Below are 57,671 nucleotides of genomic sequence, written 5' to 3'. Positions count from 1 at the left end.
TCCAGGTGGTCGGCATACTGGTTCAATAAATATCCGCCAACCGCACCTGCAACAACCCAAGCCAAAGGAACAAGTGGAATAAATTCCCCCCTCGGATCCACATACCGCCCCGGGTTCTGCCGCGCGTATCCGTAGACACTTGCCCCATCCACCAGCCCCAGCGGGTCGGCCTGCATGTAGCGCCCCGTCGTCGGATCGTAGTCCCGCATCCAGTTCTGGTGCAGCCCGGTCTCGGCCTGAAACCACTGACCCGGAAACCGCAGATCGATATTGGGTCCGGAACTCGCCACAACCTCGCCAAAGGGCCCGTAGCTCGCCGTCCAGACGACCGTCCCCGTATTGTCGGTGGCAAGCACCGGGCGGCCGATATGATCGGAGCGGACAAAGTAGAGTTGGTTGTTTTCCCATAGGGTGATCGAGAAGTCATGCAGTCCGGTTGGACTTCAACGTAGTGAGGCTACACCAAAGACTCGGGTCACTAGATACTGCGCTAGAAAGAATCCAAATGCACCTGGCAACCAAACTCCCGAAACTAGGTATAGCCCCTGCAATTCGCAATACCGCTCGAAAGCAGAGGAGACAATGTGAGACATTGAAGCACTCCAGTCGAAGAAGAGTGGATTAAAGAAAACCAAGATTCCGAACGCAACGTACTTTCGAGGCCTCATCATCGCTAGCAGAGTAGACTGCAGGACCATTGGAGTGAGTATTTCCGCGCCCGTTCTGCTGAAAGGTGCCATCCACGATGCTACGGCGATCCAACTAATTCCGAAAATAGCAGCCAACGAAGCCGCCAACAAAACCGTCGACATTCTCGATAGAATCTCTTGTCTGATTGCAGTCATCACTCACCCTCAATTCAGGATATTCTAGGGCCGAATGTACTCGTACCACCAATTTTTATTAGCCGATTGCGCAGCCTAGTAGGCCAAGATGTGGGCTGAAGATCTGCGAACGGTCCAACACCGGTGAGTATGAGCGATACTGCGCTTGCGCACCCCAACACACCACCGCCACCATATTGATCAATACGCTGGCGGATTATTTGCTCCTCTGCAAGTGTTGTAGGGAAAACGAATGCCTGAGTTTGAAAGTCACTTGGGTCGGAGGACTGAAGACTAAAATAGGCTCGGTCTGTTCGTGAATTTCTCAAGTAGGTGTCCCCTGATCCAGGCCAGTTCGGGCCGTAGCCGCCGGCATCGAATTGACAGCTACAATTGCCATTCGGATCATAGATCAAGTCTGGCAGTATGATGCTTGCGTGACCGAATCCCATCCCCTTTGGCGTTGAAACAAGAACGGTTGTTTCCTCCCCCTCGGATCAGTATACCGCCCCGGGTTCTGCAGCGCGTAGCCATAGAAGCTCGCTCCATCCACCAGCCCCAGTGGATCAGCCTGCATGTAGCGGCCAGTCGTCGGGTCGTAGTCCCGCATCCAGTTCTGGTGCAGGCACTACCAGAAGACCGGTCACATTTCAGATGGTTTGGTCAGATTCTGGCAACGCCAACCTCGATTCACCCCACCAGCCTCGCCAAAAAAATGGTGCAAGACGCCGGATCTCTGTACCTGCAACGTATGTATTGGGCAGGGCCAACGCAGCGGACTTGGCACAACAGACACCCTGATTGCTAGGCCTCACGAAGCAGCCCTATTTCGCTATTCTTGATAAACACAAGCCAATCCAAATCGTCATGCCAGCTCGAGACAACTACCTTTTGGTTGTTCCGCTCGAGCATCAAGACTGCCAACTCAAGATCTTGCGCGCCTAGGAAGTCGAATTCTTGTGCGCTTTCTCGAAAAGATTCATCATTTGGGAAAAACGCAGTCCATCCACCATAACTGCGCCGACTGGCCAGCTCTTCCCACATCCTGAAGGATGTCACTTCGATAGGCCCGCTGCATCCACTCAAATCGTCCTCCAAGTTGATGAGTTTCGCAGTGCCAAACCGACCAAGCATCCTCTCAATCGCAACGTTTCTCTCGGTTTCTGCGACCCCGGACCCAAAGAGCTTTGGGAGTCGTGACTCAAAAACACAATACTCAGCGCCAATATGGAGCAGAGACCATCTGTTTCGAGTTGCCTTCAGTTGCAACATGGATTTGGCTCATGACTTAGAAAAACAGTGCCAGAAACGATCGGCTCAACAAGTGGGAGATGCCATTTTCGAAATCTATCAATGTGCCAATGAGGGTAATACGCCCAATTTGGCCACCATTTTCTGATGGGGTGGCTCTCTATCCTGAACCCATATCGCTTCGTAAATCTACGATAGAGCGAATATGTGAAACGCGGCGCCACGCTATTTCCAGTGCTACCAAAGAACTTAAACGATTGCCCCACACCGCCACCCGTAATCGCACCAATACCCCCTGACAACCCAACCTGCCACCAGTTGATACAGGAAATCCTGAAGTCGTTTTCCCACATCTGTAAAAGGAAATCGACCCCCGCTCCAAAGGCGAAACCAAGTGCTGCAGCAACGCACCATGGGCATTGCCCGGTTGGATCCACATACCTCCCCGGGTTCTGCCGCGCGTAGCCATAGACGCTCGCCCCATCGACCAGCCCCAGTGGATCAGCCTGCATGTAGCGCCCTGTTGTCGGGTCGTAGTCCCGCATCCAGTTCTGGTGCAGCCCGGTCTCGGCCTGAAACCACTGCCCCGGAAAGCGCAGATCAATATTGGGTCCGGAACTCGCCACAACCTCGCCAAAGGGCCCGTAGCTCGCCGTCCAGACGACCGTCCCCGTGTTGTCGGTGGCAAGCACCGGGCGGCCGATATGATCGGAGCGGACAAAGTAGAGCTGGTTGTTTTCCCAAACGGCGACCAGCATGGACCCGGCCCAGATATACTCTCGGATCAAAGCGGATGTGCCGCTGGTGCTGTTAAAGAGGTATTCGGCGATCCGGTTGCCATTGTGATCGAAGACCGAATGAATCGTCTCGCCCGTTTGTGGGAAGTGGCGAACGGCCTGCTGGCCAAGGTGATTGTACTCATACTCGGCCTGCACAACGCCATCGATCGCGAACGACGACATCCGGTTCGCGGCGTCATAAGTGTAGCTGTAGATTTGACCGTTCAGGGTGTCCTGCACGACATTGCCCGCCGCATCGTAGACGAGCCCCCTGCTCCCGACCGGAAAGCTGATCGAACTCAGCCGGTTTGACTCGATGGGGTAGCTGAAGGTCTCGGTCGCAGTTATCCCACCAATGAGAGCGGTCAGGCTGGTCCGGTTGCCCACCCCGTCATAGTTGTAATCAAATTCTCCCCAAGGCCCATCGGCCGCGGCCAGAAACTCGCGATCCGTGTAGGCAAAGGTTTGGTCGTTGGCCGGGGAAAGCAGGTCCGTCACACCCGCAAGGTTGTCACGAATCGTCCAAGTATAGGCCATATTTCGGACGGTCGACCCGTTCACCTGATCGAGTTGACCGGTCAACCGATAGGAACTGTCATAGCTGGCCGAATAGCTGCCACCATCCCCTGTGGTAGCCGACGCCAGCGGGCCAAACGGCAGGTAGGTCATGTTGCTGATGGCGGTCTCACTCGGGAAATACCCCCCCGTGGTCGTATCGTATCCGCGCCAGATCAGCTTTTCGATGTTTCCGTTCTGATCGTAGGCGTAGATTAGGGCGGAGAGACTGGGATAGATGAGGCGATGGGGTTGCCCGGAGTCAATGTGGTCAAGATCGGCCCGATAGGTGACACCATCAATCGTGGCCCGATGACCGTTCGGATCGCCGGTCTGCACATCGTAGTAGTAGAAGTACCTCCCGGTCTTGTCGTCGACAAACCGTAGTTGGTGCTGACGGGCGTCGCCAGTTGCCCCAAAGTAGACAAAGTCGAGGTTTTGCGTTGCGTCGCCGACAAACTGTCTCGAGACAAGCCGCCCGGCGCTGTCGTAGCTGTAGGTCGAAACCTGCCCTCGCCCATCAGTGTATGACGTCACGAGTCCGCGACTGTCATAGCTGTAGCTGTGAGTCCCCCGATCGGCACTGACCTCGGTAATCACCTCACCAAACCCATTGTAGGTGAATAGCGTCTCGATCCCGCGGGGATCCGTGTAGCGGGTCAAGTCGCCGCTTGGATCATGGTCCATTGAGGTTGTGAAGTTTTCCCGATCGAGCTCGGCGGTCAGCCGTTTCAGCGCATCGTAGGTGAAACTGTCGGTCAGCCCGAGGCCATCCTCGACCTGTGCGACGTTGTCTTCAACATCGTGGGTGAAGCGCGTCACTTGCCCGTTCGAACCAAGGATTGCGAGCAAACGCCCAAGCTCGTCATATTGAGCCTCTTGCAGATAGGTGACGGTCGCGAGGGCGTTGCCATATTCGGTGCGTGTGACATTTCCCGCCACGTCGTACTCGAAATCCATGGTGTTCCCGGCCGGGTCGGTCAGGCTCGTGAGCCTCCGGGCGGAGTTGTAGACATAGGACCATTGCCGACCAAGGGGGTCCACAATCGAGATCAACTGGCCGACCTCATCATAGGTCATCGCCCAGGTATCGTTGCGGGCGCCAGGTTCAAAAACCGATTGGATAACGCGCCCGTCAATATCGTAGGTGAAGGTCCAGTCGAAGCCCCGCGCATCCGTCAAAGAGGCGGGCTGGCCACCGGACGAAAAACTCTGGATCTGGACAGTGCTTCCGTCCGGGTTTGTTATCCCAGTCATCCGCCCCTGCGCATCGTAGGTATATGAGGTCACGTCCTGAACCCCTTGGGATGCCAGACCCGGCCCGTCCATCGCTGCGAGAACCTTCAGGCCCGACGCAAGTGTCGTATAGGTAAAAGCCCATGTTCTCGATTGTCCGTTGGACGGGCTCGACACCAGAACATCAGTCTGGGTGTAGCTTGTCAGCATACCGTCGGGATCATAGACGAAGGTTTCCGCCAATTCGTCAGTTGTCCGGGTCAACGGCTTACGGAGATCCGCGTGCCAGGTGTATGTGGTGACGCGTGGCAAGAGGCCGTCCGCGTCCTCGGTCCGCGTAAGAATGCGACCTTCCGCATCCCGGGTGAACCTGGTCACTGACCCGTTTCGCTCGGTACGTTCGTAAAGAAACCCTTCGGGTTGTCCCGGCGGGGGCACATAGGAATAGAGCGCCGTCGTCGCCAAACAGTTGGGCGTCAGTACGCCGTCGACCCGTGTCGTGACCGAGCGCGCACCTACGCTGCTGAACTGATGATCCTCTTCGCGGCCAGATGGCCAGGTGAATCCGGTCGCGTCAACCGTGAAGGCGTCCGCGCCGTCCGCATGTTGGGTGGAGATTGCGGGCCTTGGGGTGTAGATTTCGTCGCGACGAAAGATCGGTAGATTTGAAGTCAACTCCCCAAGGTCATAACTGAATTCCGCAAAACCAGTCCCACCGCTCCGACCATCGGCAATCGAAGTCAAGAGAAGCGGGAACATGTAGTGCTCTTCAAATACACCAGTTAGGTCAGGTATTTCCTGATACCTATAAGACGCCCGCAGTTGGATGGTCTGTTGCGCCAGATCTTCCAGAGTGACTGTCGAAAGAGGAGGATAGTCGGGGTACTGGAGGTTTCTAAGATAGGTGTAATTGACCCTAAGTTCCGGATTGAAGTTGGAAGCGTAGTCGGTGTCGATCGCGATAGATGTCAGAAGCTCTCTCGACGTATTTGGCACTGCGGTCGATGACCAGGTGAACTCAGCTCGATTTCCACGATTGTCACTGACGACCGTAATTAGGCCGTTTGAACGCGAGACCGAAATCGTGTAGCCATCCGGCCAGATTATTTCGCTTAGCGGGCGATCGAAGACGTCCTGAGCATCATATTGCCTGACAACCCCCGAGCCATCCTCAACAATCAACCGCTTGTTGTAGTAGCCATTGTCGACATAGGTCACCGCGAGATTGTTGCCGACAGAGCGCGGCGTATAGCTTCCGTCATTCTCAAAATACAGCCTGGTTCCGTCGGACCTAAGAAGGATGTGGATGTTCAACAGATGATTGTAGCGGAAGATGTCGTTGAACTCGGATCGCCAGACGCCAGCAAAAGCTAGCCGGCTCAAATTGGGGTTGAAGTCGTGATAGAGATCAAAATTGGAGCGGTAGTCCCGAGAGATGTGGAATCGCGGCTCCATCGATGAACGCCAGTCAATTTCAGACTGTGTCTTGACCCGCGAGGCTAGTTCGATTGGGTTCCCCGCGCCTGGCCTTGACTGGCCGTACAACGGCGTTTCACCACCTTCGTCGACTTTACAGATAAGCTGTTCTCTCGGACAAGCGCCGACAACGCGGATAAAGGAATCATTGTCGGGATCCGCATCATTGTTTTCTGGCTTCTCATCATCTTGGTAAGCGCAGTAGAGCTGAACCCATGAAGTCTTTCCATATTTATCAACACACTGGCGCTGAAATACAGTCTGGCCTTCGTAATTCGCCTCGTAGAATTCGCCATCGTAATATAACCCGGGCACAACGGTCAGCCCAAGAAATTCACATGCATCGCCTGGCGCTTCGCTCCAACCTGGCACGGGCGCTGTCGGCTGGCCCCATTGCTCTCCTACCATTCTGATCTCGGCCACGGCCGATGCTGAAGCCGAAACCCACATGGCCGCAGCCAGCAAAAAAATACGTCCAATCATCAACGCCCCCACGCCACTCAACCGGAAATAACATCATCAATATCCCACCACCTTAAGGCGAGAAGGGCATGGCGCAAGTCCCCAATTGCGTGCCGATACGGATTTGGACGCTTATGTGGGCAGCCGCTTTGAATTTGAGCACGCAGGCTCTGGAGTGCTACCTAGCAACTCTCCCCACCTTGAACCCGACTTTCCTACGATTGGAGGTCGCGCTGAGCCGCCCTTCGAAGGCATCGTTTTCCCAAGGTGTCTGGACCAAAATCCCATCGACTGGCCGCCCTTCCTCTGTGGCAACCATGATGGCCTCACCCGCGAGGGGGAGGAGGAGAGCACGGGCGGTGTCTTCCTTGATCTGATCGAGATGCAAAGTCGCCAGTCGCGCGAGGGTGCGGGCTTGAGCGCCGGAACGGCTTTGTGCCAGGACGATGAGGGAAGAGAGCAGGACGAGGGCAAGGAGGGTTGAGACAAGGATGATCCCGGACTGGCCCTCCCGGATAGCCCTAATGGCGAACCGCTGCCTAGGTTCAGATCCCGCTGTCATTGTTCACCCCTCCTCTGGCACCCAGATCTCTGCCTTGAGAGTGCGGTGGTCCTCTCCCTCGCCGATGACGAGGGCCTGCTGCAGGACACCGATCAGGACCTCATCCACGAGATAGGCGGGCACGCCAAGGTTGATGAACCGCTCGCGGGCAACACGGGGGGCACTGGCGTGGACGGTCGCAAGGACCAGCCGCCCGACGAGGGCCGCCCGACAGGCCATCTCGGCGGTCTCGGCGTCCCGAACCTCGCCGATCATCAGGACATCCGGATCCTGCCGCAGCATGGTTCGAAGCACGGTTCCAAAATGCAGCCCGAGCGCGGGATTTACCTGTACCTGCTCGACCCCGGCGATCTGCTGTTCGACCGGATCTTCGACGGTGATGATCTTGCGGGCGCCGTCATTGAGATGGCTGAGGGCGGTATAGAGCGTTGTGGTCTTGCCGGATCCGGTGGGACCAGAAACCAGAAGCAGGCCTGCGGGGCGTTCGATCAGCGAGAGCACCTTTGCCTGGTCCTCCTCGGTGAACCCAAGTTCGGCCCAACCCTTACGATAGCTGTCGGGGTCGAGGAGACGGCAGACCATGCTTTCGCCATGGACTGTTGGCAGGGTGGAAAGACGCAACTCGATGTTACGGCCGCCAAGATACCGCCGACAGCTGCCATCCTGCGGAAGGCGACGCTCGGTGACGCTCATGCCGCCGAGGAGCTTTAGACGGGCGATGAGTTCCGCCGGACGCGGCACGGGCGCAGGATGGGCGCGCAGAACACCTTCGACGCGCAGCCGGACGCGCAGCCCCTCGCCCGCGGCCTCGAGATGAATGTCAGACGCCCCGCAGTCGGCAGCCTCCCGGATCAGCTGATCGAGCGCGCGGGCCGTCTCGCCGTCCTCGGGATCAAAGCGTGGCTTGGGCGTCGTCTCGCTCCCCGTCCCCTTGGCAGGGATGTCCTCTGCCAGGAGGCGCCTGATAACCGAGGGGGCGGCGACAATGATCTGGCCCTTCCTGCGCAGCCGAAACCCCACCTCTTCGAGGGTTGCGTCATCTGAGGGGTGCTGCGTTGCGATGGCGCCGGACGGATCCGCAAGGGGCACGACCCCATGTAAACGACAAAAGGCGCGTGAGAGCGCCTCAAGGGCCGGGAGGTCAGCCGTGGCCGGATCATCTCTCCCGAGAAACCTCAGGCCAAGGGTCCCTGCGAGCGCCTGCAGGATCGCCTCCGCCTGCGCCTCGGGAAGGTTGCCCGCGAGCTGGTCGAGGCTTGCGCCCGTCCCCGACACCTGACCCAGAAGATCTTCCGCGGCTGTCTTCGGCAGCTTTCCCGCGCTGACGAGACCTTCGAGCAAGTCCCGCACCTCTTTCAGTTGCACCTTCACGCCATACTTCCCGAATTGCGACAGCTTCCCTTATGTGGCATTCAGCCTTTGCGTGCAATTTGGATGATGTGTCGGGTGCGAATGAGTGGGACCACGAAGGCAGGAAGGCGTGGGCTTGGTGCAATGCTGCTTGCTTTGCTTGTCTTGCCCGGACTTCGCGCGGCCTCGGCCCGGGTCGTCGAGATCACCGAGATCGATCTGGAAGACCTGACAGGTCTGAGGCAGCGCCTGTCCGGGAGCCGGTCCGGGCCCGTGACTTTGCGTCTTGCAGGAGCCCTCGTGCTCTTCAAATCCCAGTCGATCCCGCGCAAGGCAGGTCGCAAGGCCCGCAAGGTGCTGGACCTACGCGCCTCAGCGATCGAAGAGGGTCTTGGTGAACCGATCGCGGTGGCCACACGTGCGATGAGGCGGACCGGGCAGGAACGGACCTATTCGCAAGCCATCCTGCGTCGCTCCGACCTTGATCAGATCCTTACGGCGGTCACTACATCGGGGGCGATGGTCCGGCAGGTCGTCGCTGTGGACCCGGAAGGGGCCGAGTTGGTCTTTGTCGACGGCCGGGCGCGGGCGGATCGCGGGGCCTGGCTCTGGTGGTCGCTCGGAGCACTGTGCCTGCTTGCCGTGCTTCTTTGGAAACTCTGGACCCTTGAGGCACGCGAAGGCTGGTACCTGGCCGCGCTGCAGGCGGCCGAACGCAATGCGACCTCCGCCCAGGCGGCTTTGGAAACGGCCATGGCGGCGAGCGAAACCACAGAGGAGGCCCAGGCCGAGGTTGATGCCCTGCTTGCCGCACTGGACGGGGATCGCGGTGCAGTGCGGACTCTGGCGCGGCTGACCGAGGCCCTTCCGCGGCAGGCCTGGCTTCAGAGCATCGATCTGCGGTCCAGCCAGTTGACCATCTCGGGAAGCACCTCCGGACCGGTCCAAGAGGTGATCGACGCGCTTGATAGGGTCGATTGGACTGCAAGCGTTGGTCTCGACCGACCCGTGGTTCTCGACCGGGTCCGCCAGCAGAGCAACTTTGACCTGACCCTTGACCTTGCGCGGAAAAGCCTTCCATGACCCAACCGCGCCCCTGGTCCCGCCTGATCCTTCCCGCCCTGTTGGGTGCCCTTCTGATGGGCTGTCTTCTCAGCCTTGCGGCCATCGCAAACAAATCCCGGACAATCGGGGGGTTCGAGGTCGCCCTGGCACAAAGCCAGGCCCTCACAGTAACCCTTACCGATCGTTTGCAGGACCTGAACCAGAAGGGCGCTGCACGGCTGGATCCAAGCCTCATCTGGCCCGGATCCGAGAGTGAGGTTCAGCGCGATCTCCAACGTCAGGTCCTGGAGGTCATCTCCGCGCGGGGTCTTGCCCTGTCACGTTATCAGGATGGGCGGGGCAAGCCGGGGCTGAGCCAACCCAGTGTGGGACTGCTTGTCGAAGTCGAAGGGGATCTGGCCGATCTTGTCGCCCTGCTTGCCGATCTCGAGGGCCTGCGGCCTGCCGTCGGCGTCTCAGCGCTGGAACTGCGCGTTCTCTCGGAATGGGAGCAACGGAACGGCGGGACCAGGGTGCGGGCCCGGCTCGATCTCTGGGGCCTGAGGGAGGCTGGCGATGATTAGAGCGTTTCCACGAGACAGTGAAACACTTGAGTGTTCAAAATCCCGTTCGAGCGCAGCGAGAGGCAGGGAATTTGAACTCAATCTAGCGTGGAAACGCTTTAGGACTTGGCGCGCCCTTATCCCACCCCCTGCCCTGATCGCCTTTGCGACCCTTGGCATTCTCCAGGGTCCGGACCTGCTTCAGTTCCCGGAGCCCATTGATGACCCGGTGGGGCTCAGTTCCGAGGTGAGGATTCCCAGCGCGGGATTGCCGCGAGATGAACTTCGGCGACTGGCGGACGTCACCCTGCCCGCCGAGGCCGTCGCGGGCATCGCTGCGAACAGCCTGTTTCTCGAAGACCGGCGCCCCTGGACCGCCGTTCCAGAACCCGAGCCCGAGATCGCCCCCGCCCCGCCGCCAACCCCGGTGGTACCAGAGGCAGAGCCAATTGTCCGACCGGACATTCAGGTCCTGGGGTTTGTCGGGGAAGGCCTCAACAACCGCGCATTGGTGTTTGATCCGACCACTGGGAAGGAACAATGGCTGCGGGTCGGCGACAGCCTTGGCGGTTGGACCGTTGTGGAAATACACGCCTCGGGCATTCTCCTGCGATCTGGAGAAGAAGAATATCTGGTCAGATTCAACTCAGACGGCTAATCTCCGCCCCAGAAGGTCAAAAGACCCGGATTTGAGGCGGTGAGTAATGATACGCAATTTTGTAAAGGCTATGGCCTGTATTGCCGTGTTGGTGTCCTGCACGGAGGGTGCGACGACGAGTTCGGGCAGATATCGTCCGGATGTGACCAGATCTGGAGAGCCCGGTACGGGCGGCGGACCTGGTGGTCAACGCTGGTGGGGGCAGGATCGCAGCCCGGTCTCGCGCGGCAATGACACCTTCATCAATGAAGATGCGTTGCGGGCGGATGCACCGGGACGGGCCGATATCCGTATCGTCGATGACAGCCTGGTGGAAATCACCCTGATCAACGCCTCGATCCAGGCCGCCGCCGAAGCCATCCTCTCGGAAACCCTCGGCCGGTCCTATGTGGTCGCCGAAGACGTCTCGGGGCGGGTGACGATCCAGTCCACGGGTCCCATTCCCAAATCCGCGCTCTTGCAACTCTTCGAGGCGAGCCTCGACGCGAACGGCGCCCGGATCGAAGTGGATGGCGATGTCCTTTCGATCCGCAGCGGATCGAGCGGCAATCGCACCTTCCGCACTGTGGGCCAGGCGGGCATCGACGGGTCGACCATCGTGGTGGCCCCGCTGCACTATATCTCGGCCAGCCAGATGGTGAACCTGCTCGGGCCATTGGTCGAAGAGGGGCTTCGGGTGGTGCCGGACCAGAACCGCAATCTCCTCCTGCTCTCGGGCGGCGCCGCGCAGTTGAATGCGGCAGTCGATGCCCTCAATCTCTTTGACGTGGACGTGATGCGTGGCAAGTCCATCGCCCTGGTCACGCTTGAGGCCGCAGACCCCGAAGATGTGGTTGAAGAACTCAAGGCGATCTTCGAAGCGCGGGAAGGCGGGCTTCTGGAGGGGGTAATCGAGTTCATTCCCAACAATCGGCTGAACTCCGTCCTGATCATCACCTCCCGCTCGGCCTATCTTGACGATGCGCAACGCTGGATCCGCGATCTTGACCGCTCCGCGGGTCGGTCGCAGCGCTATACCCGCATCTACCCCTTGCAGAACCGCCGTGCCGCGGAAATCGCCCCCATCCTAGATCAACTCATGGTCGATGTGCGGAACAGTGAAGGGGACGAGGGGGCTTCGTCCTCAGCCGGGTCGCGCATTGCGGCCGATCCGGAGCGCAACGCGCTCGTGGTCAGGGGGGTGATGAATGAGCATGCGGAGGTCGAGCGGCTCCTCGTCGATCTCGACAGCCGGGCCCAGCAGGTCGCGCTCGAGGCGACCATTGCCGAGGTCACCTTAAATGACGAGGTCAATCTCGGCGTCCGCTGGTTCTTTGAACAGAACGCCACCCAGACCAGTTTCTCCGACGCCAAGAATGGCGGCATCTCGCAGAACTTCCCCGGCTTCTCCTCGCTCTTCTCCTCGGGCGATACAACGGCGGTGCTGAACGCGCTGGCAGGTGTCACTGACGTGCGGGTCATCTCCTCGCCCACCCTCGTAGTACTCGACAACAAGGAAGCCGTGCTGCAGATCGGCGATCAGGTTCCGGTTGCCACTCAGACCTCGGTAGCCAGCGATGATGCCAATGCGCCTGTAGTGACCAGCATCGACTATCGCGATACCGGGGTGATCCTGAAAGTCAGCCCGCAGATCGGCGCAGGCGGCACCTTGACCCTCGATATCGAACAGGAAGTCAGTTCGGTTCAGACCACCAGCACCTCGGGTATCGACAGCCCCAGCTTCCGCCAACGACAGATCACCACCTCCGTCCTTCTGAGCGACGGGGCCACGCTGGTGCTGGGTGGTCTCGTGCAGGAAAGCGACAATCGCACCGAAACCCGCGTCCCCGGTCTTGGCGAGGTGCCGTTCCTGGGGGCCGCCTTCCGCAATCGTGGCAGCGAGCGCGACCGGACAGAGCTCCTGATACTGATCCGCCCCCGGATCATTCGCGATGCGCAGGACGCGGCGGAGTATACCGCTGAGTTGCGCGGCCAGATGGCCGGGGCCAACGGGGCGCTCTCGACAGGGCTTGGTGACCCCCGGCATACGCTCGATGACCTCTTCCGCTAGAGACCCGCGATGGGGGAGGTGACCGCCTATAGCTACAAGGCCGTCGATGGGCGCGGCGCGGAGGTCTCGGGCAGGCTGAGCGCCGCGAGCCGGGCAGCGGCGATGACGGAGCTGGAGCGCCGGGGGCTCGCGGTTTTTGAGCTCACGGAAGGGGCAAGTACGCCGCCGACACCCTGGTATCGACGGGATATCCTGGTGGGTGGGCCTCTGAAGGATCGGGACCTCGCAACCCTCTCGGAAACCCTTGCCCAACTCCTGGGGCGGGGTATCCGCCTTGACGAAGCTCTCGAGATCGCCGCACGCGGGCTTGGCGGGCGCGAAGCGCAAAAGCATCTCGCGGAGCTCTCCGCAGGGCTACGCCGGGGCAGTTCCCTTGGGCTGGCGATTGAGGAACGATCGGGTGCTTTCCCCCAGACCTTCCGCAGCATGATCGCGGCAGGAGACGCGGCCAACAGGCTGGTGGAGGCATTTGCGGCGGCCGCCCGTTTCTACGCGGGCCTTGCCAAAGCCCGGGCCGGGGTTGTGACGGCCCTCGCCTATCCGGCGTTCCTGCTCTTGGCGGGTCTTGGGGTTCTGACCCTGATCCTCGTCTATCTCACCCCTGCCCTCGCGGGCGTTTTGCCAGATGATCCGGAGAAGGGCACCACCATCCGGCGCCTTGACGCCCTGCGGCTCTGGCTTGCCGGACACTGGGGTATCCTCCTTCCGGCGGCCGCCGCGCTCGGGCTTGGACTGGCGCTGCTGCGCGGGACTATCCTGCGCGGGCTTTCCCGGCTGGTGCCGCCGCTGCGGGATCTGCGCGCGGCCAGCGAATGGGGACAGATCGCCCGGCTCTTGCAGGTGCTTCTGGTAAGTGGCGCAGGCCTCGATCAGGCCCTTGGATCCGTGGCCGGGCTGCGTTCGGACCAGGAGGCCGCAGGCGTCCTGTCGGAGGCGGCGTCGGCCCTGCGTCGGGGTGGACGGGCGGCCCCGGTCTTTGCCCAAGACGACAGCGTCCCTCATGTGTTCCAGCGGCTCTTCGCCCTCGGCGAGGAAGCGGACACCCTGCCCGACATGATGGACCTTGCCGCCACCCGGCTGGAGGCCACGCGGGACGCGACGTTGAAACGACTGGTCGGGTTGGTGACACCCCTTGCCACCCTCGTGATCGGCGGGTTGATTGCCGCGCTGGTCTGGGTGCTGATGGGCGCGGTTCTGGAGGTCAGCCAGATTGCCGTCTAGAGCCTCGCCACACCCCCGTGAAACACCCCGGCGTTCAAAACCCCGCTCAAACGCAGCGAGAGGCCGGGAATGTGACCTCGGTCGAGCGGGGAACCGCTATCGACGCTCCCCCCGAAGCGGCTTCTCGCTCCTTGAGGCCCTCCTTGCCGCCGCCGCCCTGTCCCTCGTGGTCGTGGCCCTGATGCCCGCCCTGATCGGGGCCGCGCGGGGACCACAGGAAAGGCTGCGGGCGCTGGAGCGGGCGGAGTTCGCCCGGTCCTTCTTTGACCAGGCCGAGGTGCTGGGCGCGTTTGCCGCCACCGAAGGGACCTATGAAGATCGGTTCCACTACACCCTTGCGGCCTCCGATCAGCCCTCCGCCGGGCCAAGCCGGTTCGACAGCCTTGTCGCCCTCACCCGGCTCGATATGACCGTCGAGGATCAGGTCTACGGCGGTCGTGACAGCTTCACACGGGTCATCGCCCATGAACGCTAGGGCAGACTCCAAACGCTCCCCGGTGGCCGGGATCACCCTTCTGGAGCTTCTCCTGGCGCTCGCCGTCATGGGGATGATCGGCGTGGCGCTTGCCTCCAGCTACTCCACCACCGGGCAGGTCTGGCGGCGATTGGGGTCTGGCGGGGCCGAGGTGGATCAGGCACTGGCCCGGGCCGATCTCTGGGCCGCGGTCGAGGCTATGCCGGAGGTTGGGCCGCGCCTGCCGATTGCAGAGGTCTTCGGGGCCGGGACGGACGGGTTCTGGATGCCCGATGCCGAGGGAGCGGTCACGCGGATCGCCCTTCAGGATGGGCAGCTGCTGATGGAGGCGGGCGGTTTGCTGCGGGCACTGCGCGGCGATGTCGGGCAGCTGCGGATCGCCTATTACGGGCGCAAGACGGTGCGCAGTCCGGAAGGCTGGTCGAACGATTGGGACGGTGGCACGATCCTGCCCCGGTTGATCCTGATCGAGACCTGGGACAGCGCGGGCATCGCCCATCCGCCCCTTGCCCTGCGCCCGGCCCTGCGGGTCCGTCAGAGCGTGATATCCGCGTCCTCGCCGCTGCCGCCGGGCTGACCGTCGCGGCCCAGCGTGCCGAGCGTGAAGGGCGCGCCCTCGCCCGGTTGGCGGTAGGTCCAGGGGCGGCCCCAGGGGTCGAGAAGCTGCGCCGCATCGGCATAGGGGCCCTTCCAGCCGCTTACCCCGCCCGGGGCCGTGGCCAGCGCGCCCAACCCCTCGCCCTGCGACGGCAGTTGTCCGGTATCAAGGTAGTAAAGCTGCACTGCGCCCTTCAGAGTCGACAACTGCACCTCAGCCGCCTGCGATTTGGCCCGGCCGAAGCTGTCCAACAGGCGCGGGGCCGCCAGCGCCGCGATCATCGCGATGATGGCAAGAACGACAAGCACCTCGAGGAGGGTCACGCCGGAGCGGGGGTGGGGGTGAAACAATGGCAAATTCAGTTTGGTTCCCTCGCAGGCCATCGCCTAGGGCCTGATCCCAAGCTTGCCGTCCCACCCATCTATCAGCAATGAGAATCTGAGCTCAAAAGTCTTCGAGAGCCAATCGGAGCCAAGCCGCCCATCTCTCAGTATTAGAGAAGCAACGTATATTATTCGAAACGGGTCGAACTTCAAACCGGACGGCCCATTTATCACCATAGCACCGAAATCTACATCGTTTCTTGGACACCTAATGTTGTGCTCCCACTTGATCGACGGCGACGCCCGAACCAAAGACTCACCCATGTACATTGCAATGTCCATCAGAATGGAAATTTCAGTAGGCGATTCCTCACCTCTGGGTCCCTCCAATTCAAGAGTTTCTTGGCTCCATTCACTCAACTCGCCAATACTGGAGGGCGAAAAATCCGGAACCCAGTTTCTATATTTCCTAGACGATCTGACCAGCTCTTTCAATAGACCAAGTCTTGGAGGCAGGCTGGCCTCAAACCAAGATCGATACTCAATCAACTCTTGCTTGGACATTTCACCCAAAGGCTTTGAGATCGGAGGTTTGGCAATTCTATAGTCCACTGTGGATCCTTATCGCTATCCCCTGGGATTGGAGAAGTTCCCGAAGCGGCCCACTTGGACCGCCAGCCCCAGTTGTCGGACTTCGAAAGAAATGCCAAACAACACCTTCTACTTCCCTATTTGCAAGAAGAAATCCATCCTTCAGCGCCTGATTTCGTACAAATGCGCTTGCCGACGTATACCCCACCTTTGATTCATGTGCCACACCAAACGCCAACCTATCAATTACTCTTCGACCAAGAGGGGTCGTCATTGCTTGCGCCCGCCCCGCACCGCCGAGAAGTATTGCGAGTGTCGTTTCGCCAGCCGCCCCATTTGCAGCGCCTACTAGGGGGGCTGCAGTTCCTGACGGTGCAACGACGCCCCTGGTCGCCTGGCTTGCACCTGCGCCCATCTTTAGCCCACCAAGCGACAGTGCCATGATACCGTAGTCCACGGCTTCCGCACCAAGTCCTCCTTCGACATATGCTGCATATTGGTCTACTAGTCTGAAGCGTGCTTCTGCGGCTTCTGCAATGGCAAGGTCTGACAGATTGTCATATTCGCCGTTTCGAACGGCATTTACGAATCGTTCAAGTTCAGCTTGCGCTCGCTCCAGTTCTCTCAAGTTTCGCTCATACCGCCTAGCTTGCAACCACTCCCGCCAGCGCCTAAGCTGGCTCGAAGAGTCATCATCGCCGTCGGCTTCATTCCCTCCCGGATCCCGTGCATTCACCGGATCATTGAAGCTATACGCATACCTGTTCGTCCCGACACCGGCCTTTGTGACCTCGAACCAGTCGGGTTGCAGGAACAGCCCCAGTTCGGGGTCGTAGTAGCGGGCGTTGAGGTATTGCAGGCCTGCGCCCTCGTCGAAGCGTTCGCCGATGAAGCCGTGGGCCTCGTCGGCGGTGACCTGCTCGATCACCTCCCAGGAGATCTCGCCGAAGGGCCGGTACTGCCGCCGGGTGGCGCGTTGGCCCGCCCCGTTGGAGATCACCTGCACCGAGGCCAGCTGATCGCGGTGGAGGTAGCTTGTGTCATTGCCCACGATCCGCAGGTCGCTGTGCGGGTAGGCGACGATGGTGTCGGCCCCGCTCCCGAACCCGCGGACCTCGAGCACGCCAAGGTAGAGGGTCGTGGCCTCGTTCCCCGTGCCCACCGCATCGATCAGCTTGAGCCGGGAGCCGTCGGCGCCGTAGACGTACTCGGTGCGGATGCCTCCGTTCTCCACGGAGGTCTCCACCATGAGCGGCCGGTTCTCGCCGTCATAACTCATGGTCTTGCCGTTCAGCCCGGTGGTCATGTTGCCATTGGCGTCATAGGCAAAGACCTGCCCCGCGACGGTATCGGGCGCATGGGGGTGGCTGGCCATGGCGCTGGGGTAGACGTAAGTGCCCAGGCGGCTGTTGAAGGTCATGGAGCCCGCGCTGTCATAGGCGAAGCTCTGGTCGTGCTGGCTGGCCCCGGCGTGGTTGATCGCGCTGAGCAACCGGCCCGCATAGTCGTATGTGTAATCAAAGCCCCCCGGTGCCGCGATCCCCTGCACCCGCGTCACCCGGCCCGTGGCGCTGCGCCAATAGACGGTGTCAGGGTGCAGTTCGGTGCCCGTGCTGTCCTCGACCCGGATCGCATCGATCCAGCCGCGCGTGTCGCGGTAGCTGCGCAACTCGGTCAGCCCATTGCCATAGTCGGTGCGGATCGCTCCACCCCAGCGCCCATAGTCCACATCGGTGATGTAGCTGCCAAAGCCGATCATCCGCCCGGCCGCGTCATAGCTCAGCTCTCCGACCCAAGTGTTGGGGGCGCCCGAGGTGAGCGGCATCGCCTGATTGCGCGGCAGGCCGTTGGGCCAGAAGCTCGTCTCGAATTCGACATCCGCAGCGCCGCCGGTCTGGTCCACCCAATGGCGGGTCCGCCAGGGCTGTCCCTGATCGTTGTAATCATATTTGACCTGATGGACGGCATTGGTCAGCGTGGTCAGCTGCCCGATGTTGTAGCTGCCCGCGCGGGGCTGGTCATAGGTGTAGGTGATGACGTCCTGTTGGCCGTCCCAGGCGACCGTCTTGGTCAGGGGTCGGTTCAGCGCATCATAGGAGAAGGTGATCACCTGCCCCTTGGCGTCGGTCTGCCGGGTCAAATTGCCGTTGCGGTCGTATTGCATGGTCCAGAGACCAAGGCCCGCATCATCGGCGGAGATCCGGTTGCCCGAGACATCGTAGGTATAGACCCAGTTCGCCCCGCGCGGGTCGGTCACCCCGATGAGCTGGCCCTTGGCGCCATAGCGAAACTCCGTGATCCGCTCGCCCGCGGCGGCATCGGTGTCGGTGCCCGGGTCGTTCAGGATCATGCGGATGCGGTTGCCCCGGTGGTCGGCAACTTCGGAGACCGGGTGGCAGTCCGTATTGGCTGCCACATCGTCAAAGCAATGCTCGTCGAACCGCGTGGTCATGGCGAAACGGGCGGAGAGCGACAGGCTGGCCCCGTCCTCGCCGGCTCCAACCGGCAGCATACGGATGCCATACTGCATCTCGGACCGGCTGCCATCGGCGTTGGTGACCGACAGCGGGCGGTCGAGCGCGTCATAGGTGGTCCGGATCAGGAGCGTGTCCGGCAGGGTCGCCAACTGGCTTTCCGCATGGGTCAGCGGCAGGGACTGAGCCACCGCCCTGCCCCGCGCATCATAGCTGGTTCGGGCATAGGTGCGGTCAGCCGCAAGGCTTGTCCGGCCTGAGGCCTCCGTCCGGGTCGCCCGGCCCAGCCCGTCGAAATACTGCACCGAGATCGTCTGTTCCGCATTCGGCAGGCTGCTGGCCGAGGCGGAGGTGGTCTCGACCCGCTGCAGGCCCGGGTCCCCGAAATCCAGATAGGCCACATTGGTTGCGTGACCATTGGGTGCGGTCTGGCTCACGGCTCGGCAATGCGCATCATAGACACGTGTGGTGGTCAGCCCGTTGGGATCCGTGAACCCTGTCGGCAGTTGGCAGGCTTCGTCCCAGGTGACGCTCGCCTGATGCCCGAGCGCATTGGTGACGGAGGTGCGGAACAGATGGCGGACCGGGTCATAGCCGAAGCTGGTGAGGTTCAGTTCGGGATCGAGATCAGTGAGCAGGTTGCCATGAGTGTCATAGGTCCGGCGGTGGTCGCGCCAGTTGACGAGGTTGGAGGTGGGATCGCCGCCCCAGAACCGCTCATAGGTCAGGTTGCCCGAGGTGGGTTCGGCGCACCCGCCCAACTCGTCGTAGATGAAGATCCGCTTGTCGAGCCAGTCAGCCGGGTCGTTGGTGATGGTATTCCCGCGATAGCTTGTGCGGATGCAGGGCAGGTTCATGAAGTAGCCCTGCGAGAAGCTGGCCGCATATTGGGTTTGCACGAGGACGTTCCCTGCCCCGGAGGTATCGATATCGACGCCATTCAGGGTCATACCGAGATCAAGTTCCCAGGCCACCCGGCCCCAGGCATCATAGCCTATCTCCCTCGAGGTCTCGACGAAGTCATCCGCCCCGTCACCGCTGCGCGTTCGCGATGTGCTGGAAATCAGTTGCGCCCGGAACGGACCATTGCCGGCACCTCGGGTCAAATAGCTGTTGCTCGTCTCGGTCAGGATCTGGTCGCCCAGCCACAGCATCTCCTGAGCGGGTGACCCGCTCAATACGAAATCGCTGTTGAGATAGGTGGTCTCGCGGACCAGCGGATCGGTCTCGCCCTCGACTGCGGGCAGGATGACCTGGACCTGTTCAAACCCCAGCGAGCGCTGGCGAGCATGATCGTAGCGGCTGTCGCGATAGCGATAGCTTGTCGTGGCCAGATTGCCGAACCCGTCATCTACGGTCACGGCGGACACGACCTGGCGGATGCCCGGGATTTGATCCCCCAGCACGACCGAATCTGGCCCCACCCCATCGCTGCTTGGTGCATAACTCACCGAAGCCACGGCCCCCGTCGGCGTGTCGACCGAAGTCATGATGTTGGGGATACCACCCGCGCCGAAGTGGATCTGTTCGCCGGGCGCGAACGCAGGCCCCGTATATGAGCCAGTGGTGTCCACTACATTGTTGTCGAAGATATCTGTCAGACCGTCCCCGTCAAAGTCGCCGAAAAGCTGGGCGCCGGAGATGATGTTGGTCAGGTAGGCTTCGGGGTCGTCCGCAACCTCAAATCGGGCGCCATTCCAGTAGAGGATAACCGCCGAGAAGGCATCACGGTCGACAAGGTCGTCCGAGTTCTGGACCTTGGTCATGATGACATCAACAAGACCGTCGCCATTCATATCGGTCAGCTGGTATCCGCCTTCCCATTGCACATTGGGCATGCCAGCCGGGATCAGGTCTGAGGGGCCGTAGGTGTCTTCAGGCTGGTAGAGAACTGTCTCGCGCGGCAGAAACCCTCGTCCGGTGGCATAGTAGATTGCGAACTCGCGCGGGGCAGATGCGTCTACAAGGGAGTCTTGGTCGCCCTTGCCAAGGAACACAATGTCGTCGAGTCCATCTCCGTTCATATCGGCGGCGCGGAGGTCCGCTCTGGGTCCGCTGGAGACGTAATTGTCGATCGAGATCGGGAACTCCCGGAACCCATCCGGGAAATAGAGGTAGAGCCTGTTGTGCACAGCGACGTCAGACAGACCGTTGCCGTCGAAGTCACCGACCACATAGCCAATTCGTTGCTGGCTGGTCGTGTCGAGATCGTATGTCAGCCCCGAGACATCATGGGTGCTTGACACATAGCCTGATGGCCCCACGTCGTAGGAACCCTGCGGCACTGCAGAGGTGTTGCGGACCTTGAGAAGCGCTTCCTGGCCCGGATCACGGTCTAGGTTAAGCTGAATGAAGTGGAGTGTATCCGCATAGGATGCAAACTGATCGACCTCCTGACCGGTGGGCCCGAAGAGTTCCCGGACTGTCTTGTCAATTGAATTGACCCTCACCCGTTCGGCGAAAAGTGTCTGGCCTGTCGAAGAATCCGGCCCATTGATCGATGCAAGTGGGACGCGTGTTGAGCTACCATGTTCGAAATAGGGAAGCAGAACCTCCACCGGAGTGACGGTGCGATCCTGATCGACGGAATAGGCCGCGGAGGCCTCGACAGGATCTCCGCTTCCGCCTCCTCCCCAACTTCCGGACCCGTCTCCACCGTTCCATCCATGGGGCGCTTCCGTCTGAAATATCAGATCAACGCCACCGTCCTCGTTGAGATCAGCCAGATACCCCAACCGGGTGTGACCGATTGCGTAGTTGTCGAAGTGGGTATCGGCGGGCGGGATCGGAACTGCCACAGTCTCGAACCCTGGCGTGTCGTCATTATAGGTGAAGGTGACGGGCGGCAGGGCTGAACCGGTGACGGAGCCGTCGGTCTGGAGGGCAAAATCGCGTCCGTATTCCGTGACGCTGTCCACACGGATGCGCCCAAAATGCGGGCTGCTGCCAAAGGTCAGATCATAGGCGCGAATGCCTGTTGCACCGTCGCTGACGGTGACCGCTTCGAGAACCCGGTGTTCGTAGCCGAAGTGGTCGGCATGGCCGGTCGCAAAACTGCGCAGGTGGCTGGCCTCAAGCCGGTAGTGCAAATCGACCGAATAGCCCGCGTAGGTCACGGAGGCCGGAACGGCGGCAAAGCCATTGGCCGTATCGATGTCATAGGTGATGAGAACGGTGTTCGGGATGGCCTGTTGGTCGCGGATCTCGGAGATCAGGAAGATACGCCCAAAGGCAACTTCAGAGGGGTCTTCTCCTACGGTGGTTGACCCACTCGTGGTGCAGCCGCCATTGTAGCCGGGGCCAGAACTACAGGTCGTCGTTTCCGTACTGGCAGGAACACTTGGCGTCCAGTTTGCCAAGCTGCCCACAGAACGATAGGTCGAAATCACCCCATCGCGGTTGGTCACCTCGAAGGACAGGTGCCCATTGGCGTCGGTGGTCTGCACCACCCGGCGTCCGTCATCGATGAGCGTGACAAACTGCCCGCCCGCGACACAGGAGGAACTGGAGATGGTGGTCAGGTGGCTTGCTGGATAGGTCCCTGCATAGGGGACCGAGGCACTGCTGTCGGCACAGGCGAGGAGGTCTTCCCCGTCGAGCGTGTAGATGTCCTGTTCGTCGATGAAGGAGGCGATCCCGCCGCCCAGGGTGACCCTGCGGATCTGGGACAGGCCGGAGAGCGTCCAGCCGGTGCCGAGGATCGGTCCGTCACCTGCATAGCCCTTTTGGGAGGAGTTGTAGACCAAAGCCAGTTGCGGCTCGAACCCCTGGTACTGCGGCATGGCGATCGGAACGCGGTAGCGGAAAGCCCCGTCCGACTGGATCTCGTCGGGAAGGTTGGGGCGATACTCGGCCGGGGTGAACTCTTCCGCCGGGTCCGCCTCGATGGAATAGGCAACGGCGGAGTCGACCTTCTCCTCTTCCTCGGCGAGCGCGGAGGCCTCGTCAGCATTCTCAAGCGCCTCACCGTCTGCAACCTCACCCGCGACATCGGACCGGCCATCGCTGGCATCTGAGGCCGGATTGCCCTGATCGGATCGGTCTGAAGGTTGCCCTTGGTCAGCCGGAGCGACCTGGATCACCGAAGGGTCGGATTGTGAGGGAGAGGGGTCTTCCTGAGCAGAAACTTGCGAAACAGACAGAAGACCGACGAACAGCGCAATACGAAATGAAACAGACATGGACTCGCCTAAAAGGTTAATGCACCCAGAAAACTGTTAACCTTATGTTGAGTCAAGCCCATCTGTGGTTGCGCAATCGGTCGCCGGATCATCACATGATTGCTCCGACCCGACCAGACTGTCAGTCAGATATCCCAAAGCGTTTCCGGCCAGAGTTGAGCCCTCCTTCGCTGCCATTCGCCTTCGGCTCAAACGCAAAGGAAGGCGCGGCAGCGTCAAGGTTGGCCTGAAAACGCTGCTATCGGCCCGAAGAACCACACGATCTGCGCCGCAAATATGATGAAGGGCCCAAGGGGGATACCACGGGACTGCTGACGTACGAGCAGTCCGAAGACCAGGCCGGAGAGGGACGCGATCAAGATCAGGCTTGGAAGCCCGAGAGGGCCGACCAACAGGGTGCAGGCGGCAATCAGCTTGGCATCCCCCGCCCCAAAGGCGTCCTGTCCAAACCGGGCATAGAGCAGCCGCCCGGCCAAAAGAAGGCAGACTAGGGTCAGGAGGGCGGTGAGGCCGTTCCAGACCAGCGGGGCGAAGTCGATCAAGCCCTCTGTTACTGCCAGACCGGCGCAAGCAGCGATGCCCACTGAAGCCAGGTCAGGGATCTCGAACCGACGCGCCTCGGTGACGGAGAGCCAGAGGCCGAGCGTTGCAATCGGGATGCCGACCATCCATCGATCGGGATCGGCTTTTCCAAAGGCGCCGATTGCAGGAAGCAGACATAAGCCTACAAAGATCGCGAGGCGGAAGCGCCAGAACAGATGATCTAGATTTGGCATCTGTACCCGCCCACCGTTATCGGACCACACATCAATTATTGGGACGGTATGTGGAGCCGTGGCAGGAACTTGACCCCTCCCGGCAAACCAACCGCTTCAACTCAACACTTCCCTTTTTGACGTCTCCTACGCAAGCACCCCCTGCCCGGCCGTCCGATCCTGCGCCGCTTGGAACCTGAGAAGACGGGGCCAACCTGGCGGAAGAAACAATACTCCATCTTGTTGCGACCAATCCTGACACTGCCCAACAGACTGACATCAATCCGGATCCCTCGGGTCAACTACGCACCCAGACTTCAATTGATTTCCTCGACGCATTACGCTCCAAAGGCACAGGAAGAATTGTGCGACCCAGAGGACGGAAAAGCTGGTGGCTCAGAGGAATAACAGAGGGCCACAACCGGGCCAGCAGCACGGCACGGCCGTGCCAGTCGGTTGGCACGACCCTGCCAATGCTTCGGGCACCCCAAGTTTTCCTGATCGGTTTCACATTCCGGTAATTCAAGGCCCAAAATACACTCAAGAACCTTCTCCATATGGCCACCTGGGGCGCCGTGTTTTGCTGAGAGGCGTGTGTAGCCTTAGGAGGTCCTCTGGACCGGGGTTTGGCCTTTCGGGACCTGTGGTAACCTGATGCAATGATTGGAGCTTTGGTCTCCCGCTCAGCCTGAGTGGCGATTGAGCGGGTCCGGTTTTCTCTGCTTCCCCGCGTTTCCTGGGCGCTTCCCCGGGTTTTGCGTGGGCTTGTTTCCTGAAGCGGAGAAGGATTGCCCCTATGGCACAATCACAAAGCAAGACCCGCGCAGCGCGGCGGGCGAAGACCACGGAGACCCGGCCAGACAGCCGGGACGCATTCATCTGGGACACGGAGGTTCCGCAGCTGGCCGAGCGTCGGCGCGGCGCGGCCCGCAGCTGGATCGTCCAGACCCGCGCGGGCGGGCGCAGCCTGCGCCGCAAGATCGGCGATGTGGAGGAGATGCCCGTAGAGGTCGCCCGGGCGCTGGCCCGCGAGGCGCTGGCAGAGATCGCGGCGGAGGGGGGACTTGGCCTCTCCCCTGCCGAGACCATCTCCAGCTTCGCGCCACGGTTTCTGGAGGACTGCGCCGGACAGTGGAAGCCAACAACCCTGGCGTCTCACCGGCTGTGTTTCACCGGACAGATCATCCCTGGTCTTGGAGAGGTCTGTGTCGCGGAACTGACCAAGGCGCAGTGATCCAGTGGCGCGACGGGCTGACTGTCGCCCCCGGCACCCGCAACCGGGCGCTGGCAGTGCTCTCCTCGATGATGCGCCATGCGGAGCTGTTGGGTCTGCGCCCCTCCGGTGCAAACCCCTGCGCCGGGCTGCGGCGGCACAAGTCCGACTTTGCCGCCGATTATCTGGACCCGGCAGGATATGCGGTTCTGGGCCGGGTACTGGACCGCGCCGCAGACCGCTTCCCTCTGGCCGTACCCTTCGTCCGCTTCGTGGCCCTGACCGGCTGCCGCAGGAGCGAAGCGATGGGGGCAACATGGGACGAGCTCGACCTGACCCGCACGGGCGGGCGGCTGGCGCTGCCCGATGCCAAGTCCGGCCCAAAGGCGCTGGACGTCCGACCCGGGCGCTGCTGGCGGGCCTGCCCCGGCACGGGCGGGCGATCTTCGCGGGCGAGGACCCGGCGACGCTGGAAGCAGAGCTGCGCCCGCTCTGGCGGGAGCTGCGCAAGGCGTTGCGCCGCCCCCGGTTCCGGCTGCATGACCTGCGCCACAGCGCGGCCTCGGTCGGGATCAACCGCGGCTTCTCGCTGCAGGTGATCGGCGGGCTTCTGGGGCATGCGGACCTCGACAGCAACGCGGGCTATGCCCATCTCGATCAGGGGCGGATGGTGGCGGCCAGCGAGCGGGTGGGCGCGCATCTGAGCCGCGCCTTTGCCAGACCCCGGACTGGCGGGGCACCGCCCCCGCGCGCCGCCCGGCGCAAGACGCTGGCGGCACCGGGGCCAGAGGACTACGCGGCCTTCGCAGAGAGCGGCGATGGGCTGCACGGCTTCTGTGCTGCCCGGAAGATCGACCCGCGGCTGTTCCACGCAGGGCTGAAGGACTGGCAGAAGCGCGGGAGGACCACGTCATGACCGCCCGCTCCCTCCTGACCCCGCACACCCTCGCCAGCCTGCGCCCGGCGGAGAAGGAATACACCCTTGGCGACGTGCAATGTCCCGGTCTTGGCCTGCGGGTCCAGCCCGGCGGCACCCGGTCCTGGGTGCTGTCGAAACGGATAGATGGAAAGCCCCGGCGGATCACCCTCGGGACCTGGCCCGAGATGTCGCCCGAGGCAGCGCGCGCGGCCTTCCACGCGAAGATCGCCGCGTTGACGCCCCCGGCCTCCCCCACGGCAACGGGGGCGGGAACGCGGCGGGGCAGTCCGGCGCTCCGGTCCCGGGTCGCCCCGCCCACGCCGGTCTTTGCAGAGCTGGTGGCCCGCTTCATGGCGGAGCGCGGCAAGGGGTTCAAACCCTCCAGCATCGTTCCGCTGCGCGCCTATCTGGACTCCCAGCTCCTGCCCGCCTTCGGCAAGACCCCGGTCGGGGCCATTACCCCGGTGCAGGTGGCCGAGTGGTTCCACCTTTACTCCCGCACCCGCCCCGGCGGGGCCAATCAGGCGCTGGGGCACTTCGGCACCATCTTCAACTGGGGCAAGGCGCAGGGCTATCTGCCCGAGGACCTGCCCAACCCGGCCACCCCCATACGAAGGAACCGCCGACAGGCGCGGGGGCGCATGCTCAGCTTTGACCAGATCAGGGCGCTGGCCCGCGAGATCGACCGCGAACGGGGCGCGCATTGGCTGGCGGCGCAGGCGCTCCGGCTGATCCTGCTCACCGGTTGTCGCCGGGGCGAGATTCTGGGGCTGCGCTGGTCCGAGGTCCAAAAAACCAAGCTGGCGCTCTCGGACGCCAAGACCGGTCCGCGCGACGTGCTCCTCAGCGCGCCTGCGCGGGACACGCTCGACGCGCTCCGGCGCGAGACCGGCCACCAGCGGTTTGTCTTCCCCTCGCAGAAGTCGCGGTCGGGCCGCGTGGTAAGCATCGCCGGGGTCTGGGCGCGGCTGCGGCAGGCGGCCGGGCTGCCCGAGGACATCCGGATCCACGACCTGCGGCACACCTACGCCTCCCACGCGATCCTCGCGGGCGAAAGCCTGCCCACCGCGGGCAAGCTCCTGGGCCACAAGACCCCGCGCACCACCAAACGTTACGCCCACCTCGACGGCTCAACCCTCAGCAAGGCCGCCGACACACTGGCCAAGGAGATCGACCGGATGATGCGGGGCGAGGCGGAGACGACAAAACGGTGATAATGCACCAAGAAGACAAGGCGGCCCGGCAAAAGCCGGGCCGCTTGAAGCCATGAGCAAGGGAGGATCAAGGGGGGGCAACGGGTTCTGGCAAATGGCCGTCCCAAGCGCATACGGCAAGTGGCTCAGAACGCAGCTCGAGGCTGTCGGCTGACGTCAGCTAATAGGTACTAGAACGTTCGCTTTGGGGCCGTCCAAACCAAACAGATAGAAGAACGGCCCTGAATCCGAAGCTGATCATCACTTGCGACCAGAAGGACTCCTCTAGCTGTTAGCTATCGTTACTAGGATTATGGAAGATGATCCGACCAACATTGTCACCCACAACACAGGTCTGATTGCCGATTACGACACGTTCTGTCGCACGAAGTGGGCCGACCCCGTTGGCACGGGCTTCTTGCATATCGCTGCATGGTTGGAGCTGAACTCGCTGATAGCCCTTCGAAATCATGCAGGCTTCGAAATTACGTACACGTGTTGCGGCGTTGGCATCCTGCGCGGCGTAGACCCCAGTCAACAACGCGACTGCGATCTCTGCTCCAGGGCTTCGGTTTACAGGCACTTCTTGGGTGGCCTTGGTTTCACAGTAGGCCCGGTCGCGCTCATAGTCAGCGTAGCGCATATTTTGCTTCACAAATGCTTCTTGTGCAACGCATCCGCTCAGCAAGATCATTGCCGAACCCGCTGCCAAAATCGTTCTCTTCATAGTGGTAGATTTCCTTTCAACACATCTGACTAAATGCGGCCATAAAGAGCGATTCAATTCGCTCAACACCACTGGCAGACCAAAGCATTTTCCCTATCGGGTCAAGCTTGTATGGCTCGAACAACGAAAACTCTCGCACTGTATCCATTCAATAAGATTGACAATTCTGGGTTGTTCGCACTTCCTTCCAGAGAAGCCCTTTGGAAGAAATGCATGCGTCGTTTGGTTCACTATTGTGCGGCAATAGCAGCGTCCCTATCGATTTCTGCTCTGATACCACAACCTTCATTTGCCCACAGCGGTGGCCTCAACGCCGCAGGTTGCCATGCAGGGAGCCGTCCCTATCATTGCCATCGCAGTCCAAGTCAAATGGTTCGCACTCAAGACGGTCGCAATCGCCTAAGATGCGATCTTGGAAGTCGTTCTCGCGAGTGCACGCAAGGCAGCAATTCGACAATGGTTCCTGTGCTGAACATTCAGATCCAGCTCCAGCGCCATTGCAGCGGTCTGCCACGGAACTTCGCCGACGGAAAATGGGGGCCACTCACCCAACAGACGCTAGTGAGGTTTCAAAGAGCTTATGGCCTCGTTCCTGACGGGGTATACGGACCCGCGACCGCTGCCGCACTCTCGACTAGCCCCAATGGGCGATGCTAGGCAAGCGGGTTGCCGACAGCGGGTTTGACAATACCGCAAACGAGGTGTCGCTCGACCCTGGAGACTTCCGGGGCTAGAATGGCGGTCCCGGAGCGAATGCTCTGGTGAACCGGTACAAGGCCGGCGATCCGCTCTATGAAGCCGTCGGGCAGTGGTCGAGCAGGACTGGGGCGGACAGATCTGAGATATGACCGAAGGAGCGACCTTCTACTATTCGCCGGCAGGGATGCGTGCCCACGTCGATGCCGAACAACAATCCAACCAGGAACCCTGCTGGCTCCACCGGCAGAACGCGGATCGCGAAACGGCGCCGGTGCAGGTCGGTGGCCATATTTAAACGGGGCGCGTCCTTAACTGAACAGCGCTCGTTGGCTCTCTCGAAAAGTTGAGCAAACCCTACATCAGAACGAGGGAAGTTTCGGGGGACAGGTCATGGCGACAATCGCCTGGTCGCTGAAATTCGGCCCAAAGCCGCCATTGGTTCGCAGTCCATCGCCGCAGTGCGGTTTCCCAAACAGGCCTTTGGGGACATCACGCAGAAACATCTGGTGAGCCCGGGTCAGCAATGCGGGACAAAGTTGCCGTTCGGAGCCGGTGACATGAGGTCCGCTTTCACTCGTTTATAGCTATACCACTGAGTTCATTCGTGCCGTCGTGATCCGCCGTCGCTAATTCTACGCATCAACAAAATCGGGCAATCCGAAATTGGCGTTTATGTCGTGCAGGTACGAAAAGGGGTTACCCGCCCGGATTTTTTGTCCCGCTAAGTACCCTCGAACCCCGATGTCCGCCGCAGCAAGTGCTGCCCCTGCTCCCAAAAGAGCCGGTCCGGTGAGCCCGGTAAAGTAAGCAAGCGCACCCGCCGACGGTACAGAAATCGTAATTGCCCGATATGCACCTGCCCACGCGGTAGAAATTGACTGGTGGTTAAGTTCACGTTTTAGAGCGCGCAAGCTCGGTTCAATGTCTTTGTCATACGCTTTCTGGGCCTTTGTGAATAGTTCCTCACCTTCGACCTCTCCAGCTTCCGAAAGCTGTTCGGATAGATCGGAAATCTTGCCAGCAAAATCCAAATACTGGTCTTTTCTCTTTTCCCGGAACTTAAGCAATCTGGATACTGGCACCGACGCATCAACCTGCAACCCACGCATGACCACACCGATCATTGCACCGGACGCGCTTTCTAAGGAGTTATCTACGACGTCGTCGAACATAAACCGAAATGACATGCCTTGAGCGCGCTCGTAAGACGTCAACGGCGACATTGTTAATTGTTGCGAAAGCTGTGCGGCAAGTGCCGACATATATGCATCGGCAAAGCGACTATCGACCAGCAACCATTCTTCATCGTGGAAACCGCTAAGGGGCCCGCTCTCGAACAAATCCCTCATCACCCGGGGCATCTTGTCAGGGTGCATTTGGGCCATCTCAAGGTCGCGAAACAATCGGCGGTCTCTTGGAAGTACTTTGCCACGATGCATGCGGCTCAATCCAAGTCGAAATGCCAGTTCCCTGACTTCGGGGGACATCTTACCCCGGTGCATTCCTACTTCGTCAAATGCGTCTTCGAGTTCCCAACCAATTTCATCAGCCCTGCGAACTGATTGGAATATCGGGTTATCCGTTCTCTTGGCGGTCCACCAATTGTCGTTTTCTCGATCTCCTAGGCGCAAAATCTTTCGCCCCAAATCTTCTATCACGTGAGGATGCAGATCACATCTTAGCGGCCGCAAATACCCTTCTGCTTGGCAGACTCTTGTATCTTCTTGTTGGTATGGTTCTTCTATCGCACTCGGTGCAATTGTTTGAATTTCGTCCCAAAACAAAATCGCCGAGCGCAACCAAGCTGGATCACGAATATCAATGTGTGGAAAATAAAGGGCTGTACCAAGCATGGCATATCCTTACCGCTGAATTACGAGTGACCACCGTGCCTGACATAATCACTCGCCTCAAGGTGTTTTCCGTTGGGTCGAAATCTCGGTTTTTTTAGCCCTTGCCCGAATAGCGGTTATTGGTGGCACCCGCAGCATCCAGCACCCGAATTCACTGCGCCGTGAACGAAGGTCCGGTTCGATGATTTGGTGCCGGTCTGTGCATTCGAACCGCGCGCGATGTAGTCCGCCAACTGGCCAAACGTCGGCGATTTGCGCGACATGGATTTGATGATCATGGGCGCACAAACCCAAAATCAACGCTGCCAGCCGTCCAGGATTTGTCCATGTTTCAACCCCAAGGATACTTCGGGGAAAGCCCCCGGCAATCCTTGTGCAGTGGGGTCATCGAAAACTGAGAGAGGCGGAGTTCCGTCCTGTCAGCCTCTGCGGACTGTCCGTATCCGTCGGATGTTCATCTGCCGCATCCAGGCCGCGCAGGTCACTATTGAGCCATCATCGAACATGTCCGCAAGCCGGATCAGCCCCTCAGGACTGAGGCCGCGCTCACCATGGCGGCAGGCAATCCTTGCATACATTCTGCCACGGTCGACCCGATCATTGTGCCGGTCCATGGCTGAACCAAGTTCGTCAATGTCGCGTTGTCGAAGAATTAGGGGCTTCATGTCACGACATCTTATCACAAATCCCGACATGGCGAGAGCAAACCGTGCCATTCTGGCTTGCCCTTCATCGGGAAAGTTGATGGCATCTATTTCTCGCGATCTTCGATTTGTTGCTCGGCTTGACGCCGCACCATTTCCCGGCGTTCCTTGCCACGTGCAAATCCCAACGCCGCTCCTTGCTGGTAGAGCCCTTCATATTCGGGGTCGAGCGCAGCCAAAACTGGATCAGATTCAGGTGCCTTCGCTTCGCCAGCCAGACCAGCGGCAAAACCATCTTCCCGACCTTGTCTGAATGCATCCCCGTGGTTGATCGTCATTGAAAGCGCTCCTCGTAAGTTCAACGAAGCCTGTGTAAACGAGCAAGGAGAATCGAGGGGCGGAACTCCGTTCCGGGCTTGTTCAACCGCTGACCGGGCCTTCGCTGCGCCAATCTTGAACGGGGAAATAGCGGGACTAAGTGAGCTTTCGCTGCGGCTGCGCTAAGGTCAGTATCTATTAAACTGTGGGCAGCCCAAAAGTGTTGGCATAAGTTAATTTCAGCGTTGCAACTAAAAGGCGCTTTATCGAATTAGGCCCTCAATGTTCGCACTTGGGCGCGGGAAGGGCACCGAAGGACAAGACGACAAATGACGTCACCAAACATCAAATTCTTGGATCGCGAACGTTTGGTGCACATGGCCGCGCCGGATCTTCCGGACGCTTATTTCGACTTTTCGTTGTTTGCCATGCGGCTGCCCGATGGGTTCAGCGGCGACAACACCGCCTCTTTTCGGTTGGACGCGCTCCCCTCTCTTCGGGTGCGCCAACAAGTGGCTCATGAATGCTGTCATGTCCTTCAGGCGTTGCAGTATCCGTATTTTGGCAACTTCACCAATTACCTTTGGCGCCGATCCGAGGCAATCTATGATGCGTTGCGCACAGCCCCAGATGAGATCAGCTTTCGCTTAGGAGAAGGTCTGGAGACCTTTAGTATGCGTACAGGGGACGCAGGACGCCAAATCTGGTCATCCGCCATCATCCAAAATCGGTATGACGCCCCCCAGCTCCGCGAATTTCACGATCAGAAACCCGCTTCCCTGGTCTCACTGACCGAGGCGATGGCCGTTTCTTTTCAGGCGGTGTCGACCAATGCTCTGCCCGAACAGGCCTTCGTACAGCTGCCTGTCGTTTACACTCGAACCCATGATTTTATAGCCAGCCATAAGGGGCAGCCACTTGACCTGATCGATCATCATATCTTTGTTGCGGCCATCGACCCAGTTTTGCGGGCCACGGATTTTGGCGACAAAAACCGGTTCAAACAGATCACAGAACTGGCGAAACTGTGGCCCAAATTGCGGCAAGCCTATCTGCACATGGCGGAACACCCCAACGCGAGCAAAGAGGATTACTCTGACTTCATTCTGGATGTTTTTGATGACTACGACATGCCCCGTTGGGACAGCAAGAAAGCTGCGCGCCACATTGAAGCCCTGATCCACGCCGAAGCCGCCGTGGCCGCAGCTGCCGTGGCCGTTGCCTCTTGTGTGAACCATGACATCCTCCTAGGGCGCAACCGCACCCCCAATCGCGTACGCTACACGCCCCTGTCCGATGCTGTAGCCAAAGCCGTTGAAGGCACAGGATGGGGAGACGTAGCAGAACTGAATGTGCCTTTGGCGCTGTGCTCGGCTGCGATGCGAGACCAGAAATTTGGCACGATCTTAGCTGCGACACTTGACTGCACCACATCATCCGCAGATATCGCAAGGCTTGGCGACTTCGCCCTGCGCACGTTAGAGGCTACGCCTTACGCGGCCGCTCAGGACTGGTTTTTGAATTGTGTTGATCACGGGCCTGAAGACTGGAATGATGCCTTAAAATGTAATTCTAGTCAGGGGATTAGCCGCAGCCTTCAACGGCTTGATCTGCCCCCTGGTCAAAAGGTTTTTCAACGATGACCCAAGACCCCCGAACCTTGGTTGTGGAATTCGAAACCTCGTCAGTTTTCGGGGCCTTGCTCCACGATGCCGCCACAAATGATAGTACCCATAGGGCCGAGCTTCAGATCGTGGTAAAGACACAAAAGGCGTCCATCCACGACATCGCGGCAGCCGTGCTGGCCTCAATGGGACTGGCCGAAGCAGGGCCAAGCTTATCGACAACATCCGGTGTTCTGGCCGCTGTCCTTTTTGCGGCCTCCGGCGTCGTCGATATGCGGGTCCTCAAAGGATGGGCGGTGGACGATTTCATCGACCAGCTGGATTATGACAATGAGATCGAACAGTTCTACATCCGCAAAACCGATCTGTACGCCTATCTTGAGAATTCAGACCTTACGCCAGAGTTCATCGAGTGGCTGATTGAGGCCGGTGTGCTGGTCGACGATGCAGACCGTCTCAGGTGCAATAAGCTCTTTAAAAAGGGCAATATTATCAACATTATATGAGGGCAAAATGCCATATTTCCTCCATTGCATGAGATGCAACGAAGACGGCACCTATTCGAATGTGAACCTTGAGTGCGGAAAGTGTGACGGCACAGGCCGCGACTGGCGCAAAGACGACGAATTGCTAGACTTTCACAAATGGGCGGGTCTTCAGCCCCACGAATTGGCGGGGCGATTGAACGTCAAGGTCCACGACACGCACCGTGGCGACATCTGGTTTTTGTATCGCCCGCGGATCAATTCCGTCCAAGAAGACCGGGCCGAAGTGGCGGCCAACAGGACGCGCAAAGCGGAAGAATTCGACTACGACTATTTCACGGAACCCTGTCAGATGTGCCTTGAACGCGAACGCACCAACAGCCGGTCCTCGCTTGGCTGCGGATGGTGCGAAGACAACGGCATCGAGAATCTGTTCGGGTACCCTGGAAAACTGCTACGGTTTGAGGCTGACGAGGGCTACCCCTATTTCCAATTCCCCCACGAGGACCGAAAATTCTTCAAAGACGGGCAGGAACTAACCGAACGACAAGGCTATGCGCCGGTCCATCCCGACTGCATCCGCCCAGATCCACGCGACCTACACCGGATTTCTGTGGCGACCACTGACCTGATCAAAGAAAAATACTCCAATGAGCACGAACCCAAGTAAGCCGGGTTTGAAGATCTACACCAAACCTACAATAGCCGACATTCGATCAGAGCGCAGCATCCGGTAAAATGGGCTCGAAGCCGACTTGCGGCGTCGTAGCGCAAAGTTTCCCCTACTACCCTTTGGCTTTGATCGGCCTGCTGGCCGTAGCTCAGCCCAATCAAGACATACGTTCAGCTACCTCACGGCCGAAGAAGTCACTCGGGCATGGGGCGGGAAGCGGAAGTTCGCCGCAGATGCAAACCTAAAGAGCTTCACGTCTATAGCTGCCATTGATGGGCCAGAAGCGCGATCTCTAAAACGCCTAGGCGGATATCGATTTTTGCTCGGTTTACTCTGCGGATTGATCGCCCTAATTTCATTCCAAAGTTGTATTTTGAGGTGTTCGACGTGGCAAACTTTTGGGACGGAGAGCCAGAAGGTAAGAAAGAACTGCTCCGCCTGTTGACGCGCGACGGCAAGTGGCTGCGCTGGGAAGGGGAGCAAGAAGACCCAAACGACCCCAGCAAGAAACCAAAGGCCGGATGCAAGGATCAGGTCGAAGAGGCCCTATTGTCGGCGCTGCACTCCACCAACGTCGTAGTGCTGCTTGGGTCCGGGGCGTCCTTCTCGGCCAAGAACGATGGCGGGCCGAATGCACCGGGGATGGGTGACCTTTGGCATGCCGTGCGTGATGCTGTCTCAGAAGACAATTTGGTTGACCACAAAGAGTTTGACGATCTGGCGAAGAAAGTAATGGGCGGCCTGCCGCCGAATGACGGTGATGGGAAGCAAAAGGCCGGAGATATCGAGAGCCTTTTGAGCCTCTGCAAAATGCAAATCGAGCTGCTCAGTATTCGGTCAGAGTATGATCCTGATTTCGCTGATCGGCCTTGGTTGGAAGAGCTTGTCAAGTTCGTCCGCGCAGCTGAGAACACGATTTTGGGTAAAGTGGGTTTCGTTGGTGCCGAAACTGATTTGCCAGCACACTGGGCGTTTTTGAAGAAATTCGCCCGCCGATCACCGGAAAAACCCAGAGTGAAGCTGTTCACCACGAACTATGATCTTTGCATCGAGACTGCGGGCCTGCGCCTTGGCGTCGTGCTGATAGACGGGTTTTCCCATAGCGCAGAACAGAGGTTCAACCGCGATCACTTCGACCATGATATCGTGCGACGAGCCGCATCCAGTACGAAGGCCGACTATCTCGACGGTGTGTACCATCTCTACAAGCTGCACGGCTCGGTGGACTGGCGGCGACGGTCGGATGATGTCGTCATTCGAAGCGTCGATGCCCCCGACGACGACCGCAAGCCAGTCCTAATCTATCCTCGATCTTCGAAGTATCAGGAGGCGTTTGAGAGCCCCTACCTCGACATGTTCGCGGCCTTGCAGGCAGTATTACGTGAACCCGATACAACGTTGATCGTCTCCGGCTTCGGTTTCGCAGATGATCACATCAGCGCCCCGATTTGGTCAGCCATCGAAACGAACCTTTCGCTGCGTCTCGTACTTTGTGATCGCGGGTTCGTGGAGCACCAAAAGCTCTTCGATGAAGAAGCGCAGGAGATCGACCTCAATCTGGCTGGGCAACGTGCTTACCAGAGCAAGATCGCGCGACTTGTGCAGCAGGGCGATACGCGCATCACGATGTTGAATGGCCGCTTCGAAGACCTTGCCGACGCCTTGCCGATGATATCGGGCAAGACGGATCGCCAGCTCCTGCAGGATCGACTTGAAAAGCTGCGCGAGGGTGATGGCGCATGAGCGAACTTGCCTCCCTGATCGACCCGTCCAAACGCATCGGGACGGTTACAAGGGTAACGGCAAGTGCCGTGGAACTCACCTTGCCGAATGCACTTGCAGCCCTTGGTCGGCGCGGGCTGGCCAAAGGTTCGGTTGGTGATTTCGTGTTTGTCGATTGCGACCGCTCAGCGATCTTGGGGCGCGTGACGGAGGTCGGCATTCCCGACAGGCAGCGAAATGTCCTTGAACACCAGATCGAAACCGATCCCGCGGTAGAGCCGCAGGGGCGCGTCCAGCTCTTGGCCACCGTTAGCAAGACCACTCGGAAAGTGACACGAGGCATCAACACGCAGCCGAGGGTCGGTGATGGGGTCTACCTTGCAGAGGGCGGAGCGCTGTCCAATTCGATCAAGGATGCCTTGGAAGGCGACGTGAAGGGTGACAGTGCGCCGTTACTTGTCGAGCTGGGGCACCTATCCGGGCTGGATGATGCCGCCCTAAGCATTCCGCCGGAGAAACTGTTCGGCCGTCATTGCGGAGTGTTTGGTGCGACTGGCGGCGGGAAGAGTTGGACGGTTTCCCGCCTCGTCAATGAGATCGTGCGGATCGGTGGGAAATGTATCCTGTTCGATCCGACAGGCGAATTCACAGGAAAGGTAGCTGGCGCATGGCAGTATTCGTTCAGCGAAACCGGCAATGACGATCCGCCCTTAGTTCGGTTCCCGAGTGAGAATTTGTCGGAATTGGACCTACACGCTCTTCTTACTCCAACCGGCCAAAGTCAGGGTCCAGCCCTTCGGAGTGCGACGAAGAGCCTTCGCATGGCTCGGGTCTTGGCGGCTGATGCGGAACGGTTCCCCGTCGAGGAGAACGGTTCAAGGCGGAGTGTATTGATCCGCAGGGGCGATGATCCGGTTGGGCATGTCGTTGTGGAAGAACAAGGAACCATTGAAAAAGCAAATCAGAGCCGCCTGGCATATGGTCAAGCTGAGTTGATACTTGCGGACGAGTTGGCAGTTGAAACCTGCCAATTTGATTTCAACGCGCTGTCTCGGCAGGTGCGAAACGAGTGCGTTCGGCCAGTGCACAACAATGATGCATCGAGATATGGTCAACTCGACAACAATGCAGTTGGATACTGCAATTCACTGATCATTCGCATTGAAACCTTTTTGACCTCCCCTGAATTGGCTTGCCTGTTCTCAGAGAATGGTCTGGACATTTGTCGAGAGATTGAGCGTTTCTTAGGTGATCCAAATGCCAAAGCAATGGTACTTTCCTTCGAAAAAGTGAGCTTCAAGCACAACACAAGAGAATTGCTCTTAAATGCACTGGGACGGTACCTGCTCGGCCTTGCCCGACGAGGCCAGTTTCGCCAGAACCCGCTCGTTTGTTGTCTGGATGAAGCGCACCAATTTATTGGTCGGACTGTCGGAGATGAATTCAATAGTGTTAGCCTTGATGCGTTCGGCCTGATTGCAAAGGAGGGTAGGAAGTATGGGCTGACGACCGTGATTGCGACCCAGCGTCCCAGAGATGTGCCGCAGGATGTTCTTAGTCAGCTTGGAACCTTGTTTGTCCACAGACTCACGAATGACCGAGACCGGGAGACCATCGAAAGAGCTTGCGGCGATCTGGATCGCAGCGCAGCCGCTTTCATTCCATCTCTATCACAGGGCGAAGCGATCATCGTTGGCCCCGACCTGCCTGCTCCCTTGCCGGTCATGATGAGTGTACCTGAAAAAGGACAGCAACCAGAGAGCCACGGCCCGAACTATCAAAGATATTGGGGAGGTGAGCAGATTGGCGATGTAATTGATTAAAAAGTTGAATGTCGCATGACAAGGGAATTGGAACGCCACAAGCGCGCTACCCTGATCGATGAAACAAGGAAATGACAGGTTGACCCAAGTACGTGTGATACACAATTTCTTTCCAGTGGGCCAAGGCCTCTTCGTAGCGGGTTCGATAGAGTTCCGGCCACCCCCGCCAAGGCGGCCCCGCGAAATTGAGATCGATGGGTATGAAGAACCGCGCTCACAACCACCCTACCGGTGGGTCTATGACTGCGGCAGCTCGACCGCAAAACGCCTCGTCACCAACGCAATCGCTGATCTGAAAATTGACTGCGGTGGTTCTAGGATCGACCTTCTGACGATATCGCATTTCCACAACGACCACATCAGCGGCGTGGTTGACCTGCTGAAAGCCATCGGCGCCAAGACGGTCATGTTACCATGGGCTCCACTCTGGCATCGCTTGCTGATTGGTTTTGACCAAGGCCTGCGCGCAGATGACCCCGAGATACTGTTCTTCGTCGACCCAGTGCAATATTTGACCCAAGAGGCCGGTGACGGCTTTGAGCAGGTCTTATTCGTCATGCCCTCTGACGGAGAAGGCCCACCATTTTCCACCGAACCGACTTTTGATCCTGAACCACCGGAAGGCCTTGATGAAGCCGACAAAGTGTCTGGACCGGGCGAATCTGGTCCATATGGCGATCTGGACCTGACATACGATCACGGTGAGCGCCGCGTGCGCATGCTGCGGCCTGGTCAGGCATTTCCCGTCTTTCGCGTTTGGGAGTTCATTCCCTACAACGATCCTGAAACACGTCCGTCTGACCCAACAGACTTTGAAGCGAAAGTTGGTCTCCACCGAAAGGCACTGTTGAACGGGACCGAAAAGGAACGCAAAGCCGCGTTGAAAAGTCTGCGGGGCCTTTATGAGGCAACATTTGGCCGGACAGCTATGAATGATGTCAGCCTGACGCTCTATGGCGGCGCGATCGGCGCGTGGCGCGGGCATCGCTATTGCGATTGTCGTCTCCACTACTTTCTTGGCAATTGCGATTGCTGGCAAGAGCACGAAACGAAGGCTGCAATCTTGCTTACTGGAGATGGCAATCTGAGCAGCGTTTCGAAATGGGGCGCATTGAAACAATACCTTGATTGCCGCAGAGCAGTTCGAACGAGTGTCTTTCAGGTGCCGCATCACGGTTCGCGTGCAAATTGGTATGATGGTCTGGCCGCAGCAGCGTCACCAGCTCATAGCATATTTAGTTCTGATCCCAATCACAGTTATGGCCACCCACACGCAGAAGTACTTCGCGATTTCTGGAACCACCGCGCCATTCAAGTAGACCAGCATTCCCATTTCTCGTTGAGCATGCTCCTGGAACGTTGAAAGCACAAGAGGTACTATTTGCAGCTAAGGGGCACGAGCGATCACGAATACAAACTGGTTTTTCCGTACCAGTATGCGCGAAGGCAGCGAACGTTCGGATACGACAGATGCGAATGACCGGCTTGGGGAAGCTGCGCCGCAGCGAGGGTCAACCTGACGGAGGTCCGGATAGGGCCGGTCATGCCTCGCCGAGCAAGCCAGATCATGTAGTTGCTGCGTCGCATCCGAGCACGGCCTCGAGCCCATAGTCACCGATCAGGCATGGCGCTATCGTCGTAGCATGAAAAAATATGGTCGCACCTTTCACCTTCCGATTTCGCCCGGCAATAGCAGCGATGACAAGGTGATGTCATCGCTTGACGGTCTGACTGTCGAAGATCTCATCGTGACCGAAAAGATGGACGGCGAGAATACGACCATCCATGCCCACGGCTCCTATGCGCGCAGCCCCGACAGTCGCTATCATCCTTCGCGAGATTGGCTGAAAGCGTTCGCAGCGGGCATATCTCACCAACTTTCAGAGGGTGAACGGATCATCGGTGAGAACCTCTACGCCCGACATTCCGTCGTTTATGACGCGCTGCCGTCATACTTTCTCGGCTTTGCATGGATTATCGGAGATGAGGTGCAGGCATGGGATACAACGCTTGCCCGCTTCGAAGAACTCGGCATCCAGCAAGTGCCGACAATTTACCGTGGTCGCTACCGACCGGGGCTCTTTGAAGATCTGGCTCGAAAGCTCGACCTTAACCGCCAAGAGGGATTTGTGGCCAGAATCGCCGATGCGTTCCCGGAATCCGAAATGCCTAACCGGATAGGAAAGTATGTCCGAGCTGGACATGTACAGTCGAACATTCACTGGATGAAGTCGGAACTTGTGCCTAACGACCTTGCGGAGAACTAACGACCGCTCCGTTCGGGATGTGTGAGTTCGATGAAGCTCGGAGTTTGGGTCTGCAGCGAATGATTGCAATGCAGACTGCGACCGCAGCATCGAGATGAGATGCTCAACGGCAGCAAAGGGCCGGTCCTGTCTAGAACAACGGCCAAGGTCTGCAGTTTTGCAGTGTCAGCTTTTGTGTGCGGCCGCCTTCGCGTCCTGGCCAAGTTTCATTTCCGTTGAACCCCCGTGACGAACGGGAGCTCTCAATTTGCAAAAGCGATACCCCAACAGGTGTGGAAAATTCTCACTCCAAGCCCGATTGCCTGAATTCTGCCACCCTGAGATGCCCTGTCACGGGGCTTTCAGCGGCCAGGATTGTTGCAGAACGCTGGATCAGACAGGGGCATGCAGTCTGGGTTCTCATACCAATGATACCGCTTTGCCGGAGTACCGCTTGGCACCTACGTCCCAACTGCTATTGTTCGGTGACTTTGCCCGAACATTCTTAGAGGGGTCATGGCACGTGAAGCGTAGGTCTGCAGCCCAATCTTACGATACACTCGATGTCATTGCCCCGAATTTCAAACGACGGTTATCTGGTGTAACAGCAACCATTGCGCGGCTGGTCTCCATACAAGTCAGTAGCATTCCAATTGCCGCCACTGGCCCCGGCTTGCCATCAGATGTACCGCATCTACCACTTTGGAGAATACTGTTTCTGTCTCGCCGCTTACGGGTTTGGCACGCTCGCAGAAACAACGACCTACTCATAGGCCTGCTACTCAAGTGGCTGGGCATCTCCAAGTTGAAAGTGGTTTTCACTTCGGCATCTCCTCGCACTCGAACCGGCTGGACACGGTTTCTTGTCAGTAAATGCGACGAAGTCATTGCCACAAACCAAGTAAATGCCGACGTGATGATGCGCGGTTGTGTCATCATTCCACACGGCGTTGATATCGAGTGCTTCTTCCCGTCAAACGAGGCCGCGAGTGCAGATGAGCACTTGGTGATAGGTTGCTATGGTCGCATTCGGCCGTTGAAGGGCACACAGGATTTTGTCGAAGCGGTATGCCGCCTCCTGCCGGATCACCCAAATTGGTCGGCGGTCGTGATGGGGCGGGTGCTTCCGCGAGATCGCTCTTTCTTTGACGGACTCGTTGAACGGGTAGAGAAAGCGGGCCTAGCGGGCAGAATAGGGTTCAAGCCGGAGGTCTCGCTGGAGGACATGCCAGCCGCATACCGGGAATTGGCGATCTATGTCGCTCCATCTCACCTAGAAGGTTTTGGACTGACTGTCGCGGAGGCGTTGGCCAGTGGTGTTCCAACTATCGCAACCCGAGGAGTAGGAGCATTTGACACATTGGTTGATACCCCCAAGAACGGGCTCTTGTATCAGCCCGGTGATGTCGTCGATTTGGAGGCAAAATTGCTCCAGCTTATGGAAGACGATGAGCTTCGCGGAGAAATGGGCCACGCGGCTCGAGCCTCTGCGATAGAGAGGATGTCACTTGAGGTCGAGGCAGATCAACTTGTTGAAGTTTATAGAAGGTTGCTAACTGCATGAATAAGATTGATTTCTATTGGGCAAGGCTACGGCGCCAAGAATCTACATTGGCGGAGCTTTCAGTAGGGATAGAGGATCTGGCGGACGAACTTCGTGGAAAGTCTGTTGCCCTAGTCGGCAACGCGAGAAGTCTGTCGCAAAGTGACAAAGGGACCCATATTGATTGCGCTGACGTCGTAATCCGCATCAATTCTGCTCCAATTCCATCGGCGAGAAGCCATGGGACGCACACCGACTGGCATGCCTTGGCGGTTCGGAACTCAAGGTCAATGCGCGACCGCGTCGGAGCTCAACGCTACCTTTGGATGAGCCACAAGAGAAAACGTCTGGATTGGGCAACCGCGTCTAGTCCGGGGTTCTATCTGTCTCCGATGGAACACTTTCAGAAGCTCATGAGCCAGCTGGGCGCACGACCTACGACAGGGCTCATGTTGATCGACTTGTTGGAACGATTGCCCGCTGAAAGTGTCGACCTGTTTGGCTTTGACTTCTTTGACTCCCTCTCATTGACAGGCAATAGGACCGCTGAGCAAGTCCCGCACGATTTTGAAGCCGAGCGAAAATGGGTGCATGACTTGCTGGATCGAGACGGTCGCTTTGTGTTGCACCAAGCTGTCAACTAAGAACCCATAGATCCTGAAGAAACCAACATCGATAGCTTTCACTTGGCTTACTCGAAAGCCATGTCGCCGACCAAAGATCGCTACAGTCATGCGATGAACCTTTGAGATGCAGTCATGATACAAAGAGATCCTTTGAGAAAGTTGCCATTGGCCGGTCGCAACAGAGGTTCAGGCCTAGTTGTGCACTTTGCCAAAGGTGCAAAGCCGGAAATCATTGATTGTCTCACCAATGGGCTTATCGATCCCTCCTTGAAGCACGCGCCCGACAAAGCAGTAGTCTTGAAGTCCGCTCGCCAAAGGTTGGTCTACAGATGGAAGGTGTCAGAAAATTGTCCTAGTTTGGTGGCCAAGACCTTTCCTCTGTCGAACGTCTCTTCCATGTTGCGCTACAAGAAGTACGCGCAAACTGAGTACCAGAACGCCGAGAGAGCTAGCTTGCTCGGCATCCCGGTCCCCGAACCCTACTGTTACTTTGAGCGTCGTAGGTTCGGATTGGTTATTGGAACGGGATTGGTATACGAGGATATCGGCGACTTCAGCGATGTCCTTAGTTTGTCAAAGATACTGCCGGGCGGTTACTTGGAAGCATCAGCCTTCGCCATTCCAGCACTCGTTGCCCTATACAATTCTGGGGTAAATCATGTGGATGCCCGCGATGAAAACATACTCCTAAAGGGCTCACCCCTCGGTCACACCTTCCGTGTCATCGACTGGCAATATGCATCGTTTACCGCACCTCGGACTGATTGGTTGCTGGAGCACTTATGTGCTTACTTCATTCGAAAGGCGCCAGCGACACTTCAGGACATTCTTGTAGAAGACTGGAGCTGCAGGGTTGCTGAAGCGGCAGATTTTCCGCTGTCACATGACCAACTTCGAGCGCGCGTCCGACGTCTTTTGGCTCAACGTCCATCGACGAGGAAGCGATTGCGACTTATAGCAACCTAAGCGAACAATGAAGGAAAGCTCATGGCGCTTGGGACGATCGGAAACCGCCTTCGTTTGCTGGCGGCAATGCTACGGAAAGGAACGGTGCGCTTTTACACCGGGAGCCTAGTTGATTTCTATCAAGGCCTGAACTCTCAGGGAGTACCGTATGTTGTGTTGCGTTGGGCCGATCAGGTCCCGACGGACCCCACAAATGAACGAGCCTATGTTGATGACATCGACCATCTAGTTGCCGACGACGCCATTCAATCAATCCTGCAGCAGGCGTCACGTCATCCTGGAACGGTCAAGTGCGACTACTACTCAGTATCGGGACAACAGGGATCGAGCTATCGCGATATGCCCTACTACATGCCCGCATTGGCCGAAAAACTCCTCACTCGACGATGGCTGGATGAACGCGGTTTCTATCGGCCGCACCCGACTGACGAGTTCCTGAGCTTTGCCTATCACCTTTGCTACCACAAAGGCATCCGATGTGGCCTACCGGATGGTTTGGCACTAGTTGACGCGGTGGTCGCCACAAAGAAGGACTATGCCAGCGAGCTTCGGCGTCTTGCTAGTTCGGCTAGGTGGGGCCAGCTCCCCAATCCTCTCACGCTTCTAGCTTTGCATGGAATTCTCAAGGACCATGGATGGAACATGCCGGCTGATCTGATGGTACGGTGGCCAGATCAACATCCATTTCTGGTCGCTCTACAGAAACATGAGCAGACACGGACCCAAAGTCTGATTGCCGATGCAAAGGGGCTCACCCTTTTCATCCTGAGGGAAGACTGCGACTCGGTAGAGCTGGAGGGCATCGCAAGGCAATGCATCGAAGAACGTTTTGAGATTTTGAGTGAAATCCGACTGACCGCTACGCAGCAAGAGCGTGTCATCAATCAAACGCGCGGCGGTGATTGGGTCGAAAAATACTGTAGCAAGGTTGTCGCGCCGACCGTTGCGTTTATCTGCAGGGACGCGGCAGTGCCCGGGCCCCTACCGATCAGAATGAGTCCTAAGAAACTTAGGAAAAGATATCCTCATGTGACGAACACAGACGTTTTGATAAAGAGGAACATTCGCGCCTCGATAAATCGAGCTTCTCCAACATCCTTTGACCGTGTCGCGATTCACGCGACCGATAATGCAACTGAAGCAGTTGAGATGATGCAAGCGATTTTTGGGGACAGCCTTGCCGAAGAGCTTTCAAAGCTAGCCAGCCGCTAGAATTGAAGTTCTAGGGCCGTATCCTTTGCTTTAGTCGGGTTCTCCTGTTCTGTCGAAGGCCTATGGCTGTGCGGGCATCGAACTGCTCTTTGTCGCGCTTCTGTATCAAAACAGAACCTACGGCCTTGTCCGGCTGCTTGTCCGCCTGCGAACATGCCAAGCTCACCCTGATGATTCCCGTGTGTAGTCCGGTTTTGCTGGACAAATCGGTTGGGATTTGGCCTGATGTTGCCTGAAGCAGGCCAATCGGCCAAAGCCTCCAATCTGTATCGGACACATTTTGCGCCTCAAAGCTCTGCAAATACAACAGCTTGACGCGCAAACCTCCAAAAACACATTCCCGCCGGGTTGGCGAGGCGTGTGGTACTTTAGGAGGCCCGAAGGGCCGACGTCCCACTTTGGGACCTTCAAGGCCCCGGCGACCGAACCTCGGCATCCCGCCTTGGCGTCACCCGGTTTCAGCATTTTGGGGATCTTGGTCAGCCTGGGCCTTGGCCTTTTCCCGGCCGCGGGCCGGGCCCTTGATGCCCCGTCCTGGCAGTCCACTGGTCGGTTTCAGCTCGCCGGGAGTTTCTCGGCGCGGTCAGACTGGAGCTGGAATGTATCGGAGTGGGAAACCCTCGACGGGTTTGAAAGGTCTCTACCCTCGCGGAAAGAGGCAGTGGATCAGACCTTCGCTTTGCGGCAGCAGAGGAGCGAACTTGACCAGCTCCTCGAGCTAATTGCCTGGGCCGAGGCCGGTCCGGCTGGATATGACGCAATCCACATGGCGGCACGCGCCCTACCGGCACGAAGGCCGACCGAGCTGACGCTGCGCGAGATATTCGACTGGATCGAGGCGACACCCGGCCAGCCCCACGCGATTGGGCGTTATCAGTTTATCCCGTCCACACTCGCAGACCTCGTGCGCCGTGAGGGAACAAGTCTGGACGAAAGGTTCGCCCCCGACCTGCAGGATCGGTTCGCAATTCTCCTCATCGAAGACGCGAACTACCCCGCCTTTCTCGACGGAACTTTGAGCGTGACCGGATTTCTGGACAACCTCGCAATGATCTGGGCAGGGCTGCCACTCGCAAACGGCAAATCCGCCTATCACGGTACGGCGGACAATCGGGCAACGGTCACGAGACCTGCGGCCGAGGCGGCTTTGGCTTCGATCTTCGGGCAGTAGGCCAAAGCGGTTGTCACGATGTGCCCGATCAAGCGGATGCAGCCGGATCGGGCGCCCTAGTGCGGGGTCTTTCGGGATGAGGCCGGAGCGGACCATTCACCTAGCCGATCCAAGGCATCCGCAAGGCCTAGGGGAAGCCGACCTGTCGCGGCTTCCCCAAAATCACCGGCTGCGCTTCCGGATGCGAAAGATCACCGTGTTGATGTTGGTCCCTGCTTCAGCAAAGCTCTCTGCTGGCAAATCCGCAAACATACCCCAGCGCCCGCCACCGTTCGCTTTCTCTGCCCACCGACGAAACTGGAGATGCGCGTTGGTCTCGCCCACTTGCGCAGAAGCAGGAAGGATCGCGACCAGCTGACCTTCGGGCGCGAGGAAATCATAGGCATGGCGGACATGGTCCATCCAATGCGTGCCGTAGAACGGCGGGTTCATCACCACCGCATGAAACTTCGAACTGGCGGGCAGGTTGAGGAAATTCCCCTCGATCACATCGCAGTTGGGACCCTCAAGACCTCGGAGCTTCGCAACCCGGTCAGCTTGGATTTCTACCGCAGTGACCTGGTAGCCCTTGGTGAGGAGCGGGCGGACCAGATGCCCCTCGCCGCCGCTGGGTTCCAGAACGCGCATGCCATCCCGGAAGGAGATTGCATCAACTACCGCCGCTGCGGCCGCAGCCGGCGTGTGATAGAACTGCAGGTCCCGGCTCGGCAGGGTCGTGCGTGTCCGAAACGTCGCGGCGTCCTCGCCCTTCTCGGCGGCGTCGGGAAGGACTGCGCCATAGTAGTGGGCGAGTATGCGGTTGGCCTTCTCGACCAGGTCATCGCGCGCAAACCAGAGATGGGCGTTGCCATTCTTGAAGCCCCGAATGCGGAAGTAAGTGCTTTCGGTGATCGACTGCTGCGGACCATATCCGGGGCGGCAGGCGTCGATCTCCTGAATGAGGCCCCGACCGGCGGGGGTCTGGTCATCCAGTTTGGCAAAGACCCGTTCCACGTCGATGATGGTCTCTTCGGCCCATGTCCGGTTGAAGCTGCCCGAATATTCGGAGAAGGCCCGGTCAATGATTATGCGCGACCCGAGTTTGAAAGCGTCGTGGCTCTTGAACCGGCGATCAAGGCGCGAGAAGGCAACGGCCAGCCCCCGCGCGAAGATCAGATCAGCGCTGCCCATGAGCGTTTCAAATGTGGCCCGCAGGTTCTCGACGGTGACCTCCGGCACCTCCTCCCGCAAGCTTCTGTCGAAATCCCGCGCTGCAGTCGTATCCATCATGTCCCGAATGCCGGTGTCTTCGTAGAGATAGGTCCAAACGGACGCATCCAGCTGGCGGCGGAAGGTCTCGACGGATTGGGCCGCGTCGAAGCCATCCGGGAACATGATCGAATAGTGTTTGCTGCCGGTCCGGTCCAAGCCCCTGTATTTCCGGCCGTGCTGGGCCTTCTTGGCGAAGGCAGCGGCTTCCTTGGACAGCCCATAGGCGAGGTCCAACGTCGCGACCGCTTCCTGAATCTTGGCCAAGGCGGCATCCCGCGCGGCGACAATGTCTTCGATGCGCGACGTGAGGGCGGGAAGCGGGGCGGCCTGCGCTGCCTCCTCTTCGAGGATTTCCGCAAGGCAGTTCATCGCTGGCCCTCCGCACTAGCCGGAGGCGCGATGAAGGCAAAGCCGCCGCCATTGCCTTCGGGGTCGCGGGACAGGCACATTTCCAGGGTTGTGCCGTCTGCGGTGACCAGTACAAATGTCGGCCAAGGGTCGTCGCCGTAGTCGTCGGGCTCCAGACGGAAGCCCGTGATCTTGCTGCCGAACAGTTGCGAATAATATGCGCTGACATCGATCATGCGGCCTTCTCCTCAAGGTAGGTGGAATATCCCTTGCGGTCGCATAGGGCGAAGTTCAGCCCGCGCTTGTCGGCAAGGTGACGAAGATCGCCAAGGAGGTTTGCCAGGAGGAAACCCACATCGGCCGCATCGTCGGGATAGAGCTGCTGCACCGCCCGGAACACACGATCCGCTTGAATGTCAGGAACGTTGTCGGGCGGAGCATCTGCCGCCCCATCCGTCTGTTGAGAAGCATCCGAGGCGCGATCAATCGCAACCTCGATCAAACTGGTTTCGCAGCCGCAGTCGTCGCAGAAAGACCCTTTGTCGAAGAGGTCTGCCAGTTCCCAAAGCTGCAACTCCTCGTTCCACTCGGCAAAGGCATCGCGCTTGACGTTCGTCCCTCCGCAAGTTTCGCAGCACACCCGCAAGGGCCCATCTAGTTCGACGGCCTCAAAGGGAAGGGCGGGCTGGCTATGCAAGGCGGCGCTGATGGCCTCATGCATCTTTTGCCAGGTCTCGCGCGACATGCCTTCCCAACCGCTGACGGCTTCGCCCCGCTCTGTCCGATAGAGGAAGGATCGGTGGGTGGCTTCATCGCCAAACCGCGCGTTGAGGGCCTCGACCACGCGGACGGCAAGGCTTTCCGTCAGAAGATCGGTCAACCAGACCTCGGGAAAGGTGCCGGTCATGACGATGTGAAAATGGGTCTGAGTCATGATCCACCCCCTCACATCGACAGCGCGCGGTGCGCATGGCTGTCTTCGTAGCGGATGATCGGCTCGCCGGTTGCGGTCGTCCCACCCCAGCAAGGGCCTGCGTATCCCGACAACCGGGGATGGCCCTGCAATTCCGGGCGCTGGCGCGGGTTGACGTTGATCCCGACAATCTCGGTGTCCATCGCCTCGGCAAACTCGGCAACATCGTCGGAGTAGACGGTCACCAGACCGTCGTCGGTGGACAGAACAAATTCGTAAGCAGCCATTTGTGGCCTCTCCTCTGTATCGCCCAAGATTGGGCATGTCTGGCAAGCGAGCCGCGCCTTGGCGCGTGTCTCTCTTGCCGGACTGGCCCTCGCCGAGAGCAGGAGGGGGGCCCGTCAAGCGCGGTGCCGGACCGGATGGGGAGGGGGATCACCCGGCTGCACGGAGCCGAAGGCGCAGGAAGCCGGGGACACCCCTTCCGGTCAGAACAGCATCGGGCTTTACGGGGGAACCGGCGGTTCCCAAGACCGGGACGGAGCGGCGTTCGGCTCGTCCGAACCCCGACGGCCCCAGCCATCGACAGGATCGCCTGACCGGCCAGAGCGCAGCGGCGGCGGGGCAGCCCCCTGCCCTCGTGCGCCAGCACACCGCCGATCCTTCGCGGCCCGAAGGGGGGCTCCCCTGGAACAGGGGATGGGGCGGCCTGACGCCGCCCCGAGGCCCTGGGAGGGAGGGCCTCACTCGGTGACGCCCTCGTCGTCCTCCTTGTCCTTGGGCTCGAAGAGAACCAGTTCGCCGTTGATCGGGAAGGCCTCGAGCTGGATCTTCATGAAGGACTTCGAGCCTTCGCGCTGCGGGAAGGCGACCCCGATCTGGCGGAAGTAGGTCTTGCCGTTCTTGCCTTCGACCGGGGTGGTGACGCGGTAGTGAGTAGTCATGGTGGAGTTCCTTTCCTGTTTCGATGCAAACGAAACAGGCCGACGGAGAAGGCCGGGATGCAGGCAGAAATGCGGAGGGTCCGCGCGCAGCGTGGAAGCCGTATTTGTGCTTGCCGGAGCGCAGCGCAGGGACCAGCCCGGCCGCGTCGGCCAGATTGCATCTTCAAGAAACAGGGGAGGGACGCCACGGCGCCGACACAGCCATCAGCGCGTCACCCGGACCGGAGGCAGAACCAACCCAGCAGACCCCACCCGGATCGGATCAGCCCTCCCTGCCCGCGCCGAAACTGCCCCACGCCCATGCAGATCCAGATCGAGGCCCGCCCCCACCAGGCACCCCGGCCCTTCCCTGCCCCAAGGACCGAGACGACACCGGGTAACCAAAGATGACCCCCGCACCCGGCCACGGTCAGCGCCAAGCCAGACCCAACAAAGCCCCCCGAAGGGCCGCACCCCCGCAAGAGCGATCCAGACCCGAATGGCTGAAACCGGCTGGCTCTGCACCCATGCGCCGAGCTTCCGGCCGCGATTCCGCTCGGAAACGGGGCCGGAGGCATCGCCGCAGGACGCAGAGACAGGACCGGGTTCAGGGCAAAGCCTCGGGAGCGCGGACCGCAGTGAAACGAAGGGATTGCATACGAGACGAGCGCAAGCATGCTGTCAGGAACGCCATGCCATGAAAGCATCATCGAAGACACGCAGGTTGCGGCGCCTGCCCACATTTCCGAATGGGACTGAGGTGTGACAGGTCTTGGTATAAGTCTCGGCAGCCGGACGATGGACAGGACCCTGGCCACTGAGACGGAGAGGGTCGAAAGCGATGGCGCCGATACATTCGTCCTCCAACTTGACACGTACGAAATGAAGAGAGAAGAAAAGTGGATCGCTCAAAGTGTCCTAGCGGTCCGTGAACACCCGCACTGCATCCTTCTCATGGCATCCGGTCGGGGCGGTAAATCTAGCTGGGGCGAAATCTACACACACTTCGCAACCATCCGGTTCAGCAGAGGGCTCGCTATGAAGGGCTTCATGAATACACTCGGAGAATTCGCCAGCAACCTCTTGGACCGGCGACCGGTGACGGCCAGTACCGTAGACGGCATCAACGTTGGTTGCCGGCACGGCAAGGCCGCGCGGCTTGTGCTAATCGAAGAAGGGAGCAAAGCATGATCCCGGTGCTGGCTGTCGACGACCCTGAATCCGCCCGCGAGATGCTGGCCCGTGTGTTTGGGTTCGTGCCCAACGACCACGGGTGCATGGCGTTGGCCGAGCAATCTGTCGCTGTGATCCGTACCGGTGACACGCCAAGCGGCATGCTCCGGATACCGCTCGATCATGTGGCCTTCGCGGCATCAGATGCTGACGAGACCTGCGCTGCGATCCAGGCGCGCGGCGGGCATTTGTCCCGGTCGTTCACCCCGGACGGGCCGAGAGATATCCCCGAATTCTGGGACAATGGTGTCCGTTTCGTTTTCTTCGACGGCCCGGATGGCTGGCCTCTGGAGTTCTGTATGAAGAACGGCATTCCTGACCGTTCAGGCCACGACCACTTCGCAATCCGCACTACGGACATCGGGGCCGCGGAAGCGCGGCTCAGGGCCATCGGGGCCGCTCCGGTGGCGGGCCATCGGCTCAGCACCGAAACGGGGTGGGTTGAGGTTCGGTTCCTGGCACTTGGCGCGGACATGTTCGAAGTCTTCGACGAAGGCCCCCATCCCGACGTCGACCCGGACCGGGGCTGGATCGGACTGCTTTAGCCCGGGCCCGTGCGGGGCCATGCTGGCCCTTCTCAAACCCGACTGGCCTAACTGCCCGACACCTAGATCGCCTCTATCATTCAAAACGCGCATTAGCTTGTTCCTGAACTCCCGACACTTCCTTTCAGGAAAGGTCAACACAAAATTGGCCAAAACTGCTGCAGCGATCCCTAGGAAGCCGGAGGACATGAGGAACACATCTAAGATGAGAAAAGCCGACATTTGGTCAAAAGACATCGTCGTGCAGGACTGTGGCGGTCTCCTAGCTGAGAACTCTGACTGGGAGGGCGACGCGGGGCTTCTGTATATGGTTAACCATGTATTCGATACGAACAAAGCGCTCTTGAACCGGACACGGCCGGAGTTGCGGGTTGATGACATCGCGTTCCTGGTCACGGCGGGTACAGGGCGTCGTGCGATCGCCTATGCGCGTGACGGAGCGCGAGCGATCATAGTCGAGGTTGGGCTGATCCGTGCGCTCTGGACGCGAGCCGCCAGCATCGCTCACCTGCCCGGAGTTCTTGCAAACGCGTTCCCTATCGCCGAGGACATCGATCAGTCCTGGATGGCGGAATCCTGCGACTCCGTGCCGGGCATGTCGGACTGGGACTGCTCGGGGGATCGCGCAGAGTATTGTGTAGACCTTTTCCTGCACATGCTCGAATACGTGGTTGTGCACGAAATCGCGCATCATGTGCGGGGACATCTCAAGCTGGTCAACGCGGAAACCGGTTTGCACCTGATCGACGAGACAGAGGCCAGGACGAGCAAGACACCGGAGGTTTCCGCGGCGGAGGGGTTCTTAGTTCAGGACCTGGAGTTCGACGCAGATGCTTATGGTTTAGAATTATCGCTTGCGGCTATGGACGAGAAACACCCGTTTGCGATGCAATGGGATCAAGCGAGCGCAACTGAGTGGCAGTTTCAGCTGATCTTTGCACAGTTGATGGTCGCACAGGTGATCGACGACGCGCGCAAAGCCGATGGCGCGTATTCTGCTGACGGCCACCCGGCGCCATTGCACCGGGCGATAAACTACGGGAACCTTGTTTCCCGATCACTTCAGGATCTCGTCGGCGGTCCACTGCAAGCTTATGTGGATATGCATGCTGTTGCCTGGTCGGAGGCCGGCTACGTTGCGAAGGGGCTGTCCTACCCGAAGGGTCGCTGGCATGATGATCATGGGAAAGAAATGGCGACTGGAGACTACCAGTTGCTGGAAGAACGCTACTTCGCTTCGTCCCGACGTATTGACGGTTTGTCCCGTGGCTGACGCCGAGGGCGACAGCGCTGCGTCCTATCTGCAAAGCGCGTTTGATTTTGTCACAGAGGTAGTGCTCGAGGGCCTGGTAGAGGATGCCGCGCCGGACCGCTTCCGTCTGCTGGTGCAGCCGTCACCCGATTACGGTGCCACAATCATACCGAACTCGGACCGTTTCGAAATCGTGGTCAACGACTGTGTTGTCTCGGAAATGATGCGTTTCTGCCAAGCCTACGCGGACCTGAGCAGCCCGCTTCTGGAAGACCATATCAGCGAGCTTGGCTCGTTGATCGGGGACCCGGAGCGGGTGCTCGGAGTATCTTTCCAAGCAGGGTTGGCGTTCCTGCTGTTACACGAGGTCGGGCACGTCGCGGGAGGGCATGTGCGCTATCTGACACGAGACACTGCAGAGTTCCGGGACAGGCCCGCAGACGGCTCGGAGGGCGCGGACGGCGACTTTCGACGTATGGCGGAACTCGAGGCGGACGGTTTTGCGATGGCTCTGCTCTTCGAGTTCCAGGACGAGCTCGTCTCGTCGCTGGGATGTCCACATCAGACATCGTCAGAGATGCATGCCGTTTATGGCCGCGCCCTGCTCCTAGGCGTCTTTGCCGCGATCAGCTTGCTTGAAGGGATGTTCGCCCGCGAGCGTATAACCGACACGACCTACCCCTACCCGGCGATCAGGCTCTTGAACCTTTGCAGCGCCTATTTGCGTGTGGTGCAGCCAGACATCGCCCGCTGGCACGGCGACGACTATCGCAAGGCCGCACCGGATGACGCGACGGTTCAGCGAATCTCGGGGCATTTCAGAAAGTCCGTCGCGCCAGCCCTGTTCCTGTTGCACGACGCGCTGACAGGGATGGGCGTCGCCTCCGAACTTCATGGCGTGGAGGATGATCCGAAAACCGTCCAAGACTTTATGACGGACGCGCTCCTGCTCCTGGGAGGTGGGACGCCAGTTCACTCGATTGATGGCCAGGCGCTATCGGACCTCACGGAAAAACGACCAAGGTTCCTCTGCAAGCTGGCACCGTTCCGGGAACTCGATCTCTGGCACGCGGTCGGCGGCGAGACGGGCTGAATTCACTCGCCCATCTTCCGCTTGAGGAGAACTTCAAAACCTTCGAGGTCATTGGCAGCCTCGCCGTCGATCATCACGGTGAAGCCACCTGGTCTGCGCGACGTATCGGCTTCACTGCTGCCTTTGATCTTGTCGTAGATTGCGTTGGCGATGACGCCTGCAGGGATCCCGCCGACGATGCCGAGCGCCAACATCAAGATCTCGGATGAGCTTCCGAACCCCATCCCACGGTTCTTTCCAGCCAAAGTAATCTCGCAACCCTCGAGACCTTGGAACGCTCCGGCTGCGATTGCCTCTTCGAGCGTCTTGGAATTTTCTGAGAGGATTGAGATCTGAATTGATTTACTCATGATTGTGGCCTGTCCATTTCGTGATCAAAGCATTGAGTCTCAGAATATCGCTTTCGAGATGTGTTGCATCCGGAAAAGTTGACTTGAGAATAGCGAGAATCGATTCTGCACGTAGCTTGGGTGGCGGATGGTCGATGGACAGCGGCGCGTCAATGCGACGTTCAATCTCTGTAAGATACGCGAAGAAGAGGTAGAGTACGAACCCATGTGCCCATTGGCTTTCGACCGTGGTGGTCCGAGACATCAACGCCCGAAAGGCGAAGGCGTCCGCCTCGTATTCCAGGTCCCAAGCTTCGGGCGTGTATTCGTCAGAGGCTCGCTCGGCAAGCATGGATAGACGCGCAGAGGCGCAAATCTCATGGTGGCCAAGCCAAGCATGAGCGAACTCATGTAGGGAAACGAACAGGAGAACAATGGTCGTCACGCTAGACAGATGGGCCTGGACCTCGCCAGTCACTTCATCTTGTCCGAGGTCGAGGGGCACCGCGTTGATGTTGGTTGAAAGCGGTTCAAGAAACAAACTGATGGCCGCCTCGAATGCAGGATGTCCCTCCCGCCGATAGTCGGAAAGCTCTCCTTGCAGCTCCTCAAGGATCAAGCCTGTGAAAAGCTGGTTCAAAGCAAAGTATAGCCCCTCGTTGATGAAAGCGACGAAGAAGGGGATCTTGGCGCCCGCTACGTCAGCGTTTACACAGTGGGCGTTCGCGTGACCTGTGGGGAGGAAACGGAGATGAACCTTCTCTAGGAAGTGGCCCTGCTCCTCTGTCAAACACTCTCGCATGTCCCTTCTCATAGAAACGACGTATGCATCCAGGAACTGGATGAAGGTTATGTCGTCTAGCTCCGTCGACGGATGGACACGGCGCATGAACATGTCTACGTCGTCTTCGAGCCCCAGAACATCCAAGGACCGGGAGACCCGCGCGCGTTCGCTCTCGGGGTCAGGGTGGTGTTTGCGTCTGACCTCCCAACCTTCGTGATGGGTGCGAACAAAGGTCTCGTACTCGGCTACTACTCGTGCGACCTGATGGTCGGTCAAGATCATAGGATCAATCATGTTTTAGGCTCGGCGTTAGCACTCTTGACGCTGTGGATACACAATCATTCCAGTGAAGTAATGTCACGAGATAGATAAGGATGGGCCAATTTCGTAACTGGCGTGAGCGGCCCATTGCGGTCACTCGACCTTCGACTCGAATGCTGCGACCGCAACCCGCTTAGCTGCCATTCGCCGCATCAGCAAAGTTTCGAAACCAACGAATGGGAAAGGTGCGGACTTTGCCGCCGTGCCCGCGCATGCTAATCTTTTACCATGAAAGCGAAGCGAAACTCCCCAGTCGAAGTCGTGCGGCTGTTCAATGATTGTATATCGAGGCGTGATGCTGAAGGCTTGTCCGAATTATTGACAGAAGATCACGTCTTTATTGACAGTGCAGGACATGCGGTTTCAGGCAAGAACGCATGCGTCGATGCATGGCGCGGTTTTTTCGATGCCTTTCCAGACTACTACAATGTGATCGAACGCATGGAAACAAAGCACAATCTTGTCGCTGTTGCAGGGCATTCGGTTTGCAGCGACATCAGATTACATGGGCCGGCGCTTTGGAAAGCCATAGTTGTGGATGATCGCTTGGCAGAGTGGCACGTTTTCGATGACACCGAAGAAAATCGGCGGCGATTGGCGCTGGAATCTTGAGTGCAAATTTGGGCTCAGAGCCGACTTGCGGCGGCGTAGCAGAAGGTTCCCCGACCACCCTTTGGCTTTGATCGGCCTGCTGGTCGTAGCCCGGCCCTGACCTGTCGTTGACCCGGTCGACGGAATGCTGCGGAGCGGCTTGTAGAAGCGGTCATTAGCGGCATGCGAGAAACCCTTGGCAGCGGAAGGCGAGATTGGATCTCTAGCCCTCAGGCCCGACAAAGAGGAAACGCGCCCCGTAGGACGCGCTTCAATGTGGTGCTACTTCGAGCTTGTTAACGGCTCGACCGCGAATTCTGAACATTGGAAATAGTAACTGTCCAGCAGCTCGGGTCAAGGCGCAATTAGTCTGCTTTGCGGGATGACTAGTCTCAATCCGCAGTCAACTAGCAGCTGGGCGGCGGGTGTGGACCCTGCCTTGTCACGCCGATATGGTTTCCTCGTGTTGGGCACGATCACCATTCTGATTCCCGGTTTGGATTTCGGGAGAGTGGATGTCCAAGCCAGCGTCCAGCCCCGAGCTTGACATTGGCTTGGTCGAGTCCTAATGTCAATCCTTAGTCTGCTTTATAATAGGTTGTGCTATGCGGTTAGGTCTCGACATCGGAACAAATTCCATCGGCTGGTGGCTTTTTGAAACTGACGGAGCAGAGGCAAATGCCCGGATCGTCGCCGTCGTCAAAGGTGGGGCACGCATCTTTTCCGATGGCCGTGACCCGAAGTCTGGCGCCTCGCTCGCTGTTGATCGTCGGACCGCCCGCGCGATGCGTCGTCGCCGCGACCGTTACTTGCGCCGCCGCGCCACGCTGATGAAGGTTCTCTCGAATGCGGGACTCATGCCGGCCGATCCGGCCGAGGCCAAGACATTGGAGGCGCTCGACCCCTATGCATTGCGGGCAACTGGGCTGGACGAGGCCCTGCCGCTGACCCATCTGGGGCGGGCGCTGTTTCACCTCAACCAGCGGCGCGGGTTCAAATCCAACCGCAAGACGGACCGGGGCGACAACGAGAGCGGCAAGATCAAGGACGCAACGGCGCGGCTGGATCAGGCGATCCTTGCCAGCGGGGCCCGCACCTATGGCGAATTCCTGTACAAGCGCCGGCAGCGGGCCGGCGACCCGCGCGATGTACCTAGCGTGCGCACCCGCCTCACTGTTGCCAATCGGGACGGACCGGATGGCAAGGCGGAGGTCGGCTACGACTTCTACCCGGATCGGAGGCATCTGGAGGAGGAGTATCACAAGCTCTGGGCGGCGCAGGCCGGCCACCATGCAGAATTGACCGACGATCTGCGCGATCTGGTGTTCGAAAAGATCTTCTATCAACGCCCGCTGAAGGAACCCAAGGTCGGGCTGTGCCTGTTCACCGCCGAAGAGCGCCTGCCCAAGGCCCACCCGCTGACCCAGCGACGGGTGCTTTTTGAAACCGTGAACCAGCTGCGCGTGACGGCCGACGGCCGGGAAACCCGGCCCTTAACCCGCGAGGAACGCGATCAGATCATCCATGCGCTGGACAACAAGAAACCCACAGCATCGCTGAAATCGATGGCGATGAAACTAGCCGCGCTTGCGAAGGTCCTGAAACTGCGCGATGGCGAGCGGTTCACACTGGAAACGGGTGTGCGCGATGAAATTGCCTGCGATCCGGTCCGTGCGAGCCTGACGCACCCCGAGCGGTTCGGTCCACGCTGGTCGACGCTGAATGCGGATGCACAATGGGAGGCGATTTCCCGTATCCGCAAGGTGCAGAGCGAGGCGGAACACGCCGCGCTGGTCGATTGGCTGATGCAGGCCCATTCCCTCGACCGGGACCACGCCGAGGCCACCGCCATCGCCCCGCTGCCGGAAGGCTATGGGCGGCTCGGGCTGACCGCCACCACGCGTATTCTGGAAAAGCTGAAGGCAAATGTCGTCACCTATGCCGAGGCCGTCGCCGCCTGTGGCTGGCATCATTCGGACCAACGCACGGGCGAATGCCTCGACCGCTTGCCCTATTACGGCGAGGTGCTCGATCGCCACGTCATTCCCGGCACCTATGATGTAAACGACGACGAGATCACACGCTTTGGCCGGATCACCAACCCGACCGTGCATATCGGGCTGAACCAGCTACGACGGCTGGTCAACAGGATCATCGAGACCTATGGCAGGCCCGACCAGATTGTCGTGGAACTGGCGCGGGAACTGAAGCAGTCCGAGCAGCAGAAGAAGGACGCGATGCGGAACATCCGCGAAGCGACCGAAGCGGCAAAGAAGCGGAGTGAGAAGCTCGAAGGGCTTGGCATCGAGGACAACGGGCGCAACCGGATGCTCTTGCGGCTTTGGGAAGATCTGAACCGTGATGACGCGATGCGTCGCTTCTGCCCTTATACGGGCGAGCGTATCAGCGCGGCCATGATCTTTGACGGCTCCTGCGACGTGGATCACATCCTGCCCTATTCGCGCACGCTGGATGACAGCTTTGCCAACAAAACGCTTTGCCTGCGCGAGGCCAACCGCGAAAAGCGCGACCAGACCCCATGGGAGGCCTGGGGGGGCACCCTGAAATGGGACGCCATCGAGGCCAACCTGAAGAACCTGCCCGATAACAAGCGCTGGCGCTTTGGTCCCGACGCGATGGAACGGTTCGAGGGCGAAAACGATTTCCTTGATCGCGCGCTGGTCGATACCCAGTATCTTGCCCGGATTTCCCGCACCTATCTGGACACGCTCTTTACCGAAGGCGGCCATGTCTGGGTCGTGCCTGGACGGCTGACCGAAATGCTGCGGCGGCATTGGGGGTTGAACTCGCTGCTGAGCGACAAGGATCGCGGTTCCGTCAAGGCCAAGAACCGCACAGACCACCGCCACCACGCGATTGACGCCGCTGTCGTGGCCGCCACGGACCGAAACCTTCTCAACCGGATCAGCCGGGCCGCTGGCCGCGGCGAAGAGGCCGGCCAATCCGCCGAGCTCATCGCCCGCGACACGCCGCCGCCATGG

At 59.2% G+C, this 57,671-nt stretch carries 47 protein-coding genes (1 of these 47 running past the window's edge); 29 read left to right on the top strand and 18 right to left on the bottom strand.

Going from position 1 to position 57,671, the window contains the following annotated elements; all coding sequences use genetic code 11:
* Positions 1-702 precede the first annotated feature (702 nt).
* Positions 703-873, top strand: coding sequence for a hypothetical protein (locus tag EU803_RS18660; protein WP_165352876.1), 171 nt, complete (start codon positions 703-705; stop codon positions 871-873).
* 363 nt (positions 874-1,236) lie between these two features.
* On the opposite strand, the gene EU803_RS18900 is transcribed toward EU803_RS18660, so the two are convergent.
* The 4 genes from EU803_RS18900 to EU803_RS15810 all read right to left on the bottom strand — a co-directional run bounded on the left by EU803_RS18900 (position 1,237) and on the right by EU803_RS15810 (position 8,516).
* Positions 1,237-1,449 (bottom strand): RHS repeat-associated core domain-containing protein, encoded by a 213-nt coding sequence (locus EU803_RS18900; protein ID WP_347400087.1) that lies wholly within the window; start codon positions 1,447-1,449, stop codon positions 1,237-1,239.
* 179 nt (positions 1,450-1,628) lie between these two features.
* The gene (locus tag EU803_RS15820; RefSeq protein WP_165352875.1) at positions 1,629-2,096 is read right to left on the bottom strand and encodes a hypothetical protein; all 468 of its coding nucleotides are present in this window, start codon (positions 2,094-2,096) and stop codon (positions 1,629-1,631) included.
* Entirely contained in the window at positions 2,084-6,604 is a 4,521-nt protein-coding gene (locus tag EU803_RS15815) for an RHS repeat-associated core domain-containing protein (RefSeq protein ID WP_129684590.1), read from the bottom strand. The genes EU803_RS15820 and EU803_RS15815 overlap by 13 nt, the downstream gene beginning before the upstream one ends.
* A gap of 544 nt (positions 6,605-7,148) precedes the next feature.
* Positions 7,149-8,516, bottom strand: coding sequence for a GspE/PulE family protein (locus EU803_RS15810; protein ID WP_129684589.1), 1,368 nt, complete (start codon positions 8,514-8,516; stop codon positions 7,149-7,151).
* A 144-nt stretch (positions 8,517-8,660) separates the two neighbouring features.
* On the opposite strand from EU803_RS15810, the gene EU803_RS15805 reads away from it, so the two are divergent.
* From EU803_RS15805 to EU803_RS15775, 7 genes are all read left to right on the top strand, one after another.
* The gene (locus EU803_RS15805) at positions 8,661-9,578 is read left to right on the top strand and encodes a PilN domain-containing protein (protein WP_207209222.1); all 918 of its coding nucleotides are present in this window, start codon (positions 8,661-8,663) and stop codon (positions 9,576-9,578) included.
* Positions 9,575-10,123 (top strand): GspMb/PilO family protein, encoded by a 549-nt coding sequence (locus EU803_RS15800; RefSeq protein ID WP_129684586.1) that lies wholly within the window; start codon positions 9,575-9,577, stop codon positions 10,121-10,123. Before EU803_RS15805 ends, EU803_RS15800 begins: the two co-directional genes overlap by 4 nt.
* Positions 10,116-10,760, top strand: coding sequence for a hypothetical protein (locus EU803_RS15795; protein ID WP_129684584.1), 645 nt, complete (start codon positions 10,116-10,118; stop codon positions 10,758-10,760). Before EU803_RS15800 ends, EU803_RS15795 begins: the two co-directional genes overlap by 8 nt.
* 70 nt (positions 10,761-10,830) lie before the next feature.
* On the top strand, positions 10,831-12,810 hold the full coding sequence (gspD, locus tag EU803_RS15790; RefSeq protein ID WP_207209221.1) for a type II secretion system secretin GspD: 1,980 nt from the start codon (positions 10,831-10,833) through the stop codon (positions 12,808-12,810).
* A 9-nt stretch (positions 12,811-12,819) separates the two neighbouring features.
* Positions 12,820-14,031 (top strand): type II secretion system F family protein, encoded by a 1,212-nt coding sequence (locus EU803_RS15785; protein ID WP_129684580.1) that lies wholly within the window; start codon positions 12,820-12,822, stop codon positions 14,029-14,031.
* 181 nt (positions 14,032-14,212) lie between these two features.
* Complete coding sequence (locus EU803_RS15780) at positions 14,213-14,506, top strand: hypothetical protein (RefSeq protein WP_207209220.1); 294 nt, start codon at positions 14,213-14,215, stop codon at positions 14,504-14,506.
* Positions 14,496-15,083 carry a hypothetical protein gene (locus EU803_RS15775; RefSeq protein WP_129684576.1) on the top strand — a complete coding sequence of 196 codons (588 nt, stop codon included), beginning with the start codon at positions 14,496-14,498 and terminating at the stop codon, positions 15,081-15,083. Before EU803_RS15780 ends, EU803_RS15775 begins: the two co-directional genes overlap by 11 nt.
* Here the strand turns inward: EU803_RS15775 and gspG are convergent.
* From gspG to EU803_RS15755, 4 genes are all read right to left on the bottom strand, one after another.
* Positions 15,041-15,487, bottom strand: coding sequence for a type II secretion system major pseudopilin GspG (gene gspG / locus EU803_RS15770; protein WP_277985713.1), 447 nt, complete (start codon positions 15,485-15,487; stop codon positions 15,041-15,043). The genes EU803_RS15775 and gspG overlap by 43 nt on opposite strands.
* Before the next feature lie 3 nt (positions 15,488-15,490).
* Positions 15,491-15,991, bottom strand: coding sequence for a hypothetical protein (locus tag EU803_RS15765; RefSeq protein ID WP_129684572.1), 501 nt, complete (start codon positions 15,989-15,991; stop codon positions 15,491-15,493).
* A gap of 37 nt (positions 15,992-16,028) precedes the next feature.
* Entirely contained in the window at positions 16,029-22,574 is a 6,546-nt protein-coding gene (locus EU803_RS15760; RefSeq protein WP_165352873.1) for an RHS repeat-associated core domain-containing protein, read from the bottom strand.
* A 314-nt stretch (positions 22,575-22,888) separates the two neighbouring features.
* Positions 22,889-23,449: an A24 family peptidase gene (locus EU803_RS15755; protein ID WP_129684568.1), complete on the bottom strand. Its 561-nt coding sequence runs from the start codon at positions 23,447-23,449 to the stop codon at positions 22,889-22,891.
* Positions 23,450-24,224: 775 nt separating this feature from the next.
* On the opposite strand from EU803_RS15755, the gene EU803_RS15750 reads away from it, so the two are divergent.
* The 3 genes from EU803_RS15750 (at position 24,225) to EU803_RS15740 (ending at position 26,774) form a co-directional block, all read left to right on the top strand.
* Entirely contained in the window at positions 24,225-24,662 is a 438-nt protein-coding gene (locus EU803_RS15750) for a hypothetical protein (protein WP_129684566.1), read from the top strand.
* Positions 24,663-24,957: 295 nt separating this feature from the next.
* The gene (locus EU803_RS15745; RefSeq protein ID WP_129684564.1) at positions 24,958-25,557 is read left to right on the top strand and encodes a tyrosine-type recombinase/integrase; all 600 of its coding nucleotides are present in this window, start codon (positions 24,958-24,960) and stop codon (positions 25,555-25,557) included.
* Positions 25,554-26,774 (top strand): site-specific integrase, encoded by a 1,221-nt coding sequence (locus EU803_RS15740; RefSeq protein ID WP_129684562.1) that lies wholly within the window; start codon positions 25,554-25,556, stop codon positions 26,772-26,774. The genes EU803_RS15745 and EU803_RS15740 overlap by 4 nt, the downstream gene beginning before the upstream one ends.
* Before the next feature lie 271 nt (positions 26,775-27,045).
* Here the strand turns inward: EU803_RS15740 and EU803_RS15735 are convergent, their stop codons facing one another.
* Positions 27,046-27,480 carry a hypothetical protein gene (locus EU803_RS15735; RefSeq protein WP_129678891.1) on the bottom strand — a complete coding sequence of 145 codons (435 nt, stop codon included), beginning with the start codon at positions 27,478-27,480 and terminating at the stop codon, positions 27,046-27,048.
* 844 nt (positions 27,481-28,324) lie between these two features.
* Here EU803_RS15735 and EU803_RS18650 point away from each other — a divergent pair.
* Positions 28,325-28,474, top strand: a complete 150-nt coding sequence (locus EU803_RS18650) for a hypothetical protein (RefSeq protein ID WP_165352872.1) — start codon at positions 28,325-28,327, stop codon at positions 28,472-28,474.
* 337 nt (positions 28,475-28,811) lie between these two features.
* Here EU803_RS18650 and EU803_RS15725 read toward each other — a convergent pair whose 3' ends face one another.
* Together EU803_RS15725 and EU803_RS15720 are read right to left on the bottom strand one after the other, a co-directional pair.
* A complete protein-coding gene (locus tag EU803_RS15725; protein WP_129684558.1) occupies positions 28,812-30,032 on the bottom strand; it encodes a DUF6236 family protein in 1,221 nt (406 codons plus the stop codon).
* Positions 30,033-30,783: 751 nt separating this feature from the next.
* On the bottom strand, positions 30,784-31,014 hold the full coding sequence (locus EU803_RS15720; protein WP_129684556.1) for a hypothetical protein: 231 nt from the start codon (positions 31,012-31,014) through the stop codon (positions 30,784-30,786).
* 309 nt (positions 31,015-31,323) lie between these two features.
* Here EU803_RS15720 and EU803_RS15715 point away from each other — a divergent pair, with 309 nt between their 5' ends.
* The 12 genes from EU803_RS15715 to EU803_RS15660 all read left to right on the top strand — a co-directional run bounded on the left by EU803_RS15715 (position 31,324) and on the right by EU803_RS15660 (position 45,086).
* On the top strand, positions 31,324-32,637 hold the full coding sequence (locus EU803_RS15715) for a hypothetical protein (RefSeq protein ID WP_129684554.1): 1,314 nt from the start codon (positions 31,324-31,326) through the stop codon (positions 32,635-32,637).
* Positions 32,634-33,125, top strand: a complete 492-nt coding sequence (locus tag EU803_RS15710) for a hypothetical protein (RefSeq protein ID WP_129684552.1) — start codon at positions 32,634-32,636, stop codon at positions 33,123-33,125. Before EU803_RS15715 ends, EU803_RS15710 begins: the two co-directional genes overlap by 4 nt.
* 61 nt (positions 33,126-33,186) lie before the next feature.
* Positions 33,187-33,774: a hypothetical protein gene (locus EU803_RS15705; protein ID WP_129684550.1), complete on the top strand. Its 588-nt coding sequence runs from the start codon at positions 33,187-33,189 to the stop codon at positions 33,772-33,774.
* A 369-nt stretch (positions 33,775-34,143) separates the two neighbouring features.
* Positions 34,144-35,520 carry an SIR2 family protein gene (locus EU803_RS15700; RefSeq protein WP_207209219.1) on the top strand — a complete coding sequence of 459 codons (1,377 nt, stop codon included), beginning with the start codon at positions 34,144-34,146 and terminating at the stop codon, positions 35,518-35,520.
* Positions 35,517-37,322: an ATP-binding protein gene (locus EU803_RS18835; RefSeq protein ID WP_242494394.1), complete on the top strand. Its 1,806-nt coding sequence runs from the start codon at positions 35,517-35,519 to the stop codon at positions 37,320-37,322. The genes EU803_RS15700 and EU803_RS18835 overlap by 4 nt, the downstream gene beginning before the upstream one ends.
* Before the next feature lie 58 nt (positions 37,323-37,380).
* Positions 37,381-38,685 carry an MBL fold metallo-hydrolase gene (locus EU803_RS15690; RefSeq protein ID WP_129684548.1) on the top strand — a complete coding sequence of 435 codons (1,305 nt, stop codon included), beginning with the start codon at positions 37,381-37,383 and terminating at the stop codon, positions 38,683-38,685.
* A gap of 280 nt (positions 38,686-38,965) precedes the next feature.
* A complete protein-coding gene (locus tag EU803_RS15685) occupies positions 38,966-39,589 on the top strand; it encodes an RNA ligase family protein (RefSeq protein ID WP_129684546.1) in 624 nt (207 codons plus the stop codon).
* A 790-nt stretch (positions 39,590-40,379) separates the two neighbouring features.
* Positions 40,380-41,132, top strand: a complete 753-nt coding sequence (locus EU803_RS18830; RefSeq protein ID WP_242494395.1) for a glycosyltransferase family 4 protein — start codon at positions 40,380-40,382, stop codon at positions 41,130-41,132.
* A complete protein-coding gene (locus tag EU803_RS15675; RefSeq protein WP_129684544.1) occupies positions 41,129-41,755 on the top strand; it encodes a glycosyltransferase family 29 protein in 627 nt (208 codons plus the stop codon). Before EU803_RS18830 ends, EU803_RS15675 begins: the two co-directional genes overlap by 4 nt.
* Positions 41,756-42,097: 342 nt before the next feature.
* The gene (locus EU803_RS15670; RefSeq protein ID WP_129684542.1) at positions 42,098-42,703 is read left to right on the top strand and encodes a hypothetical protein; all 606 of its coding nucleotides are present in this window, start codon (positions 42,098-42,100) and stop codon (positions 42,701-42,703) included.
* Positions 42,704-42,724: 21 nt separating this feature from the next.
* Positions 42,725-43,915, top strand: a complete 1,191-nt coding sequence (locus EU803_RS15665; RefSeq protein ID WP_129684540.1) for a hypothetical protein — start codon at positions 42,725-42,727, stop codon at positions 43,913-43,915.
* 661 nt (positions 43,916-44,576) lie between these two features.
* A complete protein-coding gene (locus EU803_RS15660) occupies positions 44,577-45,086 on the top strand; it encodes a hypothetical protein (protein WP_129684539.1) in 510 nt (169 codons plus the stop codon).
* Positions 45,087-45,248: 162 nt separating this feature from the next.
* Here the strand turns inward: EU803_RS15660 and EU803_RS15655 are convergent, their stop codons facing one another.
* From EU803_RS15655 to EU803_RS15635, 5 genes are all read right to left on the bottom strand, one after another.
* The gene (locus EU803_RS15655) at positions 45,249-46,706 is read right to left on the bottom strand and encodes a DUF4942 domain-containing protein (protein WP_129684537.1); all 1,458 of its coding nucleotides are present in this window, start codon (positions 46,704-46,706) and stop codon (positions 45,249-45,251) included.
* Complete coding sequence (locus EU803_RS15650) at positions 46,703-46,921, bottom strand: hypothetical protein (RefSeq protein WP_129684535.1); 219 nt, start codon at positions 46,919-46,921, stop codon at positions 46,703-46,705. The genes EU803_RS15655 and EU803_RS15650 overlap by 4 nt, the downstream gene beginning before the upstream one ends.
* Complete coding sequence (locus tag EU803_RS15645) at positions 46,918-47,619, bottom strand: hypothetical protein (protein ID WP_129684533.1); 702 nt, start codon at positions 47,617-47,619, stop codon at positions 46,918-46,920. Before EU803_RS15645 ends, EU803_RS15650 begins: the two co-directional genes overlap by 4 nt.
* 11 nt (positions 47,620-47,630) lie before the next feature.
* Entirely contained in the window at positions 47,631-47,885 is a 255-nt protein-coding gene (locus EU803_RS15640) for a hypothetical protein (RefSeq protein WP_129684531.1), read from the bottom strand.
* 456 nt (positions 47,886-48,341) lie between these two features.
* Positions 48,342-48,542, bottom strand: coding sequence for a hypothetical protein (locus EU803_RS15635; protein WP_129684501.1), 201 nt, complete (start codon positions 48,540-48,542; stop codon positions 48,342-48,344).
* A 1,166-nt stretch (positions 48,543-49,708) separates the two neighbouring features.
* Between EU803_RS15635 and EU803_RS15630 the strand changes: the two genes are divergently transcribed.
* The 3 genes from EU803_RS15630 (at position 49,709) to EU803_RS15620 (ending at position 52,644) form a co-directional block, all read left to right on the top strand.
* The gene (locus tag EU803_RS15630; RefSeq protein WP_129684529.1) at positions 49,709-50,299 is read left to right on the top strand and encodes a VOC family protein; all 591 of its coding nucleotides are present in this window, start codon (positions 49,709-49,711) and stop codon (positions 50,297-50,299) included.
* A gap of 205 nt (positions 50,300-50,504) precedes the next feature.
* Positions 50,505-51,572 carry a hypothetical protein gene (locus EU803_RS15625; protein WP_129684527.1) on the top strand — a complete coding sequence of 356 codons (1,068 nt, stop codon included), beginning with the start codon at positions 50,505-50,507 and terminating at the stop codon, positions 51,570-51,572.
* Complete coding sequence (locus EU803_RS15620) at positions 51,565-52,644, top strand: hypothetical protein (protein ID WP_129684525.1); 1,080 nt, start codon at positions 51,565-51,567, stop codon at positions 52,642-52,644. The genes EU803_RS15625 and EU803_RS15620 overlap by 8 nt, the downstream gene beginning before the upstream one ends.
* 2 nt (positions 52,645-52,646) lie before the next feature.
* Here EU803_RS15620 and EU803_RS15615 read toward each other — a convergent pair whose 3' ends face one another.
* Complete coding sequence (locus tag EU803_RS15615) at positions 52,647-52,994, bottom strand: hypothetical protein (RefSeq protein ID WP_129684522.1); 348 nt, start codon at positions 52,992-52,994, stop codon at positions 52,647-52,649.
* Complete coding sequence (locus tag EU803_RS15610) at positions 52,987-54,033, bottom strand: hypothetical protein (protein WP_165352870.1); 1,047 nt, start codon at positions 54,031-54,033, stop codon at positions 52,987-52,989. The genes EU803_RS15615 and EU803_RS15610 overlap by 8 nt, the downstream gene beginning before the upstream one ends.
* Before the next feature lie 273 nt (positions 54,034-54,306).
* On the opposite strand from EU803_RS15610, the gene EU803_RS15605 reads away from it, so the two are divergent.
* Positions 54,307-54,690, top strand: coding sequence for a nuclear transport factor 2 family protein (locus EU803_RS15605; protein WP_129684519.1), 384 nt, complete (start codon positions 54,307-54,309; stop codon positions 54,688-54,690).
* Positions 54,691-55,274: 584 nt separating this feature from the next.
* A protein-coding gene (cas9, locus tag EU803_RS15600; RefSeq protein WP_129684517.1) for a type II CRISPR RNA-guided endonuclease Cas9 crosses the window boundary here: on the top strand, positions 55,275-57,671 show its 5' portion. Its footprint extends 819 nt past the window's final position; the window shows 2,397 of its 3,216 coding nt (coding positions 1-2,397); the start codon lies at positions 55,275-55,277; its stop codon lies beyond the right edge, outside the window.

The sequence above is a fragment of the Loktanella sp. IMCC34160 genome, assembly GCF_004145845.1.
Taxonomy (GTDB): Bacteria; Pseudomonadota; Alphaproteobacteria; order Rhodobacterales; family Rhodobacteraceae; genus SELP01.
This window is presented reverse-complemented; position numbering and strand designations above follow the sequence as displayed.

Bases quoted from the DNA above. Each gene is read 5' to 3' on its own strand.
- EU803_RS15780 (WP_207209220.1), top strand. From the start codon at position 14,213: ATGCCCGCCCTGATCGGGGCCGCGCGGGGACCACAGGAAAGGCTGCGG.
- EU803_RS15755 (WP_129684568.1), bottom strand. From the start codon at position 23,449: ATGCCAAATCTAGATCATCTGTTCTGGCGCTTCCGCCTCGCGATCTTT.
- EU803_RS15640 (WP_129684531.1), bottom strand. From the start codon at position 47,885: ATGGCTGCTTACGAATTTGTTCTGTCCACCGACGACGGTCTGGTGACC.
- EU803_RS15775 (WP_129684576.1), top strand. From the start codon at position 14,496: ATGAACGCTAGGGCAGACTCCAAACGCTCCCCGGTGGCCGGGATCACC.
- EU803_RS15815 (WP_129684590.1), bottom strand. From the start codon at position 6,604: ATGATTGGACGTATTTTTTTGCTGGCTGCGGCCATGTGGGTTTCGGCT.
- EU803_RS15795 (WP_129684584.1), top strand. From the start codon at position 10,116: ATGATTAGAGCGTTTCCACGAGACAGTGAAACACTTGAGTGTTCAAAA.
- EU803_RS15745 (WP_129684564.1), top strand. From the start codon at position 24,958: ATGGGACGAGCTCGACCTGACCCGCACGGGCGGGCGGCTGGCGCTGCC.
- EU803_RS15655 (WP_129684537.1), bottom strand. From the start codon at position 46,706: ATGAACTGCCTTGCGGAAATCCTCGAAGAGGAGGCAGCGCAGGCCGCC.
- EU803_RS15710 (WP_129684552.1), top strand. From the start codon at position 32,634: ATGACCCAAGACCCCCGAACCTTGGTTGTGGAATTCGAAACCTCGTCA.
- EU803_RS15735 (WP_129678891.1), bottom strand. From the start codon at position 27,480: ATGAAGAGAACGATTTTGGCAGCGGGTTCGGCAATGATCTTGCTGAGC.
- EU803_RS15720 (WP_129684556.1), bottom strand. From the start codon at position 31,014: ATGACGATCAACCACGGGGATGCATTCAGACAAGGTCGGGAAGATGGT.
- gspD (WP_207209221.1), top strand. From the start codon at position 10,831: ATGGCCTGTATTGCCGTGTTGGTGTCCTGCACGGAGGGTGCGACGACG.
- EU803_RS15665 (WP_129684540.1), top strand. From the start codon at position 42,725: ATGGCGCTTGGGACGATCGGAAACCGCCTTCGTTTGCTGGCGGCAATG.
- EU803_RS15685 (WP_129684546.1), top strand. From the start codon at position 38,966: ATGAAAAAATATGGTCGCACCTTTCACCTTCCGATTTCGCCCGGCAAT.
- EU803_RS15740 (WP_129684562.1), top strand. From the start codon at position 25,554: ATGACCGCCCGCTCCCTCCTGACCCCGCACACCCTCGCCAGCCTGCGC.
- EU803_RS15750 (WP_129684566.1), top strand. From the start codon at position 24,225: ATGGCACAATCACAAAGCAAGACCCGCGCAGCGCGGCGGGCGAAGACC.
- EU803_RS15765 (WP_129684572.1), bottom strand. From the start codon at position 15,991: ATGTCCAAGCAAGAGTTGATTGAGTATCGATCTTGGTTTGAGGCCAGC.
- EU803_RS15820 (WP_165352875.1), bottom strand. From the start codon at position 2,096: ATGTTGCAACTGAAGGCAACTCGAAACAGATGGTCTCTGCTCCATATT.
- EU803_RS15625 (WP_129684527.1), top strand. From the start codon at position 50,505: ATGAGAAAAGCCGACATTTGGTCAAAAGACATCGTCGTGCAGGACTGT.
- EU803_RS15690 (WP_129684548.1), top strand. From the start codon at position 37,381: ATGAAACAAGGAAATGACAGGTTGACCCAAGTACGTGTGATACACAAT.
- EU803_RS15785 (WP_129684580.1), top strand. From the start codon at position 12,820: ATGGGGGAGGTGACCGCCTATAGCTACAAGGCCGTCGATGGGCGCGGC.
- EU803_RS18650 (WP_165352872.1), top strand. From the start codon at position 28,325: ATGACCGAAGGAGCGACCTTCTACTATTCGCCGGCAGGGATGCGTGCC.
- EU803_RS15645 (WP_129684533.1), bottom strand. From the start codon at position 47,619: ATGACTCAGACCCATTTTCACATCGTCATGACCGGCACCTTTCCCGAG.
- EU803_RS15650 (WP_129684535.1), bottom strand. From the start codon at position 46,921: ATGATCGATGTCAGCGCATATTATTCGCAACTGTTCGGCAGCAAGATC.
- EU803_RS15675 (WP_129684544.1), top strand. From the start codon at position 41,129: ATGAATAAGATTGATTTCTATTGGGCAAGGCTACGGCGCCAAGAATCT.
- EU803_RS15800 (WP_129684586.1), top strand. From the start codon at position 9,575: ATGACCCAACCGCGCCCCTGGTCCCGCCTGATCCTTCCCGCCCTGTTG.
- EU803_RS18835 (WP_242494394.1), top strand. From the start codon at position 35,517: ATGAGCGAACTTGCCTCCCTGATCGACCCGTCCAAACGCATCGGGACG.
- EU803_RS15630 (WP_129684529.1), top strand. From the start codon at position 49,709: ATGATCCCGGTGCTGGCTGTCGACGACCCTGAATCCGCCCGCGAGATG.
- EU803_RS15605 (WP_129684519.1), top strand. From the start codon at position 54,307: ATGAAAGCGAAGCGAAACTCCCCAGTCGAAGTCGTGCGGCTGTTCAAT.
- EU803_RS15715 (WP_129684554.1), top strand. From the start codon at position 31,324: ATGACGTCACCAAACATCAAATTCTTGGATCGCGAACGTTTGGTGCAC.
- EU803_RS15725 (WP_129684558.1), bottom strand. From the start codon at position 30,032: ATGCTTGGTACAGCCCTTTATTTTCCACACATTGATATTCGTGATCCA.
- EU803_RS15615 (WP_129684522.1), bottom strand. From the start codon at position 52,994: ATGAGTAAATCAATTCAGATCTCAATCCTCTCAGAAAATTCCAAGACG.
- EU803_RS15635 (WP_129684501.1), bottom strand. From the start codon at position 48,542: ATGACTACTCACTACCGCGTCACCACCCCGGTCGAAGGCAAGAACGGC.
- gspG (WP_277985713.1), bottom strand. From the start codon at position 15,487: ATGGCCTGCGAGGGAACCAAACTGAATTTGCCATTGTTTCACCCCCAC.